Consider the following 46,348-nt stretch of genomic DNA (forward strand, 5'->3'; position numbering starts at 1 on the left):
CGTCCCCGACGGGCACCCAGCCACTTCCGCGCCCTCTGTACCGCCCTCAACTGACCCCGGCAAGATCGCCAACAGAGTCACGGCATTGCCCCTAGACGCGCAGTTTGTCTCGTGCGCTGTTGTGGTCGGCTGGGAGCAAGTTCTGGGTGTTGCGTGACGGGGATTGAGCATGTTCTGCGGCCCCGGAGCGGAGATGAGATGGGGGCGGGAGGATGGGCGGGTGCTGTCCCAGGTTCGGGGTCTGACTCATGATTTCTCTGACCGAAGTGTCCTGGTGTCACAGCGTCGGCCGTTGGCCGGGGATGGTGCGTTGCCGGTGCCGGGCCGGCGGGGCGTGTCCCGATAGGGGCCTGCCGATCGCTGTGGCGTCCTCACGATTCTGACCGCCTGCTGCTGCCCGGTACCGGCAGCGCGACGCGGCATCGGACCGGAAGGGGAGCGGGCATGTCCAGTTCGACCATGCCCAGTACGCCGCCTGCTCCGCAGGCTCGCCGCCGTCGCCCTGCGGGGGAGGTGGTGCTGGGAGTGGACACGCATCGGGATGCCCACGTGGCTGCGGTGCTGTCCGTGATGGGGACCGTGCTGGCCACCGACGAGTTCCCGGCTACCGCGGCCGGATACCGCGACTTGCTGAAGTGGGCCAGGAAGTTGGGGGCCGTGCGGCGGGCCGGGGTGGAGGGGACCGGTTCCTTTGGGGCGTCGCTGTCGCGCTATCTGCTGGCCCAGGGCATCGACGTGTTTGATGTGAATTGGATGGACCGGGCTGATCGTCGTCGGCGCGGCAAGTCGGATCCGCTCGATGCCCAGAACGCGGCGCGAGCCGTGTTGAGCGGGCGACGGGCCGGTGCAGATCGCGAGAATGTACAAACTCACGAAGGCGTCGGCAGTCAAAGCCCGCACCCAGGCCATCAACCAGCTCAAGTCCGTCCTCATTACCGCTGACCCCGCCTTGCGGGAAGAGCTAGCCGGACTGGGCAATGCCGAACTCTTCCGTACCTGCGCGCGGTTCGCTGACGTGAGCAGTCGTGAGGAGGTTGGCAAGGAGTCGGCGCTGCAGGCCACTCGGATCACGCTGGGTCTGCTGGCGCGCCGGATCGGACAGCTCTCCGAGCAGATCCGGGATGTGGACGCTCGTCTGGCCCGGCTCGTGGAATGTCATGCCCCGCAGCTGCTCGAGGTGGTGGGGGTTGGTCCGGACACGGCCGTCGCTCTGCTGATCACGGTGGGGGACAATCCGGAACGCCTGGACAGCGAGGCGTCTTTCGCTGCGCTGTGCGGGGTCAGTCCTGTCGAGCGTTCCTCGGGACGCCGGCAGTTCCGTCGTCTCAACCGTGGTGGCGACCGTCAGGCCAACGCCGCGCTCCACCGCATCGTATTCACTCGTCTGCGGGTCGACCCGCGCACTCAGGGCTACTACGAGCGCCGCATCAAGGAGGGAAAGACCCGGCGTGAAATCGTCCGTTGCCTCATTGGGCTACGCGGCACGCGAGGTCTTCCACCTGGTCAAACAGCTACAGTCGGCACCCCGCTCATAGGGGCTGTGACGCATTACGTGGAGTGCGTCGTCACCCTCGAGCCACTGCCCGTTCGCCGGTACCTCACAGCGTGGGCGCCCGCCGCGGGCTGAACTGCGTGACGACCAGGTCTCCCGGCTTGACGGAGGTGACGTGTGTGCCGGTCGCCTCCACCACGCCGAGGAACTCGTGTCCCATGGGGCGGCCGGTCCCGGTGGCGGGCATCGGCTTGTACGGTCACAGGTCGCTGCCGCACACGCACGACAGGACGGCGCGCACCACGGCGTCGGTGGGCTGCTGGACTTTCGGGTCGGGACTATCCTCGATCCGGACGTCCCGGGAGCCGTACAGCACGGCTGCGACTCGACGACACCGAGGAACTCTGCCCCATGCGCTGGCCGTGCTCGCCGGCCGGCAGGGCAGGGAGCCGTAGGACCACAGGTCGCTGCGGCAGTCGCGGCGCAGCCCGGGTGTGCAGCGTAGTCCCGTGTCGGCCAGCTGGCCGACCTCGGCGGGGGTCACCCGAGCGCGGAGGGCGCGCAGGAAGCGGCCCAGCTTGGTGCCCCGCTGGACTGGTGCTCACGACATCACCTGGACTTTGAAACCGCCTTGGGCTGAGATGGTCTCAAGAGTCGCAGGGCAGAGCGTGGCACCAGGACACCGGAAACGCGAGCCTATAGATGCCTGACTGAGAGCACGCATTCTGCCTATTCAGAACCGAGCTCGACAACTTCGTCCACTTCTGCTTTTCGGGTGCTCAGTTCGGCAACGGCACGCTCCACATCGTACTGCTCGGCAATTCCTTCATCCTGCCGCATCAGGGAAACCAGGTCCGCCTTGGCGTGGTCCAGTACCCCCATATCCGAATAGGCGGATTTTACCCTGTCGCTCCATAATCCGATATCCCGGATGATGGGAACGATTCGGCCAAAGAGGAGTGACCGATAGAGAGTGATGAGCTCTGAACTGTCTACGTGCCTCATGCACTCGTCGAGCGGCAAGTCCAGCGTTTCGAAGATCTCGCGTCCAGTGAACCTGTCGCGCATCAGGTAAGAGCCTTCGATCACGAACTCCTCCCGCTCGGCTTTCTCCTTGCTGGTCAGCTCGGAATAGTAATCCTTGAGCGCCAGCCGCCCGAATGCCACGTGTCGAGCTTCGTCCTGCATCACATAGGCGAGGAGTTGCTTGACAAGCGGCGTGGTGGCCATGTCCCGATAGAGCCCGAAGGCCGCCAGCGCCAGTCCCTCAATCAGTACTTGCATGCCGAGGTAGGGAAGGTCCCAGCGGCTGTCCGCCAGCGACTCGGCCAGCAGCTTTGCCAGGTCCTGATTGATCGGATAGTACATTCCGATCTTCTCGTGCACGAAGCGACTGAAGAGCTCCATGTGCCGCGCCTCGTCCATTACTTGAGTTGCGGCATAGAACTTGGAGTCCTGGTCCGGCACCGACTCCACGATCCTGGCGGAGACGGTCAGCGCTCCTTGCTCGCCGTGGAGGAACTGGCTGAACAGCCAGGAACCGTGATGTCGGTCAATCTCGTCGCGGTCCTTCTGCGACATCTTGTTCCAGATGTCAGATCCGAATAATGGCTTGAACTCCGCAGGCAATCCGGCAACGTCGAGAGGATCGACCTCCTTCCCCCAGTCGATACGTTTCTGGGCGTCCCACTGCTTGTCCTTGCCTTTTTGGTACAACGCAAGCAGCCGGTCCCGACCTCCGTCATAATCCCAGGAGAGACGAGCCGCCCCTGCCATCGGTACATTCCAGGTATCAGTAGAGACTGGGACGGAGTAAAGCTCGTATGAACTCACGGAGTGGCCTCCCTCGGCCGAGTGATCATCTGCATCTCGTGGTGCGCGGGCGCCGTACTGGTAAGGGGCGGCCATGACGAGAGGTCGATAGTCATCGGGCTGGATGGCCAGCACCGGTCTCAGCCGTCAGGGTTCTTCGCCAGCGCTTGCTCGGCCCCGAGCGACAGGATGTGTATGGCTCTGGGACAGGCCCGAATCGTGTGCATGGACCCGCCAACCAACGCTGCCCGCAGGCGTAGCGATGGGGCGGCCCGACGTCTCCGGCCGCTCAGGCTTTGTTCAGCCGTGCGCCCAGGGCACGGATGATCTCGGTGCCGAGGACGGCCTGGCCTCGGGCGTTGAGATGGATGCCGTCGGTGCTCCAGACCGACTCTTCGCGCCCCGTCGGGTGGCTCTGCATGTCGACGTAGACGGCGTCCAGGCGCTCCGACACCGACCGCATTCGCTGCGACAGTACTGCGAGGCGCTCACGGGCCACGTCCCGGTACCGCGCGTCGAAGTGCGGGTTGCCGATGATGTCGAAGAAGCCGGAGGTCACCAGCGTGCCGCCGACTTCGCGCAGCGGCGTGAAGAGGGCTTTGAGTTCGCGCTCCGCGGCGTCCGGGTCGAAGACCTTGCGCAGGCCGTCGTTGCCTCCGCACAGCGCGATCACCAGGTCGGGCTTGAAGTCCAGCGCGGGCTGCAGCTGGCTCTCGCGTACCTGCGAGGTCACCAGGTCGCGCTGTCCCAGGTTGAGGTGTACCAGGTCCGGCCGTACCTCGCGGAGGGCGGCGATCACCAGGCTCGACCAGGGCTCGGAGCGGTAGCCGCGGCGCGGCTCGCTGATGCCCTGGGCGACGCTGTCACCGACGATCACCATCCGGGACCAAGGGGCCCCCCGAAGCATCGCCGCTCCCTCGGCCGGTGACATCACATGAGGGTCGTTGTACTCCGTCACGTCGACCGTTTCCACGTCCAAGTCCTCCCGTGAGCCCTGTGTCCTACCGATCAACAGTGGCACCCGACAACCGCGCCCCGCTGGCGGAAAAGCGACATCATCGCTGTGCCGCGTCCCTGGCGGCGCAGGCCTCGCGGCGCTGTCCCTCGCCCGCCGCTCTCTCTACCCCTTGCGGGCGCGGAAGCGGATGCTGTGGCCGCGGCGGTCCCGTTCCACGACGGCGTGGTCGAACCCGGCGGCGGTCAGCCGCTCCCTGAAACCTTCGGGGCCGACGACGTTCATGGTGTCGCCGAGGTGCAACAGCCGGAACGGCAGCGTCAGTTGGCTGTCACTGCCGGCGAACACACCACCCGGCCGCAGCACCCGGAACGCCTCGGCGAGCAGCCGGTCCTGGAGCGTGCTGGTCGGCACGTGATGCAGCATCGTGAAGCACACCACGGCGGAGAAGCCGCCGTCGGGCAGCGGCATCGCGGAGGCGTCCCCCTGCAGGATGCGCGCCCGACCGCCCCAATACCGTTCGAGCCGCACCGCTGTCTCCCCATCGATCTCCAGCGCAGTGAGCTTGGGGACGCGTTCGACGAGGGCGCGGAGGTTGGCGCCGTACCCGGGGCCCAGTTCGAGAACGCTCTCGCCGAGCTCGACGCCCTCGAGCGCCCAAGGCAGGATCTGCCGCTCCGTGCACCTGGCCCACATCCGTGAACTGCACAGCGCGCGGTGTGCCTTGTTCATTGGCATGCGCCGACGCTAACGCCGGGCGCACTGTCGCCCGCTGACATCGGCGCGCCAGCGCAATCTCAGCGCGCTGCCCTACGGTCCCGTGGGTCCGGCACGTCGACGCCGGGCTCATCCGACGGGCCCAGTGCGTCACCACCCGGCCGTATCCGGCCACAGACCTCTGGGGACGCGCATGACCACCCACACGACAGACTCCCGTCCCGGCTTCCTCACCGACTACGCGCCCACCCGCTTCCGGCGCAGCCTCTGGCCCTTCTCCCGGGTGCCCGCCACCGGACGTATCGGAGAGGTGTGGCACCTGGCAGCGCGAAACCACCCCGGGCAGCGCGTGATCGTCGATCGGGCTCCGGACGTCGACCCGGAAGGGCCGCTGGAGCGCACCTACCCCGAGTGGGCCGCGCTGGTGGACGACTTGGCGGGACGGCTGTACGCCATGGGCGTACGGGAGTGGGACCGCGTCGCCGTCGTGAAGCGCAACCATCTGGATATCTCGCTGCTGGCCTCCGCCGCGGCGCGCATCGGTGCCGTACCGGCACTGATCTCCGACAACCACGCGCCGGACACGCTCGCCGTGCTCCTCGAACGCCTGGAGCGCCCTTACGTGGTGACCGACCGCCGGGCCCTGGACGCGATGGGGCTCGACACGGGGACCGTCGCCAAGCTGGCCGAGCGGGCCGCGTGCGTCGACGGTGCACCCGCCGACCGTCCTGATGTGCTCGACTTTGGCGGACTGCGGGGCGGGCCCGCGCCCGCGAGGCGGCTGCGGGCGTACGACGAGCCCATGGTCATAACCCACACCTCGGGCACCACCGGTGTGCCCAAGCTGGTGCTGCACTCGGCCGCCTCCCTCTACTCCCTGGGGCTGGTGGAAGCCGAGCGGTGGCCGGTGTTCCGGCTGCGCGTGGACGACACCGTGGCCTTCTGCCAGCCGTACTCGCACCAGCGGGTGATCACCGGTCTGCTGCCGCTGACCACGGTGGGGCCGAAACTTCTGATGCTGTCGGACCCTCAGGGTCCCAGGCTGCGTGAGTTGTTGGTGCAGCACGCCCCCACCCTCGTGGAGACCCTGCCCAACGCCTTTCTCGCGTGGGAGGACCTCGCCAGGGACCCCGGCAAGCCGTTCCGCAGGGTGCGCGTGTTCGTGAACTCCTTCGACGCGATACACACCCGGACGATCCGCGCCTTTCTGGCGGCCACCAGCCGCAGGTTCCCGGTGTGGGTCCAGTCGTGGAGCCAGACCGAGGCGGGCGCCGTGGCGATCCGGCCCTACATCCGCAGGTCCGTGCGACGTCGTGGCCACCGGCCTCCCCCCACCCAGATGCTGGGATGGCCGGTGCCCGGGTTCGGCAGGCTGCGCGCCGTGGACCCGGCGACGGGCGCGGCGGTGCCGCACGGCGAGGTGGGGCTGATCCAGTTCTCCGCTCCCGGCCGCTGCCTCACCTACGTCGGGGAGCGCGCACGCCATGACCTCAAACGCCAGGGCGACTGGTGGAACCTGGGAGACATGGCGGTTATCAACCGCTGGGGCGCGGTGCGCCTCATCGACCGCGAGGTGGACCGCATTCCCGGTGCCAGCGCCCTGGAGATCGAGGACGTACTCCTGGACCGTCTGCCCAGCACGACGGAAGTCATTGTGCTGTCCGTCCAAGACGGCCTCCCGCAGCCCGTGTACAGCACGCGGCACGACGTCCCCGTCGACCCGGCCGAGTGGCGTACCGCCACGGCCGGACTGCCGGAGCTGGCCGAGCCCCTCCAGATCCGCTGGGACGAATTCCCCCGCACCGCGACCTGGAAGGTGCGCCGCGTGATGCTCCGCGAGCAGCTGATCGCGGGCACGTCGGGAATTGGCTACGGCCAGTGGACCTGACGCCATGGCCGATGGCCCCGGCCCGGCGACCCATGGGCTCGCCCCGGTGGCCCGAGGCGTGCGCGGCCACGCCGATGGCTGAGGTACCCGTCTCAGTTGAATCTCAGAGCCGTTCCAGCCGGAAGTTGAACGATGAGCCCGAGGTAGTACCCCGTCGCACTGATGGTGCGTCACCCCGTCATCTAAGGAGCCCGGTGTGATTGTCCTTGGCTACAACGGCTTTACCAATGGTGCCGACACATTCGGGCGGCTGTATGGAGCGACCGGGATCGACCGGCACAGCATCCTGGGTCACGACGCGGCCGTCGCGCTGTCCGTGGACGGGGAGTTGGTGGCCGCCGTCGAGGAGGAGCGGCTGAACCGGGAGAAGAAGACCTCCGACTTTCCGGCGAACTCCCTGCGGTGGTGCCTCAACATCGCCGATGTGCGCCTGGACCAGGTCGACGCCATCGCGTTCCCTTGGTCGTTCTCCTCCGATGTCGTGAATGCGATGATCCAGGACATCAGCGGCAGTGGCTTGCCCGTCGAGCAGAAGTTCGACCGGCTCAGGCGGTTCGGTGAGCTCTATGGAGGGCTGGTCAGCAAGGAGGCACTGCACGCCGACTTCAAGCAGCGGACCGGCTACGACCTGCCGGCGGAGAAGCTCGTCCCCGTGCCGCACCACTTGGCCCATCTGATGTGCGGCTACTACCTGTCCGGGGAGCGGGACGCGGCGTTCATGGTGAGCGACGGCCGCGCCGAGCGGCTCTCCTCCGTCATGGGCGAGGTGCGGGACGGGGAGGTTCGGCTCTTCGAGAAGTCGGCCATCAGTGTCAACCACTCCCTCGCCCTGCTCTTCGGGGAGATCACCCGCTATCTCGGCTTCATGCCCAACAATGACGAGTACAAGGTGATGGGACTGGCGGCCTTCGCCCCGCCCCCGTCGGACAACCCTCTCCTCCGACACGTGGTCGAACTGCACGAGGACGGCCGCTACACCCTCGCTCTCGCCAACGACCCCAGTGGCACCCGCGGCTACTACCCTCTCCTGGACCGGCTCTTCGGCGGCGACGAACGACGCCGTGAGGAGACGGAGTTCCGCGCCACGGTGGCCGCCGCCGCGCAGCAGATGGTCGAGGTGGTCACCGCGCACCAACTGCGCGCCCTGGAGGCCGACACCGATCTGACTCGGATGATCTACGAGGGCGGCCTCGCCCTCAACTGCGTCAACAACGCCAAGCTCCTGGAGAACTCCCGCTTCACCGACATCCACGTCAGCTTCGGCGCGAGCGACCCGGGCGTGGCCATCGGCGCCGCCGTCTACGCGGGCAGGCTCAAGGGGCGATCCCGCCCGATTCCCGCCACCCCGTATCTTGGCCCTTCGTACGACGACGGGCAGATGCTCCGCGCGCTGCACGAGCACGCCGACCGGGTCGAGTGGACCGAGCTCGACGAGGAGGCGGTGGCCGAGCAGACCGCCAAGCTGCTCAGCGAGAAGACCGTCGTCGGCTGGTTCCAAGGTCGCGCCGAGTACGGCCCGCGAGCCCTGGGCAATCGCAGCATCCTCGCGAACCCCGGGTTCGCCGACATCAAGGACATCATCAATATCCGGGTTAAGCACCGGGAGCCGTTCCGTCCCTTCGCTCCGGTCGTCCTGGAGTCCGAGGCGGAGCGGGTCTTCGAGATGGGCAAGAAGGCGTCATCGCCGTACATGACGTTCGTCTTCCCGGTGCGGCCCGAGTTCCACGACGTCATTCCCGGCGCCATGCACGTGGACGGCACCTCCAGGGCGCAGACCGTCACTGCGGAGTCGAACCCGAAGCTGGCCGAACTGCTCCGCAACTTCACGGAGTTGACCGGGGTGCCGTGTCTGGTGAACACGTCGTTCAACGTCGCCGGTGAGCCGATCGTCTGCTCGCCGACCGACGCACTCGGCTGCTTCCTCCACACCGAGATCGACTGTCTGGTCCTCGGGCGTTTCCTGGTCGTCAAGAAATGACGGACGTCGACATGGCGCAGCCGGGGCAGATGGACCGTCAGTCGGTCGGCGTGCTGCTGGAAGCGGCGCTGTCCAGGCTCACCTGCGGAACCGGCCGCGAGGCACCGCTGGAAGAGGCGTGCATCGCCTCCGTCGAGTGTGCGCTGCAGCTCTCGGCGATGGCTGAGCGGGCCAGGCGGGCACCGGACGACGAGGGACTGGGCCGGCAGGCGCGCGAGGCACTGGCCGCCGCCCGCGCCTCGGTCCTTGCGGCCACCTGCGCGGTCAGGTCCATCGAGGACAGGCGGCGCGGCCTCCCTTGGCGCGAGGCGTGAACGCGACGGGCACGGCGGGCCGAGGCCAGGACCCCGGTGCCTCCCTCACCCGGCGGCTCGCCGAGTGGGCCGCGAGCCTGCGCCATCCGGACCTGCCCGAACGGATCGAGGAGTATGCGACCAGCCAGGTCATGTCGCATCTCGCGGTGGTGCGGTCGAGCCTGGGACACCCCCTGGGGCGCAAGCTGGTGCGGGCCTTCGGCACACCGCTCGCGCATGACCCCTGCCGGGCTGCGCAGGTGATGGCCGCGCTGTCCTCGTGCCTCTACTACGAGGACAGCATGTACGCGGGCCATGTCACGCACGCCTCCGTGGGGGTCCCGCTGGCCTTCCGGCGGGACCAACGGCTGGATGGGCGTGCCCTGTTGACGGCGGTCGTCGCCGCGAACGAGTGCGCCGCCCGGGTCACCGCCGCCGGTGTGCTGGGTCCGCTGCGCGGTCAGGGGACCTCATACACCCAGCTCATGGGCGCCGTGGCGGCCCGGCTGCACGGCGCGGGCGCCCCGGCCGAGCTGTGGACGGACGCCTGGGGGCTGGCCCTCGCGATGCCGCCGTGGCCGCTGCGGCGGGCGCTCCTCGGAAGCGAGGCCAAGGTCCTCTCGGCGGCGACTCCGGTGCGGACCGCGCTGGATGCCTGCGACGCGGCGGCCGCGGGGCTGCGGGGCGCGGACGACATCCTGGAGCACCCGGGCGGCCTGCTGGCCAAGTTCTCCCACGTGCCGTCGCCGGAGGCGGTCACGGCCGGACTCGGCACGCGCTGGCACACCGAGACACTGACCTTCAAGATCCACCCGGCCGGCGCGTACGTGGATGGGGCCGTCGACTGCGCCGCACAACTGCATGCCCGTCTCTCCCGGGAAGACATCCGCGACATCGAGGAGATCGTGGTCTCGGCGGCTCGGCTGACCATCGCCATGGACCAGGAGGGTGCCCCGTACATCAACCGCGAGCGTTCGGCGATCATGGCGCTCAACGTCTCCGTCGCCTACAACGTGGCGACCGCCCTGACCACCGGGTCTGTCGTCCCTGCCGACCTCGCCGAACCGGCGACCGCGGACCCCCTTCGCTGGTCCCTCGCGGACCGGGTGCGACTGGAGTACGACGCCGGGCTGAGCCGCGAAGTCCTGCGCGCGACCGCCCCATTGGGCGAGGCCCTGCGCCAGGCCGGAGAAGGCGGCAGACAGTGGCTCGCGGACTTCATGGGCGAGGGCGCGGCAGCGGCCGCCGACGTTGGGGGACCGCCGAGCGCCACGTTCCAGGAGGCCGACAAGGCGGTGGGCGCCCGACTGCGGGTTACCTTGCGCGACGGCCGGGTGGTCACCGCCTCGTGCCGGCGGCCGAGAGGAGCAGCCGGACCCGAGACCAGGGACACGCACCGCGAACTCGTCCGGGACAAGCTCGCGTTGTCCGGAACCTCCGCCGAGGTGATGGACGGCCTGGAACGTCTCGCCTCGCTGGACGCACGACAGGTCGACGCTCTCGTGAGCAGAGCGCTGTCCGAACCGCTGCCCACGTCCGAATCGCCGCCCACCTTCGATCCACTGCTCGAGTCCGGCCTGCCGCACGGCGCTTGAGCGTCCCACACAACGCCCGACTCCCGCACAGGACGCGGGAGTCGAAAGAAAGGGGTACTGCACGATGTCCGATCACGCGCCCAGGTTCACCTATCCGACGAAGCGGACCGACCCGCTCGTGCCGCCCGACGAGTACGCCCAAGCGTTGCGCGAGGAGCCGGTGTGCCCGATCACTCTCGCCACCGGCGACCCCGCCTGGTTCGTGGCCCGCCACGAGGATGTACGGACCGCGCTGTCGGACCGGCGATTCAGCAGGGAGGCACTGTTCCGCCCCGGCGCCGCCCGCGCGCAGGTGGTCGAGCCCGACCCGAACAGCATGCTCACCATGGATCCCCCGCGGCACACCCGGCTCCGCAAGCTCGCCAACCGGGCCTTCAGCCCGCAGCGCGTGGAGCGGCTGCGGCCGTACATCGAGGAGGTCGCGACGGAGCTGCTCGACGCCATGGAGGCCGGTCCGCCCGAGGGTGATCTCGCCGAGGTGTATGCGCGCCCGCTGGCGCTGCGCGTCATCTGCCGCACCCTCGGCGTGCCGTTCGAGGACTACGACAAGTTCGGGGCCTGGTCGGACCGGTTCATGTCGCTCACCAAGTACCCGCCCGAGGAGATCAACCAGGCCAACGAGGACATGCGGGCCTACTTCGCCCGGCTGATCGGCCTCCGGCGCGAGGAACCCGGCGATGACCTGATCAGTGCCCTGGTGCGGATTCACGACGAGGAGGGCGAGCCGTCCGAGTCCGAGATCGTCGGCCTGGGCGCGCTGCTGCTGCTCGCGGGGCACGACACCACAGTGACGGTGCTCTGCGGCGGGACGGCGACCCTGCTCGGCAACCCTGACCAGCTCGCGTTGCTGCGTGAGGATCCCACGCTCTACCCCGATGCCGTCGAAGAGGTGGTGCGACTCAACGGCCCCGGCGGCGGGACCTCCATCCGGATCACGACGAGCGACGTGAAGGTGGGCGGCACGGTCATCCCCGAGGGTTCGGCCGTCCTCGCCTCGGTCGGCACCGCCAGCCGTGACCCCGAGGTCTACCCCGATCCCGACCGCTGCGTGATCCAGCGGGAGAACCGCACCCAGGTGGCCTTCGGGCAGGGCCCGCACTTCTGCATCGGCGCGGGTCTCGCCCGGGCCGAACTGGCCATCAGCCTCCGCGCCCTGTTCGACCGGTTCCCCCGACTGCGGCTGGCGGTGCCGACGGAACAGTTGCGCTGGAAGGACTTCGCCGCCCTCGGGGGCTGGGAAGAGCTTCCCGTCGCCTGGGACTGATCGCGCGATGTCCCCGTCCCCGTCCAGGTCCTCGTCTCCGTTCCCGTCTGCGCCCGCGGTCGCGTTCTTCGACGTCGACGAGACGCTGATCTCGGTCAACAGCATGTCCCGCTTCCTGCGCCACCACTTCCAGGTCTCGGGCCGGCCGCGCTCCGCCCTCGACGACGCGGTGCGCGGGTTGCGGGCTCTCGCGGAGCGCGGTGCGCCCCGGGCTGATGTGGCGCGCGCCTACTATCGCCACTACGCGGGCTGCGACGACCGGGAGCTCGCTGTCCAGGGCCGTGCCTGGTTCGCCGCCGAACTGCGCGCCGGAGGCCTGTTTCTGAGGGACAGCGTGGCGGCGCTGCGGGAGCACCGGCGCACGGGCGAGACGGTCGTACTTGTCTCGGGATCCTTCGCTCCGTGCCTGGACCCCATCGCGGAGCGGCTCGGCGTCGACATGGTGCTCTCCGCGCGGCCCGAGACGGTCGCCGGCGTCCATACCGGCAGGCTCGATGCCACGATGATCGGTGAGGAGAAGGCCGCCGCGGTGCGCGCCCTGCTCCTGGAGCGCGGGATCTCCGGGGATCGCTGTCATGCGTACGGTGACCACGCCTCCGACCTGGCGATGCTGCGCGCCGTGGGCCATCCCGTGGCGGTGGGCACGGACCCGGTCCTGGCCCGGCACGCCGAGGAGGGCGGGTGGCGGCGGCTGCCCGGGGCCGCCCCTTCCTGACCCGCGCGGCCGGGGTGCGGGCGGTTTCCGGCCGTCCTGCCGCACCCCGGTGACCTTGTCGAAATCCTGCCAGCGCACGGCCCCGAACCTTGCGAGGGTGAAGGCCGTCCATCGGTTCGACGAAGGGTTGAAGACTCATGGGCCGGAACCCGGATTCGGTTGCCGGGCAGCCGAATTACCCGGTGGTGATGACGCTCGCGGCGGGCGCCATCTTCCTTTCGATCCTTGACGCCACCGTGGCGAATCTCGCGGTGACGGACATGCATGACAGCTTCCCCGGCGCCTCTGTGACCGATCTGACCTGGGTCATCTCGCTGTACGCCATCGTGTTCGCCTCGTTCCTCGCCCCCGCGGGACGTCTCGCGGACGTGGTGGGGCGACGCCGGCTCTACGTCGTCGGCATGGGCCTGTTCACCGTCACCTCGCTGCTGTGCGCCGTGGCACCGAACCTCCCCACGCTGCTGGTCGCCCGCGCCCTGCAGGGCCTAGGGGCGGCGGCCATGATTCCGGCGTCCCTCGCCGTGGTCCTCGCCGATGTGGCGCCGCAGCGCAGGGGGGCCGCGATCGGGCTGTGGAGCGCCGCCGCGTCCGCTGCGGCGGCGGCCGGGCCGAGCCTCGGCGGGATCCTCATCGATGCCGTCGGCTGGCGCTCCGTGTTCTTCATCAACGTCCCTCTCGGCATAGCGCTGCTCGTCGGGATCAGGGCGGTGCGCGGATCGACACGGACCGGGCAGGGCCTTCCTGATGTGCTCGGCACGGTGCTCCTCGCGGCGGGCACCGGGCTCGTCGTGCTCGGCATCACCCAGGGGCAGGAGTGGACCTGGGACGACGTCCGCGTGCTCGGGTGTCTCGTCGGCGGCCTCGTCCTACTGGCGCTGGCACTGGTGCGGGCACAGCGCCACCCCCGTCCCGCCCTGCAGACCAGGCTATGGCGCAGCAGGGTCTTCGCCCTGGCCAATATCGTCTCCTTCTTCTTCGGCGCGGCGCTGTACGCCTGGCTCCTGGTCGGGGCGCTCTTCCTGGTGGATGTCTGGCAGTACTCGCGGATCTCGGCCGGCCTGTCCATGAGCCCGGGGGCGCTGCTGTCCGCGGTGGTCGCGGCACTGGTCGGACGGTCCCTGAGCAGGCGCAGCCCGCATCTGGTGGTGTTCTGCGGCGCGATGACGCTGGTGGCGGCCGGACTGTGGCTCAGCCTGACGCTCTCCTCGCAGGCCGCCCTGTGGAGCATGTGGATCCCGGTCGGACTGCTGGCCGGTGCCGGGATCGGTGCTGTCAGCACCGGGGTGTCCAGCGCGGCGGCCCTGTCCGTGGAGCCGGCGGACTTCGCCGGTGCCACCGGCCTCAACATGGCGGTGCGGCAGATCGGCGGCGCCCTCGGTATCGCGGCACTGGCCGCGATCCTGCCCGCCCAGACCTCCTCCGAGCCCGCCCCGTACAGCCATGTGGTGTTCTTCAGCTGCGCCACGGCGGCTGTCGCGGGCCTGCTCGGCCTCGGCTTCTCCCAGCGCCGGAGCCGCCCGAAGCCGGAGACCGGACAGGCTGCCGCGGCGGCGACCGCCGCCGTCGCTGAGAACGTCAGCGGCAAGGGGGCGGAGCTGTGACGGCGTGGGAGGCGACATCTGCCGGACGGGAGTGGGCTGTTGAGGAACGCGTCACCGTGAACGCCCGGGCCGAACGGGTCTACGCTGCCGTCGCCGGCATCCGGCGGATGGGCCGGTGGAGCCCCGAGTGCTGGGCCGTCCTCTCCTGGCGCGCAGTGCCCCGTGAGGGCGACCGCTTTGTGGGGTTCAACCGCCGGAGCAGATCGGTGTGGTTCACCTCCTGCCGGGTGGTACGCGCCGAACGGGACCGTGAGTTCGCCTTCCGCGTCACCTCCTTCGGTCTGCCCATCGCTCTGTGGGGCTACCGCGTGGAGCCTCGGGCGGACGGTGTGGAGCTCGTCGAGTACTGGGAGGACCTGCGCCGGGGGCGTGGCGCGAAGGCCGCGGAGTTCCTCGGCAGGACCTTCACGGGGACGCCGCCCGCGGAGCGCGCGGGCGTCAACCGGGCCAACATGCACACCACTTTGCACAGGATCAAACGCGTCGTCGAGCAGCAAGGAGATCTTCGGTGAGCTCCCCGTCCGCTGTGGAGAAGGCATGCGTCCATCGGGACGCACAGCGGCCCGGCCGATGTCCCGTGCCGCCCCATGCAGAGGACGCGGCCTGTGTCGCCATGGGCCAGGCCACCGGGACCGAGGCGGCCGCGGCCACGACAAGCGCGAGTTGCGCGTGGGCCCCTGGCCGCGCCGACAGGCAGCACCTGACGGTGGCGGAGGCCGTGGACTCGGTTCGTCGCATCGCACGGGCCGTGCCCCTGCCCGTCACCGCCACCACCCGGTCGGGCCGCGCCCAGTCCCCGATGAGGTGACCGAAACCGTGACCGTGGTGGCCACCGACACTGTCCGCGTCCATGTGGAGGATTCTCCCGGCATGGAACCGACGCCGCACGGCGTCGACGACCGGTATCGTCACAGCGCGCCGACCGGTGAGCTCACGTCCGCCGCGAGCCCGAACTGTTCCTCAACACCCGTACGGACATGCACGTCGCCGGTTCGGGCTTCCCCGAGGAGCGGTTCGTCCTGGTCCTCGATCCTGCTGATGCCCGTGCGCCGGCCTGGGCCGAATTGCTCTTCGTGCCCGTCCTGTTAGAGCTCGGCGAGCTGCGCAAACTCGCCAACGCCGCTCTGCCGGGCCTCCCCGCCATGGCGGTTCCGGGCGCCCCTTCGCTGAGCGGGCTTCGCGCGCTGGAGACATGCGGCGCCTCGACCGGGAGACGTTCCCCAACCCGCCTACGGACTGACGGGCCGCGTGCCGAGCCGCCGGAGCGGGGAGCCTGCGCATCCCTCAACAGCGGCGTGGGCCACGAGGACATGGACAGGCCGCCGACCCGCACGTCTCCCGCCGACCCCCCGGCGGCTGAGGCCACGGGCCGGACCGTTCAACGCCCGTGACCGGGCTGCTGACTTCCCTTCTTTCAGGAGATCATCGTGAACGGCACCCCCCTCCACGAACAGCACGACTCCCATCCCGGCATCGGGAGCGAGGACTCCACTTCCCTCGCCTGCGCACCCTGGCGGCGATTCATCGTTCTCGGCGACAGCGGCGCCAAGGGCCTGGGATCCCCCCGCGGTTCCGGCTGCGGGCCCTGGGCGGACCATGTGGCCGAGGCGCTGAGGTCGATCCGGCCGGACCTGGCATACCTCAACCTGGGTCGGCGTGATCACTCGGCGGCGCAGGTCCGAGCCAAGCAGCTGGCCAAGGCGCTGGCCTTCCGCGGCGACCTGGCCGCGGTCGTCGCCGGAGGCCACGAGGCCGCGCACGAACCCTTCGACGTCGACGCCACCGAGGCGGAGCTGGGCAGAATCGTGGGCCCGCTCCGGGACTCCGGCGCCGACGTGATCACCCTGGGGCCCTACGGCCCAGGCCTGTTGGCGCCGGTGGCCGAGGAGCACAGGAGCGGGCTGCAGCAGCGGCTGAGGCTTCTCTCCGAGCGCACCCGTGAACTCGCGTTGCGGCACGGCGCGTTGCACGTCGACGTGACGGCACGGACCCTCGCTGCGGAGCCGGGGACGCGTGACCGGGACAGCCGGCGTGTGGACACCGGCGGTCGGACCGTCGCCGCCGCGGTCATCCACCGCCTGGTGACACACCTCGACGCGACGGAAACCGCCGCGTAGCCGCGATGGTTCCGGCCCGGGTGAGGCCGGGGCCGGAATCTCCGGCGCCCTTTCTCCGATCCCGATCCGGCCGAATGGTGAGCGCTCATGTCCGAGTCAGTCATTGTCGCGGGAGCGTGCACGCCCAGTGCAGACCTCTTCGGAGGGTTGGGGGCTCTTTCCTCGGTCTCCCTCGGGGCGCTCATCATCGAGGGCGCGCTCGATCGCGCAGGCATCTCGGCCATCGACGTGGACTACGTGATCACGGGTCAGGAGCAGGCGCGGCAGGTGGCGCAACGGTCCTGCATCCCCGACCGGGTCCCGGCGATCTCCGTGAGCAGGACCCGCCTGTGCAGTCTGAACGCCGTCGCGCTGGCAGACCAGCTCATCCGCAGGGGAGAGCAGGACGTGGTCGTGGTGGGCGGAGTGGACCCGATGGGTGCTCGTTCCGTCCGGGGGACGCACAGAAGACGGAGGACGGAAGGTGCCGTGCTGGACGCGATGATGGGCGGCATCCTCCAGCGACGTGACAGCGCCGCGGAGCTGGACCCGGTCGAGGGACCGGGACTTTCACGGCGTGCCGACTGCGCGGTGGCCATCGTCCTCATGCGCCGCACCAAGGCCGAACGCCTCGGTTTGCCCTGGCTTGTCGGGGTGGGCGCCCACAGCATGGTCGTGAGCTCCACCGGATCGCCGTACGCGCAGGCCGTCCGCGCCGTTCGGCAGGCGCTCCGCGAGGTGCCCGCGACACCGCAGGACCTCAGCCTCGTCGAAGCGAGGAAGACGCTCCCCGCACTGGACCCGGACGGCGCCACGGGCCCCCTGTCTGCCTCGCGCCCTGTCTTCGACACCACGGGGATACGCATGCTGCTGCGCCTGGCACAGACCCTCAAACGGCGGGGGCGGGGGATGGGCGCCGCGGTGATGTGGGGAGACCATCGGGCCGAGGCGGTCATCATCTGTTCCGATGCGCCCTAGAGGCGGTGCCCGCCGCCCCCCCGGCCCGGAGCCATATGTCTCATGTCCCCGTGTCTGCCCGCTGAAGCGTGCGTTTCAGCGGGCTACCAGTGTGCCGTGGAAGATTGCGAGTATTACTGCCGACGGTCGGACGGATTCATATGGGAATTCCTATCGGGGAAGCCGTGGACGGCAACGATATCAGCGGGAAAGTATCCGAACTCCGGGAAATCCGGGAACGACTGGAGTTGGGTCCCGGCGAGCGGGCGACTCGGGCACAGCGAGCCAAGGGAAAACTCACAGTACGCGAGCGCATCGAGGTGTTCCTCGACTCGGGGACCTTCACCGAGATCGAGGCGTTCCGCAGACACCGAGCGACGGGCTTCGGAATGGAGGACAAACGGCCGCATACGGACGGGGTAATCACCGGATGGGGAACGGTCCACGGCCGGAAGGTCTTCGTGTACGCCCATGACTTCCGCATCTTCGGCGGGGCCCTAGGCGAGGCGCATGCGGAGAAGATCCACAAACTGATGGACCTGGCCGCGGCCACCGGAGCCCCACTGGTGAGCCTCAATGACGGTGCCGGAGCACGGATTCAGGAAGGCGTCTCGGCATTGGCCGGATACGGCGGTATCTTCCGGCGGAATACTCAGAACTCCGGTGTGATCCCACAGATCAGTGTGATGCTCGGCCCGTGCGCCGGCGGCGCCGCATACTCCCCGGCACTGACCGATTTCGTCTTCATGGTGCGCGGCACGTCGCAGATGTTCATCACAGGACCGGATGTCGTCCAGGCCGTCACCGGGGCCAAGGTGACGCACGACGAGCTCGGGGGCGCCGATGTGCACGCGGCGACCTCAGGAGTCGCGTCTCTCTCCTATGACGACGAGGAGACCTGCCTGGAGGACCTCCGTTTCCTGCTGACGCTGCTGCCCTCGAACAACCAGGAGCCGTCCCCCTGGGAGCCGTCGGCCGATCCTTCCGATCGCGGAACGGACCGGCTCCAGGAGCTTGTTCCCGCCGACCCGGGCCGCTCCTACGACATGCGCGCGGTGATCGCCGAAATCGTCGACGACGGCGAGTACTTCGAGGTGCAGCCGGCGTGGGCCACCAATGTCATTTGTGCGCTCACCCGTCTCGACGGTCATGTTGTCGGCGTGGTCGGCAATCAGCCCGCGGTCATGGCAGGGGCGCTCGACATTCACGCGAGCGAGAAGGCCGGCCGGTTCGTGCAGTTCTGCGACGCCTTCAGCATTCCCTTGGTCACCCTGGTCGATGTGCCGGGCTTTCTGCCGGGGGTGGACCAGGAACACCAGGGCATCATCCGGCACGGTGCCAAGCTCCTGTACGCCTACTGCAACGCCACTGTTCCCCGGGTCCAGTTGATCCTGCGCAAGGCCTACGGCGGTGCGTACATCGTGATGGACTCCCGGTCCATCGGGGCTGACGTCTCGCTGGCCTGGCCGACCAACGAGATCGCGGTCATGGGTGCCGAGGGCGCCGCGAATGTGATCTACCGGCGCGAGATCGCCGCGGCCGCGGACCCCGAGGCCCTGCGGGCCCAGAAAATCAAGGAGTACCAGGGAGAACTGATGCACCCCTATTACGCCGCGGAACGAGGGCTGGTCGATGATGTCATCGATCCTGCGGAGACGCGGTCGATGCTGATCCGCTCCCTGGAGATGCTCCGCACCAAGCATGCTCCGCTGCCTTCACGCAAGCACGGGAACCCGCCGGCGTGATCGTATGAGCGACTGATCGTCGCGTTCGTTGTCCTCTGCGCTGTCACGTCCGACAACAACTGCCATGTCGCTCCTGGCATCGCACGCATCGAGACATCTGAATATTGGCCATCGAGGTTGCGCGAGTCGCTTGCGGCGCGGCGCCTCGCGCCTCCCGCAGGGAGGTGACCTGGGCCCGTACTGCCACCCCGGAGATCGATGGGAGAGGTCACCCAATTTGGTTGATGTGTTTCCCGCCATGGTCCATTGGATTCCGGACGAAATCATCGTTGGAGTGCGGTTGAATCGCGAAGAGTGAACACCTATGCTCCCTGGAGGCGAATGAGTGTCTCTGTCTGTCGTTTTATGCGTTTGGTGGAGAGCGCGCAACCCCTTCTTCACCCACCATTTGCCTTCATCTACCAGTAGGCCGGGAGGAGCGCCAGCCCCGCGGCCCGTTCGATGGTCTTGGGCATATCGCCCGGCATCGGGGTCCGCACTTATCACTACGTCGGCTGCCGACACGTCGGAGAGACGGGGGATTCGCATGCAGATCAGGCTTCTTGGACCGCTTCAGGTGATCGAGGAGCACGTTCCGATCGATATACCGGGAGAGAAGCTCAGAACGATCACGGCGGCCCTGGCTCTCACGCCCGGCACCCCGGTGCTGGCCGTCGACCTGTTGGACGAGCTCTGGGGTGATCATCTCCCGAAAACCGCAGAGAACTCTCTTCAGTCGCACATCGCACGGCTGCGCCGCATTCTCGCCAAACAGACCGGTAAGCCAAGTACCCGGGATCTCATACGCACTTCGCACTCCGGGTACTTACTTGACGTCGATCCCGCCGATGTCGACGCGCTGTGGTTCACACATGCCGTAGACGTGGCGAGCCAGTATATGAACCAGGATTTTGAGCGGGTCGTCAAGTTGCTCACCGAGGCATTCGCCGTATGGCGGGGCCCCGCTCTGCTGGACGCGGGGAACGGCATGATCTGCCGCATCGCCTATGCCCGACTGGAGGAAACCAAGCTCATCGGCCGGGAGTTGTTCGTCGAGGCGCACCTGAAACTCGGCAGGCACCAGCAGGTGATTCCCGAACTTGAACAGCTCCTCACGCAGCACCCTTTGCGCGAGCGCTTCTGTGAGCAGTTGATGACCGCCCTGTATCGCTCCGGCCGGCAGGCGGACGCCATCAGCGCCTACCGAAGGGTTCAGCACAATCTCGCCGCGGAACTGGGGATCGACCCGGGTCCGGGCATGCAGCGGAAGTTCAAGGAGGTACTTCAGCAGGAGGAGAATCTGCTGCGAGGTACTTCAGGAGGGGAATCTGCCACCGCAAAACTGACATTGCCCGGCCGGGGCCAGCTCAAATGGACTTAGTCACCCGCAGAATGTGCCACACGGCGCGTAAACTGGCTCCGCCCTCGAAGGCGAGATACTCGGGCAGTACCAGCTGCGGGCCCCATTTCTCCTTGTACGCCAATTGGCTGGCGGCCGGGTAGACGGATTCCCCTTTTTCCGCGAGAAATCGCAGGAACTTCCCTGTCAGGGCGCTGCTCGACGCCAGCTCATGAGACGCGTCCAGGCCGGTGAAGGGCGTGAAGCCGAAGTGCAGCCACTCGGCCTTTTCCCGCGAAAAGGTCTCCAGCGCGGTGGCGTTGATGGCCTCCATCACCCCGGGCCCGGCGTCCGGCAGGCGCCGACTGAGGTCGTGCAGCCAGCCGGAGCGGGATCCGTGGGCGGGAGAGTAGGAGATGTAGGCCACCGGGCAGCCGTCGATCCTCCCCAGGAACAGCCGTCGGTGCCGCTGCACCGGGCCGCCGATCTCCCCGACCAGGAACTCGATCTCCTTGACGTGCCTGCCTTTTCCGCGCAGCCAGGCCGAGTCGATCCTCTCGATGCTGTCCCGGTACTCCGCGAACGAGACCTCCTGGACGTCTAGGCCGCCGCGCCTGGCCCGGGAGATCTTGTTGCGCAGCTTCATGAAGCGTGAGCCGCGCAACGTGAACTCGGGGAGATGGACCGAGTAGGAGGAGCCCACCTGGTTGAGGACGAATCCCTCTGCCGCGTACAACTCGGCATCGGCTCGCTGCAATTGGATGCCGGCGATCGTGCGCTTTCGGTCGCGTGCGTACTTCCTGAATTCTCGAAGAACCGCCGTCTGGCGGTCCTGAGGTCCGAAGACCCCACCGAACTGTATGAAGAATCGGCCTGCCTCCCGGTATGCGACGAGTTCACCGCCGTCGCCGATGAACACCTCGTTGTCGGCGTTCAGCGCCAAAAAAGCGCTAGGGTTCTCCGCGTACTTCTGAATGGCCGTCAGTGCGGCCTGAGCGGCCTCTGCGCTCGCCCGCGGTATGTCTGACACTTGGCTCATACGTCGCACACTCCCCATCGACCGACCAAAGCTTCGGGCAATGTACTCCAGGCCCACTGAATTCGGCTGAAGCTACGGTGTCAGTGGATTTTCAGCAGACTCTCAGACGGCCCTGTAATGATCGCCGACGTGGCCTGCAGCGGCCGTCTGGTCCGGTTGCACACTGAAGGAGTGAGCGTGGGCAGTACGCAGTTGTCCCGTACGATTTCACAGCGCCAGCTTCAGCACGGCATGCGTCAGGTTCCCGCGCGCCTGCGTACCTATCAGTCCTATGTCAACGCCCAACAGGTTCCCGGCGAGGATTGGGTCTACGTACTCAACGCGGATTCCTTACTGGACGACGTATTCGCCAGTCTTACTCTCAAACGGAAACTGGAGCAGGGCCGGGTAGCGCCGGACGACCTGCCGGCGACCGTCGTCGGACGTGTCGCCAAGGCCGACCGCGCCACAGTGGAGCGGGCCGTCGAGGCCGCGGCCGAGGCGGCCCCCGCCTGGAGTGCCGTGCACCCGGGCACCCGCATCGACACCGTGGGGAGGCTCCTGCACGCGCGCCTCGCCGAACACGCCGAGGACATCGCCGCCATCCTGGTCGAGGAGGGGCACCCCTTGGCCCTGGCCCGGTGGCAGGTGTCCGGAATGCTGGAGTGCTTCGGCCCGGAGTCGATCAGCTTCTACCGTTCCCAGATGCTCCAGGAGTTCCACCGCGGCGAGCGCCGTCTCCAGGTGCGTCGGCAGCCCGACGGGGTGGTCTGCCTGAACCCTCCGCAGAACGCGCCCCTGTCCAGCGCCCTTCTCGGCGTGACGGCCCTCATGGGCGGCAACGCGCTGGTGGTGCGGGCCCCGCGCAGCGCGCCGCTCGGAGTCATGTACGTCATGCAGGAGATCGTGGCACCCGTGCTGGACGAGGTCGGCGCCCCGCCGGGCACGCTGAACGTCGTTTGCGGCGACCCGGCGCCGATGCTGAGCTGCTGGCTGCAGCATCACGCGGTGGACGACATCATCTACTTCGGCAGCAGCAGCAACGGCCTGAAGTTCGAGGAGCGTTGCATCGCCGCGGGCAAGAAGCCGATCCTGGAGCTGGCCGGCAACGACGTCGTCACCGTGTGGAAGGACGCCGACGTCGAACTCGCCGCCGAGGCCCTCACCGAGAGCTTCTACGGTTCGGGGCAGCTGTGCATGATCCCCAATCAGGTGCTCGTGCACCCCGACGTGGCGGACGCGCTCGTGGAGTCCCTGGTCCGGCAGATCGGCCACATCCGTCCGGGCCACCCGTGGGAACCCGACGTGCTGCTGACGCCCGTGCTGCGCAACGAGAAGTTCTTCAACTGCCTCCAGGACGCCCGTGACAAGGGTGCCGAGGTGGTCTGCGGGGGACACGCCATGCAGCTCGACGAGACCCGCGACCCCAATGGCATCTTCCTCGAGCCGACCGTGATCGTCGTGCGCGGCGTCGAGGGAGCGCGCGAGTTCGAGGCCGTTCGGCACGAGACGTTCTTCCCGCTGCTGCCCCTGGTCGTCGCCGAACCCGCCCCCGACACCGAATTGCTGGCGGAGTTCATCGGATTCGTGAACTCCAACCACTACGGGCTGCGCAACTCGCTGTGGGCCAAGGACCCCGAGGTCATCGACGAGTTCGTCACCCGCGTCCGCACCGGCGGCCTGTTCAAGGTGAACGACTCGCACATCGGCTTCCTGCCCTATCTGCCCACGCACGGCGGGACCGGGCTGACCGGAGGCGTCTTCGGCGAGGCCAACTACCCCATCCTGCGGACCTCGCACCTCCAGGGCGTGAGCATCAGCTCGGGATCCCAGCCCCGGGACGCGGTCTTCGGCGCCTGGCAGAACCTGATCAACGAGCGCCCCTGAACCAGTCGTTCGCACAAAGACGTTCACAAGGAGACGACGTCATGCGCTCAATGAACACGGCTCGACGCACCTGTGAGGAGTTCCTTCCCGGCCTGCTGGGCGAGCTCGAGAAGATTCCGCTGGCCGACCTGGAGAAGCCGGGCAGCCCGGCCATCGAGCTCTTCCGCGCGCACGGAGGTCCGGGGCTCGTCATCCCCAAGACCTACTCGGGAAGCGGGGCCACACCCTTGCAGGCGGTCGCTGTCACCCGTGCGTTGGGCGCCGTCGCGCCCTCCCTCGCGGTGGCCACCACCATGCATCACTTCTCCGTGGCCACACTGTTCTCGCTCGCCGACAGCCTGCAGAGCGGCGGGGTGGAGTGGGCGCTGCTCGAAGGGATCGTCGAGCAGGGGCTGCTGGTCGCCTCCGGATTCGCCGAGGGCCGCCCGGGCCGCGGCATCCTGAGCCCCACGGTCGAGGCGACGCCCACGGAGAACGGCTACCGCGTCAGCGGGTCGAAAAAGCCCTGCAGTCTTTCCCGTTCCATGGACCTGCTCACCGCGAGCACCGCCCTGCCGAACACGGACGGCACGAGTGACATGGCGGTGCTCCTGGTGCCCCGGCAGGTGGAGGGCCTGACCGTGGAGCCGTTCTGGTCGAGCTGGGCCCTGGCCGGGGCCGAGAGCGATGAGGTGCGGCTCAAGGACGTCTTCGTCAACGAGCAGCAGGTGATGCGCACGGAACTCGGCGAGGCGGGCGAGCTGGACGAGCTCCAGACGGTCGGTCTGATCTGGTTCGAACTGCTCATCACCGCCTCGTACGTCGGGATGGCGGGCGCACTGGTCGAGCGCGTCCTGGAGAGCGGCCGCGGCACGCACACCGAACGGGCCGAGCTGCTGGCCCAGTACGAGACGGCCACCCTCCTCACCGAGGGCACGGCTCGCATGATCATGGACGGGGCGGCGGGCAACGAGGGTCTCGGACGGGCCCTGGTCGCGCGGTACGGGGCGCAGGACGCGCTGCGTGGCGCCGTGGGCCGCGCGGTGGAACTGCTCGGCGGGATGGCCTTCATCGGCTCGGGCGACATCGCCTATCTGGCCGCCGCCTCGCACGGTTTGTCCTTCCACCCCCCGTCCCGCTCCAGCTTCATCGAGCCCTTCCTCGAGCACGCCGACGGCCGGCCGTTGCGTCTGGCATGAGGAGCGTCATGACCACTGTCCCGTCCGCGCAGACACCAGGCCGCGAAGAGATCGGCCGCTTGTACCGGACGCGCCTGAGCAAGGGGCGCGCCACCCTCGGCGAGCTGCTGGGAGGCGAACTGGAGACGGAGTCCCAGGGCGCCTGGGTGACCACCGCGACCGGCCGACGGCTGCTCAACTGCGCCGGCTACGGCGTCCTTCTGATGGGCGCGCGGCACCCCACCGTCGTACGCCGTGTCGCCGAGCAGCTGCACCGGAACCCGGTGGCCACTCGCGTCCTCCTCGAACCGCAGACAGCACTGGCCGCCGACTCGCTGGTGGCGAAGGCCCCGGCGGGACTCGACCGGGTGCACTTCGCCTGCTCGGGCGCCGAGGCCGTGGAGACGGCCATCAAGATCGCCCGCAGCTGCGGCAAGGACCGGCTGATCGCCACTCACGGCGGCTACCACGGCAAGACCATGGGCGCCCTCAGCCTCACCGGCAAGGAGCTGTTCCAGGAGCCGTTCCGCCCGCTGCTTCCGGGCACCCGCCATGTGCCGTACGGCGATGCCGAGGCGTTGGCGGAGCAGCTGAAGGAGGCGTCCGGCCGGGCCTGTGTGGTGATCGAGCCGGTCCAGGGCGAGGCGGGCGTGGTCCTCCCGCCGCCCGGCTATCTGCGGACGGTCCAGGAGCTGTGCCGCGCCCATGGCGCGCTCTTCGTGCTGGACGAGATCCAGACCGGACTCGGCCGCCTCGGCACCTGGTGGGGCGCGGACGAGGAGGGGCTGACCCCGGATCTGCTGCTCTCCGGCAAGGGCCTGGGCGGGGGCATCATGCCCGTCTCCGCGGTCATCGCGACCGCGGAGGCGTTCCGCGCCCTCGACCGGGACCCGTATCTGCACACGTCCACCTTCTCCGGCATGCCGCTGGCGATGGCCGCCGTGCGGGGCGCGCTGGAGGCCATCGAGGAAGAGGGTCTGGTGGCCCGGGCCCGCGATCTGGGCGTCGAACTGCTCGAAGGGATCGGCCGGATCGCGAAGGAGCACTTCGGCGATGTCGTACGGGAGGTACGGGGCCGTGGGCTGCTCCTCGGCGTCGAGTTTGCCGAGCCGGGACCGGCCGGCGACCTGCTGGTCGAACTGATTCAGCAGGGCGTGGTGGCGAACCACTCGCTCAACTCCCACCTGGTGCTGCGATTCACCCCGCCCGCTGTCCTCAGCCCCTCGGACGTGCAGTTCCTCCTTGCGGCCGTCGACCGTGCCTGCCGCGCGCAGGCAGCCCGCTATGTCCCGACTCTCGAAGGTGGCGCCGCCCATGCGCATCGTTGACGTAACCATCGGTGTCCCCGATATCGCCGCGGACGCGGTGTACGACCGGGTGAAGGAATTCGCTCGTTACCCCGAACTCGCGCCGGTGGTCCGCTCGGTCACCGTCCATGACCTCAGCGAGGTGGAGGAGACCAGCGACTGGGAGGTGTACTTCCGCAACGGCATCCTGCGCTGGACCGAGTCCGACCACTTCGACCGCCAGGCGCTCACCATCACCTTCACCCAGCTCGACGGCGACTTCGAGTCGTTCGAAGGCACTTGGCGGATCCTCACCGCGGGGAACGAGGTACGCGTCGGCTTCCGTGCGGAGTTCGACTTCGGCATCCCCAGCCTCGCGGGAATCCTGGAACCGGTCGCCGAGCGGGTCATCAAGGAGACCATCGCCCGGGTGGTGCTCGGCCTGTTCGCCTCGGGCACGGTGGTGGGTGACGAGGCGCTGGCCCGAGCCGTCGCCACCGCACCGGCCGAGCCGATGGCTCCCGTGTCCGCGGCCCAGGTCGGCTGATGGACACCAAGAACCTGTTCATGACACCGGTGACCGCGCGGCTCGTCCGGGCGGAGTACGGGCTCGGCCTCGTCGTCGCCACAGCCCTCTTCTTCGCGCACCTCGACGAGGTGCGGTGGCTGCCCGCCCTGGCGCTGTTCGTCTACATCGACCTGATCGGCTACATCCCCGGGGCCATTCAGTACCGGCGCCACAAAGGGCAGCTCCACAAGGCCTATTACGTCGGCTACAACGTCATGCACTCCTTGGTCACTCAGGGCCTCGTGACGCTGGGGTGGATCTGGCTGTGGGGCTTCGAGTGGGCGCTGCTCGCGCTGCCCATCCACCTCTTCGGCGACCGGGCGCTGTTCGGCAACTATCTCAAGCCCTTCGGCCTCCACTTCGAGCCGGAGACGCACCAGGCGTACCGCCGCTTCCGCAGCGAGTTCGAGGCCGAGCACACCGCCGCCGACCGGGACCCCAAGAGCACCGGCGCGCTGTCATGGCCCTAGCCACCCGACAGTCACCCTCAACAGCCCGGACGGCCGACGACACCGCTGTCGTCACCGCGATGCGCCACTTCGTCACCGGGGTGACGGTACTCACCTGTGGGGTGGGAGACGAGGCCGAGGGCGTGACGGTCAGCACGTTCAGCACCGTCCCGGGAGAGCCCCCGATGGCCTGCGTGGCGCTGCGCAGCGGCAGCCGTGGACTGCGCGCCATGGCGAACAGCCGAGTCTTCGTCGCCAACGGCCTCGCGGCCGCACAGGAGCCGCTGGCCCGGCACTTCGCCCGCCGCGGGCGGCCCCGCGGCCTGGGACAGCTACCGCCGGAGGCCTGGCTCGGCGGCTTGGCCGACAACGTACCGCGGCTCAGCGGAGCGGTGGCGTGGCTGGAGTGCCGGCCGGAGCTCACCGTTCCACTCAGTGATCACGAACTGGTGGTCGCGCGGGTCGTCTCAGCGGTCCACAGCGGCGGCACCCCGCTGGTCAATTTCGCCTACGACCTGCACTCCGGCCCCTCCACCTCCGCTCCGCGGAAAGGGATTGAAAGGGATTCCTCATGACGACATCGACGACCGAGACCGCAGACATTCCCGCCGAAGCCGACTGGGACACGGCTCCCTCGCTCCTGGACGGTGCGGAGAGCCTCGAACTCGCCCCGGCCGTCTGCAATCTGCGGTACTGGCTCAACGCCGTTCCGCACGGCACACTGCGCGGCAACGTCCTCGGCCACGCGGCGAACGTACGACCGTTGGAAGTGGTCAGGGAGCCCGGCCCGCTCAACAGCGCGCTCACCCAGGAGCTTGCCTACCGTTCCATCGCCGAGGAGAAGGCCACCCGGGCCATCGGTTACATGACGGCGCTGGCGCCGGACAACGACACCATGGAGTTCTACGCCACCCAGCTGATCGACGAGGCCCGTCACGCCATGGTGTTCCGCAGCCACCTGCTCGAACTCGGCGTCCCGCAGGCGGAGTTGTTCGCCACGGTGGCCCGCCTCGCGGCCACCGACCAGGAGCGGATCCTCGTCCCCCTGGAGAACCTCGGGCTGCGGGTGTTGCGCGACGAGCGCGACTTCATCGGCGGAGTGCTGGTCCTGACGGTGCTGGTCGAGGGCGTACTGGCACCGGCAGCCGAGCTGAGCGAGCGCAAATGGCGGGTCTTCGACCCGGCGGCCGCCGACATCGAACGGGGCGCCGGAATCGACGAGATCCGGCATCTGACGGTCGGCAGCGCCATCGTCCGCGACCACCTGCGCGAGAACCCACACGACAAGGAGCGTCTCCTGGAGCTGATCCAGGAGGGCTACGCGTTGTGGGACAAGCTACCGACCACGGAGCAGCTGATGCGCCGCGAAGAGCTCTTCCAGCAGGGCGTCGAGCAGCACAGGGACCTGCTGGGCGACTACGAGATCTGGCCCGGCCGCCGCCTGGCGGACACCACCGCGCAGGAGCGGCTGGAAACCGGACACGAGTGGGCCTCGCGCATGCAGCGGACCCGGCTCGCCTACATGGGCCTCGAGGAGGCGGTATGAGCGCCCTGGACAGGAATCCCGTCTCCTCGGCCGAGGAGACGGCGGACACGGCCAGCCTGCAGGAGATCACCCAACTGGTGCGGCAGGCCGGTCTCATGGACTCCCAGCCCGTCTACTACACGTTCAAGATCATCACGAATCTGCTGCTCCTCGCGGCCGGCTGGACCCTGTTCGCGCTGCTCGGCGACAGCTGGTGGCAGCTGGCGGTGGCAGCCTTCCTCGCCGTCTGCTTCGGCCAGACCGACCTCGTCGGCCACGACTCCGGTCATCGCCAGATCTTCCGCACCCGACGGGCCGGCGACGTGATCGGCTACACCCACGGGAATCTGCTCACGGGCGTGAGCTTCGGCTGGTGGGTCGGCCACCACACCAAGCACCACAACTATCCCAACCACCTCTCGCTGGACCCCGACATCCTCCGCCGACAGGTGATCTTCGATGCCAAGGACCGGACGAAGCGCACCGGATCCGTCGGCCGGTTCATCGTGCGGCACCAGGCGTGGATGTTCTACGTGGTGATCCTGATGGAAGGGCTGCGACTGCACGCGTCCGGCTACGTGGCGGCGCGCAAGGGAGCACTGAAGCGCTACGTGGCCCTCGACCTGGGTCTGCTGACACTGCATCTGGCGGCCTATCTGACCGCGGTCTTCATGGTCCTCTCGCCAGGCATCGCCGTCGCCTTCATCGTCGTTCACCAGGCCGTCTTCGGCTTCTACATGGGACTGATGTTCGCGCCCAACCACAAGGGGCTGCCCGTGCGCGACGGAGAGCAGGAACAGCTGGACTGGCTCACGCGGCAGGTGATCACCTCGCGCAATCTGGTGCCCAACCGGATCACGGACTTCTTCTACGGCGGGCTCAACTACCAGATCGAGCATCACCTGTTCCCGTCCATGCCGCGCAGGAACCTGCGCCGCGCCCAGCCGCTGGTGAAGGAGTACCTGGTGCGCAACGGCCTGCCGTACGCCGAGCAGCGGCTGCTGCGGTCCTATCTGAACGTGGCCGACTATCTCGGTGAGGTCAGCCAGGAGGTGGCCACGCTGGAGCACAGCGCGTCGGTCCAGGGAACACGGTGAACGCCGACACCGCGGTGCTGTGCGGCCTCGGCACCTGGCTTCCGCCGCACGCGGTCACCAATGACGACCTGGCGCGGGAACTGGACACGTCCGACGACTGGATACGCAGCCGTACGGGGATCGGGACGCGCTATGTCGCCGCGCCGTCCACGGCCACTTCGGACCTCGCGGTGGAGGCCGGCCGGCGCGCGCTGAAGTCCGCGGGATTCGAGTCCGTGGACGCCGTCGTGCTGGCCACCACCACGCCGGACCACCCCTGCCCGGCCACCGCTCCGCTGGTGGCGACCCAGCTCGGCCTCGGAACCGTGGCCGCCTTCGACGTGGGTGCGGTCTGTACCGGCTTCCTGTACGCCCTGGCCGTTGGCGCAGGGCTGATCGCCGCGGGCACGGCGGGCAGCGTGCTGGTCATCGGCGCGGACATGTACTCGAGCATCCTCGACCCGGCCGACCGCTCGACCCGCGCCATCTTCGGCGACGGCGCCGGCGCGGTGGTGCTGCGGTCTGGTGGCGCCGACGAGCCCGGCGCACTCGGCACGCCGGTGCTCGGCAGTGACGGCACCGGCAGCGATCTCATCACCATCCGCTCGGGCGGCTCACGCGAACCACTGGGCACGATCGGTGCGGGCCACCCGGATCCGTACTTCCGGATGGCGGGCAAGGCCGTCTTCCGTAACGCCGTGGAGCGCATGGCCGATGCCTCACTGACCGCGGCGCGGCGCGTCGGCTGGGCGGCGGACGACATCGACCGGCTCGTCGCGCACCAGGCCAACCTGCGGATCCTGCACGCAGTCGCGGACCGTATGCGACTGCCGCGCCACCGGTGCCCGGTCCATCTGGACCAGGTCGGCAACACGGCGGCCGCCTCCATCCCGCTGGCCCTCTCGCACGCCGTGACCACGGGCCGGTTGGCACCGGGGCACCGCACCCTGCTCACGGCGTTCGGCGGCGGGCTCACCTGGGGAGCCTGCGCCGTCCGCTGGCCCACGATCACCCCCGTGTGAACACACCCGCCCTCCCTCTCATCCACCCGCACTCACCCGTTGAGGAGCACGACATGACCAGCACGTACGACCGTCTCGTGGGCCTGCTGGCCAAGAGCTTCGGCATCGAGGCCGACGAGGTCGCACCGGCGAACACCTTCGAGGACCTGGAACTGGACTCGCTGGCGCTCGTGGAGCTGACCCTGGCCGCGCAAGAGGAGTTCGGCATCACCCTCACCGACGACGACCTTCACGCGAAGAGCTCCCTCACCGAGGCGGCCGAAGTACTCGACGCCAAGCAGGTGACGGTCTGATGACCGCGGCCGATGGCCGGTTCGACGCGGCGGTCACGGGCATCGGCATGGTCACCCCGGCCGGCCTCGGCACCGCCGCGTCCTGGGACCGCATCAAGTCCGCGGACGGCACCGCCGCGCAGCGGGTGCCCGCGCTCGCCGGAATCCCGGCCGACATCGGCTGCTGGATATCCGACTTCGACCCGGCTGCCGCGGTGGGCAAACGCAAGGCCTGGCGCCTGGACCGCAGCAGCCAGTTGGCGGTCGCGGCGGCGGCCGAGGCCCTTGCCGACGCGGGCCTCGACCCGGCGAGCTGGGACGGCGCCAGGGTGGGCGTGGTGCTCGGCAGCGGCATCGGCGGGGCATCGGCCTGGGAGAAGCAGCACCACGTCCTGCTGGAACAGGGCTCGGAGAAGGTGTCCGCCATGCTGATCCCCATGCTTGCGGTCAACATGTCGGCCGGCTACATCGCCATGGAGTTCGGGGCCCGCGGGCCCAACTTCGTGACGGCCACGGCCTGCGCGTCCGGCACCACCGCCGTGGGCGCGGCGCGCGAACTGCTCCGTGGCGGGCGCTGCGACGTGGTGATCACGGGCGGCACCGAGGCGTGCCTCATCCCCTCGATCATCTCCGGCTTCCAGCAGATGGGGGCGCTCTCCGGGCGCCGCGACGACCCCACCGTGGCCTCACGGCCGTTCGATGTGGACCGGGATGGCTTCGTGCCTGCTGAGGGCGCCGCCGTCCTGGTCCTGGAGCGCCCGGAGAGCGCGCGGGCCCGCGGGGCGCGCATCCGCGCCAACATCAGCGGATACGGGGCCTCGGCCGACGCCTACAACGCCACCGCCCCCGAACCTCAGGGCACCGGCGCGGAGTTGGCGCTTCGGGCGGCCCTCGACGACGCGAGGGCCGAGCCCAGTGCGGTGGACCATGTCAACGCGCACGGCACCTCCACCCCGCTCAACGACCTGATGGAGGCTCGGCTGATCCGCCGGGTGCTCGGTGACCGGCCGACGGTGACCTCGGTCAAAGGGGTGACGGGGCACTCGCTGGGCGCCTCGGGGGCGATCGAAGTGGCCGTCGCGGCCCTCACGGTGGAGCACCGTCTCATACCGCCGACCGCGAACCTGGACAGCCAGGACCCGGAGATCGACCTGGACGTCGTCGCCAAGGCGGCACGGCCTGCCGATGTGGAGGTCGCTGTCAGCAACTCCTTCGGATTCGGCGGCCAGAACGCCGTGGTGCTGCTGACCCGCCCCTGAGGCCGTACCTCGTCGAGCCGCTGCACGGTCCTTCCGTGCGGCGGCTCTTCGCAGCGCGTACCGTCGCGACGCAACCGACTCCGCCGGACCCATGGCGTGGATCCGGCGGAGTCGTTGCTGCCTGTGCGCCGATCGGCTCAGCCGTCCTCGACGACGGTGAGCCGCCCCTCGGCGATCGCGTGGTGGACCTCGTTCTGCCGCTCCTCGAGCTCGCGGCGCTCGGCGTCCAGCGCCTCGGCCTGCGCCTCGTCCGCTTCCATGAGCTTGAGCAGGTCACGGTCCGCCATCTCGAGCACGCCCATGTCGGCGTAGGCCTGCTGGACCTTGGGCCCCCACAGCCCGATGTCCTTGACGCAGGGCACGATCCGGGTGAAGAGCCGTGAACGGAAGGCCTGCATGCGGGGGCCCCGGTTCATGTACTCCATGCATTCCTTCATGTCGAAGCCGAGCGTCTCCCACACTTCCTGCATGCGCAGGCGGTCACGCATCAGATAGCAGCCCTCGACGATGAAGTCCTCGCGTTCCGCGATCTCCTGGCGGGTCAGCTCCTTGTAGTAGTCCCGCAGCGCGAGGCGCCCGAAGGCCACGTGCCGTGCCTCGTCCTGCATGATGTAGGAGAGGATCTGCTTGGGCAGCGGCTTGTCCGTCTTGTCGCGCAGGATGCCGAAAGCCGCGAGGGCGAGGCCCTCGATTAGCACCTGCATTCCGAGATACGGCATGTCCCAGCGGGAGTCGTTCAGGGCCTCGCCCAGCAGGGACTTCAGATGCGGGCTGATCGGATAGCTCATACCGATCTTGTCGTGCACGAAGCGTGTGAACAGCTCCGCGTGCCGCGCCTCGTCCATGACCTGGGTCGCCGCGTAGAACTTGGAGTCGATGTCCGGCACCGACTCGACGATCCGGGCGGAGCAGATCATCGCGCCCTGCTCCCCGTGCAGGAACTGGCTGAACTCCCAGGCGGCCATGTGCCGTCGCAGCTCCTGCCTCTCCCGTTTGTTCAGCCGGGCGTACTGCCGGGATCCGTACAGCGCGAGGGTGTTCTCCGGCGTACCGAGGACGTCACAGGGATCCACGTCCAGGGACCAATCGATCCGCTTGGTGCTGTCCCACTGCTTGTCCTTGCCCTTTTGATAGAGGTTCAGCAAACGCTCTCGGTCCGTGTCGTACTCCCAGGTGAACGTGTTCCGCCCCTGCATCGGGAAGGACCAGGCGGCGCTGGTATCCGTCTGCGCGCCGTCGACCGTTCCGCTCATGAGCACTCCCCTTACGTGGTACGGATGGTGGTCCTGCGATCACGAAGGCTCGGGCGGGGACAGGACCGGCAGTACCGCCGGCAGGACGTCCAGCGCGTAGCGCGTGCGCCCACGCTGGACCTCGCCGTCCCACTCGAAGGTGAGGGGGGCGCCGTCGGTCCGTTCGATCTCGATGCGACGGCCACGCCGGTAGATCACCTCGGGCCGTTCGAGATGCCGCCCCTCACGGGTCAGCCCAGGCAGCTCCCGGGGATCGAGGCTGCCGGTCACCACGCAGACGTCGAGCAGGCCGTCGTCCAGAACGGAGCGGGGCAGCACGAGGAACCCGCCGCCCCGGTAGCGGCCCCCACCGACATTGGCGAGGATCACACTGCCGTCGTGGACCACCTCACCGTCCACGAGAACCCTCGCCGGATGAGGCGCGAAGTCGCGCAGCGTGGCGGCCACCGCCTCCTGGTAACGGACACGACCGGTGAGCCGGGTGAGCCCCGCGGCCGTCTCCAGCGCCTCGGCGACAAGACCGGAGCAGGCGCCCAGCAGAACGGTGTCCTGCGTCTCCTCGACGCGCGCCATGTCCAGCTGCCGGATCCGAGGCCGCTCCGTTCCGAAAGCGATGGCGAGCGACTCGCACCAGGGGCGGTCCTGCCAGATCTCCTTGTAGAAGGAGTTGCCCGTGCCGGCCGGAACGCAGAGCAGGGCCGGGCCGCTGAGTCCGGGCTCGGCTTCCACGGCCGCCACGAGGCCGTCCGCCACCTCGCTCGCGGTACCGTCACCGCCGACCGCGAGCACGGCGTCCGCGCCGTCCTGTGCGGCCTTCACCGCGAGCACCCGCGCGTGCCCCGGATACGCGGTCCGGACCACGCTCACCTCTCCGACGAGCCCCTCACAAGCCGCAGCGATGTCCGTGACCGGAATCGAAGCCGCGCTCCCTGCCCGTTCGTTTGCGACAATCACTGCGTTGTGTGCCCAGTGGCTCATACTTGGCTTCCTTGTCCGAATCAGGGCGGCCGAACGGGCGTGTCAGCGCTGGGAGTTGCTCCGATGGGCAGTGAGCGTTCGCTGTGGTGGGCGGAGAGAGCAGGATTCGAACCTGCGTGGGGCCTGAACCCCTGACCGGAGATGAACTCCAACCCCCATTGGGCCGCTATGGGTATCTCTCCTCGCCGACCTTCGCGGCCGACATGAAGACCATGACACCCCCGGCTTGCAGGCTGCTGAAACGGACGTCTCAGCCCCATGACGTGCGGACCCATCTGCCAACGGGATCACGGACGTTCGTCCCAACCCACGCGCCCCCCGGACGCCCGCGACCGTACCCCGTCGGCGGCACGACTACCTGATGCGCCGGTACGGAGGCTCCAGCGACGGGAACTGGGCCCCGGTCGGTGTGGGCAGCATTCCTATTACCGCGCGGCCGGGCACCTCGAACCTGCGGCCAAGCGCTTAGAAGGCGCTTGGGCTATCCGCGGACCACTTGCTCTGACCTGCGACTTTCTGTCCCCTGACGTACTGTCAGTCATTTTGTGGGACGTATGTGGGATCAGGCGGTCGTGGGAACCGTGGGGCGCCAGCGTGTCTCCGTGGCTCGGCGTAGCCTCACACCATCCTCACACGCTCGACGGCGATCGCGGAAATAAATCTGCCGCCCCCCGGCGTTCTCGATCTTCGAGCCGAGGAGGGGAAGGTGTCGGGCCTGAAGCTGTTCCACACGACGAATAGCGGCGTGACGGAGGTCGCGCCGCGTCTTGCTGAGGTCGAGGCTGATGTGCAGAGCCTTATCGAGGCGCACATGGAGACGATGCTGGGAGTGCGGTTCCTCGCGAGCGAGTACGTCATCGACTGTGTCGACGGCGGACGGATCGACTCGCTGGGGCTCGACGAGAACGGGGCGCCGGTGATCGTCGAGTACAAGCGCGGCACGGATGCCGGTGTCATCAATCAGGGCCTCTTCTATATGGCCTGGTTGATGAGCCACAAGGACGCCTTTCGGAGTCTGGTCCGCGACCGGCTCGGGGTGAGGGTCGCGTCCCAGGTCCTGTGGAGTGCACCCCGGCTGATCTGTGTCGCCGGTGACTTCACCTGCTACGACGCGCACGCTGTCCGCGAGCACCGCCGTAGCATCGACCTGGTCCGCTACCGCTTCTTCGGCACGGACCTCATCGGACTTGAGACCGCGGCCTCCGTCACCGGACATGCGACTGTCCCCAGGGCGGCCCGTCGACGGGCGTCAGCGGTGCCGAGTGCCCGAAGGCGAGACGGGGCAATGACAGAGCTGGCTGCGGCGGTCGACGAGGTCTTGCTCGGCCTCGGGGACGGCGTCACCCGGGTCCAGCGCAAAACCTATTGCGCCTACCAGCGGCTGCGGAACTTCGCCTGCGTCTGTCCGCCGCAGAAGGCCAAGCTGCTTGTCTATCTCAAGGCGGATCCGAAGGGGGTCGACATTGTTTCCGGATTCACCCGGGACGTGACGGGGCTCGGCCACCATGGTACGGGCGATCTTGAGGTGCAGCTTCGTACGAAGCGGGACCTGGAGCGCGCGCAGGATCTGTTCCGCCTCAGCTACGCCGCGGCGTAGCGGCTTCTCCTCCGGGTGGCTGGTCCGGTGGGGTGTGTGGTTGTGGGCTGTTGTCGTGGTGCTGCCTCTCGACGTGGTGGTCAGGACGTGGCGGTGGACTATCAATGATGCGGGATCCCCGGTTTGGCTAACCTGGGATCGGGTGCTATATGCGGGTCGTTGACGCCGCTTACCTGCGAGGCGGACCGGCGTCGACGAGGATGCGGGCGCCGCCCAAGGGCAACCTCGCGGCCTCACGGTGGGCCAGTGGCCGGTGACACAAACCGTGGAGGTCACTCGTCCTGGAACGGCCGGATCTGACGCATGGCCAGCACCGTGCCGTCCCGGCTGATCGAGACCACGCCGTTCCAGTTGCGGTCCCAGAAGGTCCCGTGCCGCTTGGCCCTCCACGTGTGCACCCGTTGCCGATAGGCGGCGACGTCGGCGTGGCGTTTGTCTTCCTCCCTGGTAACGAGGGCACCGAGGATGTCGGCCGCGACGCCGGAGAACGCCTGGACCCGCTCGCCGTTGAGCCGGAAGACATGGTCCGTGCCCTCAAACTTCTCGCCCAGCAGCGTGTAACCCGCGTCCTGGACGCTGCCGGCCGCGGCGTGCGCGAAGCCCTGGAAGAAATCACTGCCCTGACGTGTGGTGAGCAGTGCGGCGGTGGATTCCCCGTCGCCGGCGAACGCCGTCAGGCCGGCGGCGTCGGCGTGAGCCAGGGCACGCTGGAACCACTCGTATTCGTCGGGACCGACCTGGCATCCGGGTTCGGAGGAGTCGGGGTCCTTGCCCTTGCCCGGCTTGAAGATGCCGATGGCCGGGTTCTTGTCGCCCACAGGCAGGCCGATGTCGGCGGCGGGCGTGCCTTTCGGGATATGCAGCCAGCCGCCGGGGCCGTCGGCGTGCAGGGCGTGGACGGTGAGCGGGTCGCTCAGGGAGATCTCCGTGCTGAACAGCAGGGCCGGCGTTTCGTTCCAGGCTCCGATGTGTACCCCGTCCGCGTGGACCGCTGCGGAGGCGAGTTGCTCGTATGCCTTCTGCCGGTCACTGTGGTTGCCCTTGCACGCGATCGGGAAGACGCGTGAGGACTCGCCTGGTTTCCAGACTTCGGCGAAGAACTGCGGGCGGTAGTGGTAGCCGACGGTCTTCGTTTTCGCCTTGTCCCGGCTGGTCAATGTCCAGCCGGCCCGCAACGCGGTGTCGGCGCGGACGATGGAGACACTGTGGTCGGGATAGCGGCGGGTGAGGATTTCCTCGCTCACGGCCAATGCGAAGGCATGCCCCAGCTCCTCGGATTGCAGCGCCTTGTAGTACATGGCGATCCGTTTGCCCTCCTCGGACACCGTGAGGTGGGTTCCGGCATTCGCACTCAGCGCTTGGCAGTACTTGAGGGCGCCCCAGTGTTCAGCCAGCCCGCGCGATGCGCCACGCTGGGACAACGCGAGGCCGCGGCCGAGGTGGTGCAGTACATCCCAGAACGACAACCGCACCGTCAGGCCGAGTTCCTGGCTGGGGAGCGGGCGCAGTCCCGGCTTGCGTCGCAGCGGTGCGTATGTGTCTCCCTGCTTGGTCTTGCCCTCCTCCTGACGCTTCTGGAACGTCTCCTTGCGCTCACGTTCCTTGTCGGCCGCAGCTTCCTCGACCTTGCCCACCAGTTCTCGCGTTGAGTACACCGGTACGGTCACTTGCTGCTGGAGGCTGTGCAGGACTTCTTCGGTCTTCATGGTGCTCGTCACGACTGCCCCTCCCCAGGTCGGATGTCCGGTCAGCTGTGCAGGGCCGACCGGTCACTCAGTCGAACAGCGGCGCCAGTACGTTTGGGCCCGCCAAAATGCGCCAGGCGGGGATACGGAGAACTCGCTCGACGCTGCCCGCCTTCGCCCCCCGGCCGCCGGATGGCAGTCCGATCAGCAGGCCGGCTCGCTCGTGCATCAGGCGCAGGTGCCGCGCTGGGTCACGGCCGGGTAGTGGTCCGGCGTCGACCAGTACCGCGGTGTTGCCCTCGGGTGCGGTGAACAGCAGGTCGACCCGCTGCCCGCCGGCCGCGGCGTCGCGTTCCAGCTCGACGACGCCTCGCGAGGCGAGGAGCTGCTGCACGATGTCGGCGAGGTCCCTGCGGCGCGGATCCTGTTGTGGGTCGGGGCCATGTGCGGGAGCCTGGTGTGCATCGACGGCCCGCGCCCGGTTCCACAGGACTGAGCGTGACGACAGCAGGTGCGGAAGCCCGGTCTGCTGCTGCCAGTAGCCATGGTCGCCCACGGTGATCAACTGGGACTTCGCGCGGGTGATCGCGACGTTCCAGAGGTTGACCTGGCTCGCCACCCAGTGCGCCGTCCTCGGAGGTGTATTGGCGGTCGCCACCGGGCTGAGGACCATGACGTCGCGCTGACCGCCCTGGAAGGCATGCACCGTGCCCACCCGCACCCGGTCGCTGCCCACCATGCGCTCCAGGGCATCCTTCTGCGCGCGGAAGGGGGTCACTACACCCACCGTTGCGGTCTCCGGCAGGTGCTGCAGCAGTTCCTTCACGATGTCGGTCACGGCGGCGGCTTCGGACGGGTTGCGCCACGACTTTCCGCCAGCGCCGCGCGCTGACTCGCTGGAAGGAACGCTCGCCCAGGCCAGCACGGGAGCGGTTTCCCCGGTGCTCATGAGGTCCACCGCGGGTACCTGCCCCCGTACGTCGGTCAGGATCTCCAGCGCGCCGGAGTAGCAGTGGCCGTTGACGACGTCGGCAATCTGCGGATGGCAGCGGTAGTGCTCGTCGAGCAGCAGGGCGGTGTCGCCGTTCTGCGCGGCGGCGTGGTAGGAGGAGTGGGCGTGGTAGGCGAGCCGTCGGTCCTCCAGCCAGGCCGCGCTGAGTCCCGTCCTGACACGTGCCTGGCGCTCCTGCTCCGGTGAGATGCCGGGGATGTGACTCAGCTGCATCGGATCACCGATGATCAAAGCCCGCCGGGCGCGGAACAGCAGCGGCAGCACCGCAGCGATGGAGCACTGGCTGGCCTCGTCGATGACGACCAGGTCGAAGAGCTTGGCGTTCGGCCGCAGCTGACGCACCGCGTGCGTGGTGATCGCCCACCCCTTCAGATGGCCCAGCAGATTCAGGTGGCTGCGCTGGGTCCCCGAGTGCTGCCGCAGCGTCTGGAGTCGCTGGTTCAACAGCGATCGCCCGCGGCTGAGTGCCTCCGCCGACACTGCCGCGCACAGCTCCGTCGACAGTTCGGCCCGTGTCGTGGCGCAGGCCGCGCGAGCCTGACGTACGGCCTCCTCGTCGTGGGTGAGCTGGGCTGGCGTGAGTTCACGCACCTGCCGCTCCAGGTCTGTCACGTCCGCCAGATTGTCGAGGATTTCCGAGACGACGGGCCGTTCGCCGGTCCACGCAGGCAGTTGCGCGGCCACCTGCGGGCTGGCAGCCGAGACGAACGCATTCATCGCACGCTTACGCCGCCAGCGTCCCCACCAGCCCCCGGCCGTCGCCGCTCTGCGGGTCCGCGCTTCCCAGCGTGCGAGCGTCGAATGATCGTCGGTCGCCCACATCTGTGACAGGAGCAGCACCGGAAGTCCGATCCTCGCGGCGAGCTCCGCACGCTGCTCAAGCACTCGGGCCAGCTGCACCTCACCCTCGACCTGTCGGCCGGCTTGGTCGCGTAGAACGGTGACGCGAGCGCGGAGGTTGCGAAGCTCACCCGCCACCGTGGCTGAGCTGCGGCCTGGCTGTGGAGGCGGATCCGACAGCAACTGCTCCAGCTTCGCGGCCTCCTTGACCAAGGCGTCGACGTTGCCGGTACGCATCATCAGGCCAGGAGCGATGTCGTCGCACCGCTGGGCGACGACGTCCACCGCCTCGTTGTTGGTGGACGCCACCAGAACCGACTCGCCGGCCGCGACACAGGTGGCGACCACCGAGGTGACGACCTCGCTCTTTCCCGTCCCGGGCGGACCGGTGGCCACGGTCAGGGGCTGCGTCATCGCTGAGACGACCACCTGCTCCTGGCTCTCGTTGGCCGGTCCTGCGGCGACCACGAGTACCGGATCGGTTTTTGAAGCGGCGGCGGCACGGTTCAGCAGGGCATCCAGAGCGGTACCGGGTATCTCGTCCGTACGCGTGGAGATGGCCAGCAGATTCTCCACCAGCCCGTCGGTGGCGAACCGCTCCACGCTCGAAGGAGCAAGAATCACCGCGGCGTTGTGCGCCCCTGGGCGCAGGGCCTCGTTCACCGAATCCGCACGGAGAGCGGAGGCGTCGAGCGGTTCGAGCTCCGGCAGTCCCAGCTCGCGGAGTAACTCCCGTACGGCTCTGAGCATCTGGGCGTCATTGCCGTGCTGCCATGTTGGCTGCCAGCGGGCGAGTAACTGGGCAGCCTCGTCCTCGGAGAGAAGCTCGGTCACCACCTTGGTGTGCAAGGACGGCACCCCACTCGGACGGAGCACAGCCCGCCCGCTCTCGTCCGGAGCCAACTCCATCTGCTGTATGAGCAGCGGCGCGATGCCCACGTCCGTGCGCCGACCGCCCTCGCCGCGGGAGGGGAGGGTGACGGCTGGATACCCGTACCAGTACTCGTGCTGATCTGCGGCGCGCCCCGCCCCGTCCTTCGTCTTGCCACCGCCTGATGCGTGCGCTCCGGGCAGCCGGGCTGGAGCCGGCAGGACCGAGCCCAGACCGGACTGGATGGTCTCGGGTCCTTCGTCCACCAGGAAGTACTGCGAATTCCGCCCGGTCCGCCGGTCGGGCAGCATGCTCGCCGCGGCCTGGGAGCTCAGGCACTGGGCGTAGTAGCGGAGCAGCCGCTGCCAGTCGTTGGCGTTCTCGCTGTCGGCAGCGGCCCGCTCGCGTGCTTTCAACTGGGCAGCCGACGGCGGAGCCGGCTCACCAGGCAGAGCGGGAAGGCTGACCGGACGAGCCACCGATCTGGCGAAGTACAGCGTATGGGTGGCGCGGAAGGTGGACTTGGTCGGGCGTTGCTCCTTCGGTAGACCTTTTCGCACCATCTGCGCGTTCAGATACTCGAAGAGGTCCTCCGGCGATATCCAGCCGCTGTCCTTGATCCGGCCATTTCGCAACCCCTCGACGATTTCGCCCGTGAACCGCGAGGTACCGAGTGTCGACCCCTCGGGAGCCATGGCGGAGGCGGGCTGCAGCGCATCTGAAGCGGTGATGAAGTACACGCCGGTGGGACGTAGCAGGGTGCTGCGTTCCGCTTCACCCGATTCCGAACCCTCTCCGCCCTTGGCACGCCAGCCTTGGACGACCGAACCGCTCGCGCAGCAGTCAAGCAGCACGATCTTGGATGCGGCGCGGCAGGACTGCAGCGTCCGCTCGAGGAAATCCGCCGATACCGCGGTACCGGGCAGATCGGCTCGGTCACTGTCTCGGGTGAGGAAGTACAGCTGATTGTCGGATTCGCAGAACTCGCCGTGCCCGCTGAAGTACAGCAGCGCGCTCTCGCTCTGCTGCCGCTCCTCGAGGAACGACTCGATGGCGTGCAGCATCTCGGCACGCGTCGGATCGGCCACCACGTCGCAGTCGTTGTACTGGCCGATCTCCGTGTTCTGCAGGACTTCCTTCAGATAGTGCAGATCGGCACGGACCGCCGGAAGGTCGTGGTAAGCGTCGCTGTCGTAGGTCGAGACGCCGATCAGGATGGCGTAGCGGTCGTTGTTACGCACCCTCGGTCAGCCTGCCGTCGAGGTGTCGCCCCGGCCCGCTGCGCCGCCGGTCGCGTCAGCGTCTGCCGGTAAGGAGCCATTGGCCAGGAACCGTTCGAGACGTTCGTCGTCCTCGCGGGCCTCGCGACCGGTAATCCGCAGCGTGGCTCCGTCGGGTCGGGTCGCGATGATCGTGCGCTGAGGCACCTTGGCCAGCCACACCTGAACGCAGGCTGCCGCGAACGAGCCGGCACTCAGGACCAGACCGACGACCCCCACTACGTCGCCACCTTTGTCGGTGCCCACAGAGGGACCGGTCGAAGGCAAGCGAAGCGAGGCCGTTGGATCGGCCTCGGACACCTCGGCCAGCAGTTCGCGGGCGTCGCTGCGTGCCCTCAACGGATCGTCGTCGATCACAGAGATCAACAGGTGCGGCTGACCTTGGCTGTCGCGGTCGTTGCTCACGCGTCCCCCTGCGCCGTCGGCGGTCGACATAGATGCTTTGGGAAGCTACCGGAGTAGCTGCGAGAGGAAACGTGCAAATTCGGTCGGCCGATTGTTGACGTGAAACCTACTTCGCTCTCGCAGACGGTGTTATCCGGCTGGAGTTTCGTAGAGCCGACGGCCCGTTCTGGATGTGGGCCGAGAGGGGCCGTTGGACCCAATCGTGGCCTGAAGCAGGGGCCGCTCGACCCTATCCAGCCGGTGGGCCCCACCGACGATCATGTGGCGGCGGCCGGGAGGCGGCGTGCCATCCACCGTACGCGCGGCGCTTCCTGGTCCGTGAGGCGCTCCGGGCTACCGGCGGTGCATCGTTTCCAGGGCCGCGGCCAGGACGTGGGGATCATGGTGGCCCTTGTAGACCGCGGGCGGGTGCGTGTCGAGCCGGAGGAGTTGGGACACCGCCGTCCAGGCGGTTCGCACTGAGTACTCGACGGTGAAGACGACGTCGTCGGGCACTTCCGCGAACTGTCCCATGAAGGCGAGATTAACCGAGCCTTCGGATACGACCTTGGGCTGGTCGTCGCGGCGGCGGGCCAGGAACTGGCTGGTGATGTACGGCATCAGGCAGGGCACGACGGTGGAGGTCTGAAGGATCTGGGCCGCCTTCGGCTCGTCGAAGTGCAGGTGGTGCAGGACCTCTTCGAGGATCTCCCGGCCGGAGCACATCGTCATCGGTTTGGGTGTGTGGTTGCCCGCGTGGCCGGGGAACAGGCCGTAGCCCCACCAGACCGAGAAGTCCTCGGGCTGGTCGCGGTAGACGGGTTGGCGGTTGGCGACGATGGTGAGCAGCCAGTTGGAGTCGGTGAACGTCATCATGCCGCCCCGGCCGGTCTCCCGACCGCTGAACTCCTCCAGCGCCTTGAGGAACGCCGGATCCTTCGTGGTGACGGTGAACGACTCCCAGCGGGACTCCTTGACGTGCTTGTGGAAGGCGTCCGGGTTGCCGAAGTCGTCGCGTCCCCGGGCCAGTCGATGCCAGAGCAGCCACGCGTCCGAGCTGCGGGGAGGCGGCGGCGGTGCGGAGGTGTGCGAGCCGAGGCTGGAGGCGTCGGTCATGGAGCCGTTGGTGACCAGGACCAGGTCCTCGGGGGCTACCTCGATCTGCTCGTCACGGCCGCTGCGGGACAGGTAGATGCGCTCAACCCTTGTACTCCTGCGGCCCGGTGCGAGCCCGAGGTCGGTGACGTGGCATCCGGTGTGGAGGGTGACGTCGCGTTCGCGCAGCCAGGCGGTCAGGGGGCGCACGATGGAGTCGTACTGGTTGTAGCGGGTGCGGCGGATGCGCGACATGGAGGCGAACTCGGGGAAGAGGTGGATGAAGCGCCGGAGGTAGCGGCGGAACTCGATCGCGCTGTGCCAGGGCTGGAAGGCGAACGTGGTGCACCACAGGAGCCAGAAGTTCGTGGCGAAGAAGTGCTCGCCGAAGCAGTCGGTGATCTGCTTGCTGTCCAGGTGGCCCTCCGGGGCAGCCAGGCAGCGGACCAGGTCCAGTCGGTCGCGTTCGGAGAATCCCATCGAGCGGGTGTCGACGATCTTCCCGTCGCCGTCGACGAGGCGTGCGATGTCGTCCCAGGCGAAGTCCTCGCGCAAGCGTGATCACCGTTGGACGCGTAGGGCGGAGTGTCGGTGGCGTGGTAAGGGGTAGCCGAGCAGAAGGCCGATGGCGTCCGTCCCGCACGGGCTGCTGCGCCCGGGACGCTGTCGGCGCTGGGGCGCCGACCGAATACCACGCCAGGCATGGTGAAGGCGGGCCCGGCTGCCGGCACCAGGGCGGTCAGCGGTGCCGACTAGTGTGCTGTGCGGCTGGTGCCGGGGCAAGAGGGCGCGGTGTGGTTGTGAGATTCGCTGTGTACGGCGGCTTCGCGGGGCTGCTTTGGCGGGTTCCGGTGCCGTGGGCGAGTTCCTCGGCGAGGTGGGTGAGCAGTGGGGCCGGTGTGTAGGGGGAGGCGTGGATCGCCCAAGTGGGATGGTCGATGCTGGGACCGGCCCAGAGGGTCCAGGAGGCGAGGGTGCTGTGCGGGTTTTGGGCCGCGAAGGCGTCGAACTGGACGCCGGCGTCGGCTTGGAGGGTTTCCCAGCGGATCCATCGTCCGTCGACCGTGTGCCTCCAGCCCGCGTCGGTGAGGGGATGGGTGGCTTCGGTGACGGTCTTCTCGGTGGCGGGGCCGCCGATGGCGGTCTCCCAGGCGTCTCCCTCGGCGAGCCTGTTCAGCAGGGTCTGGAGGACGGGTGCTGGGGTGGCTCCGGAGAGGGTGAGGTGCCACATCCGGTCGGAGACGGGGGTCTCGTAGGCGGCGATGGTCCAGGCAGTCTCGCGGGTTCGGCTTCGTGGACGAGTTCGGCCCGCAGGGTCTGTTCTTCGTGGATGGCGTGGGTGGTGTCGTCGGACCAGGTGCGTTCCCTGTCAAGTTTTGCGTGTTGAACCCTCGCTGTGCGGAGCCCCCGACAATTGTGGCGGTGGATGGTTCGATCGGCTTGCGCCGCTGCGAACTACGGAAGTGCCTGGGCCCACTTGCACAGGTTGTAGAAGCCGTCCAGCCGCGTCCAGGCAGATCCAAGACAGGTGCATAATGCCTGCTCAGCGCATACCAGTCCGCCGGAGTCGGCACAGTCGGTGAGAGCTGTGTGAGAGCGCGGGTGAGAGGAAGAGGCTCCACAGGAGCACTTCGGTGGGGCCTCTTCCTCTCACAGATCACCCCCGCGCGGTCACCACTACGACCGTGCGGAGAGGGCGTTCTGGCGTACCGGATCCCTGTGAGACGACGAAGCCCCGCAGGTTTACTCCTGCGGGGCTTCGTCGTGCGACGGTTTACGACTGCGTGCCACGTCCGGGGTGGAGACCGCTGTACTCGGGTTCGCCGCTTTCGAGCACACGGAGCAAGGACGCGGTGACAACACGAGTCGTACGGCCGACGCGTAGCACGCGGCACGGGAACTCTCCGCGACGCACCAGGTCGTAGCCCTTCGATCGGGAAAACCCAAATGCCCTGGAAGCGTCCTGGACGGTCCCCGTTCCACCCCAGGTGGCACGGATGTGCGAGGGGCTGTACGGGGCGTCCTGCTGCTCATTGCTCAGCTTGTGCATATCGGATTCCTCAGTCCCTTTCATGATGGCGCGGCTTGGGTGCGATCAACTTGCTTTAAAACTGCGGGAGACGTCTGGGGCTAACGCCTATGGCGGGCAAGTGGACCGCGAAGGCGGGCCAGTAACTGGTCAGAGCAGCAGGGCTGCAAGAGCGGTCACCCCGTTTCGCTGGCTGGGGGCGCTGTCGATGGGCCGGGACCCAGGGGAACTCGCCGTCGGTCTTACCCAGGTCGTGACAAGACTTGGCCACGTCGCCGTCACTGAACCATCAGTCCAACTGCGTATCTCGAAAGATCTGGAGGGCGGCCAGGCCCTGTCCCTCACGAGCGACAGGGCAGTGTGAAGCGCAGGCGAGCGCGGTGAGTTGCGTTGTGCTGGTCTTGGCGATGCCTTTCGACGTACCGACAGGTAGTGGCGGTGGATCACCAATGATGCGCGGGATCGCCGGTTTGGCTAACCGGCGATCCCGCGCTATGTTGCCTCGCTCCGAAGCTGTCTGCGCTCGTCTGACCATGGAGCCTTGTAGAACCGGCGCTGCGGCTGAGCCGCTACCCATGTGACATGCATCCACCACGGTCGGTCTATTGCGGAGTCCACCACGTGCGCGGCCCTCCTGGAGTGGGAGTGCTTGGCCCTGGTTCGCCGATCGACTGCGGCGCGGGATGTCGTCGAATGCGACGCCGACGGTCAGGTTCGCGTCTGCCCTGCTAATCCTCAGTCACTACAAGTCGACTTCGCTGCGCATATCCGCCGTTACTGGCCGACCGATGTTGCCAAGAACCCGGCGTAGTGGCTGAGTATTGTTCCCTGAAGGTATTTGCGCAGGTCAGGGCGCGTTCTTAGGTTGGAGAACCTGCCCCGGGGTCGAATTGGGGTCGAATTTGCCCGTGCCAGTCTTGGATCGCAGGCATCGGCAGTGTCGTTGCTCGGCGAAAGGGCTGTGACCAGGGGATTCCCGCCCGGTAGTGCGACGGTTCGGACAATACAAAAATATTGTCCGAACCGTCGCTCTACCTAAATTAGCAAGAAATGGACTTCGGTGGCGCACTGTCGGTCCGCGCGCATACCTTCGCGCCTGCTTGCATCAGAAGATCCGGACGCCCCTGACAACGACCGGATCGCGTATGCCGGTTGGCCGTCTGAGCTGGAGCCGCTCGATGCGGTGGGCGGCGATAGGACGATCGATTGCGAATGTTGCGGCACATGCGATCCGCCTGTGGCGGCATCGATGGTGCCCGTCGTGACCGGATGAAGAAGGGGGTCGCTGCGGCCTAGGCGGTGTTTCTCGGATCTCCTGATGTGAGTGGGGTGTTGGGGTCAGGCTGGCGGTATGGGCCGTGGGGATTTAACGAATGCGG

General features: G+C 68.2%; 39 protein-coding genes and 1 pseudogene. 28 read left to right on the plus strand and 12 right to left on the minus strand.

The annotated features are described in order from the left end of the window. Positions 1–444: 444 nt before the first annotated feature. Entirely contained in the window at positions 445–942 is a 498-nt protein-coding gene (locus GAS53_RS57140; protein ID WP_225859478.1) for an IS110 family transposase, read from the plus strand. Beyond that, positions 860–1,627 (plus strand): transposase, encoded by a 768-nt coding sequence (locus tag GAS53_RS57145; RefSeq protein ID WP_225859479.1) that lies wholly within the window; start codon positions 860–862, stop codon positions 1,625–1,627. The genes GAS53_RS57140 and GAS53_RS57145 overlap by 83 nt, the downstream gene beginning before the upstream one ends. Here GAS53_RS57145 and GAS53_RS44505 read toward each other — a convergent pair. From GAS53_RS44505 to GAS53_RS44520, 4 genes and pseudogenes are all read right to left on the minus strand, one after another. After that, positions 1,623–1,865 (minus strand): annotated as a pseudogene (locus tag GAS53_RS44505) (alcohol dehydrogenase catalytic domain-containing protein); the annotation flags it as partial. The gene GAS53_RS57145 and the pseudogene GAS53_RS44505 overlap by 5 nt on opposite strands. Positions 1,866–2,221: 356 nt before the next feature. Further along, complete coding sequence (locus tag GAS53_RS44510; protein WP_151483490.1) at positions 2,222–3,325, minus strand: ferritin-like domain-containing protein; 1,104 nt, start codon at positions 3,323–3,325, stop codon at positions 2,222–2,224. Between the two features lie 268 nt (positions 3,326–3,593). Continuing rightward, positions 3,594–4,277 (minus strand): SGNH/GDSL hydrolase family protein, encoded by a 684-nt coding sequence (locus GAS53_RS44515; protein ID WP_151483491.1) that lies wholly within the window; start codon positions 4,275–4,277, stop codon positions 3,594–3,596. Between the two features lie 147 nt (positions 4,278–4,424). Continuing rightward, on the minus strand, positions 4,425–4,997 hold the full coding sequence (locus tag GAS53_RS44520; RefSeq protein ID WP_151483492.1) for a class I SAM-dependent methyltransferase: 573 nt from the start codon (positions 4,995–4,997) through the stop codon (positions 4,425–4,427). Positions 4,998–5,169: 172 nt separating this feature from the next. Here GAS53_RS44520 and GAS53_RS44525 point away from each other — a divergent pair, with 172 nt between their 5' ends. From GAS53_RS44525 to GAS53_RS44590, 14 genes are all read left to right on the plus strand, one after another. After that, a complete protein-coding gene (locus tag GAS53_RS44525) occupies positions 5,170–6,864 on the plus strand; it encodes a class I adenylate-forming enzyme family protein (protein ID WP_151483493.1) in 1,695 nt (564 codons plus the stop codon). Between the two features lie 250 nt (positions 6,865–7,114). Then, positions 7,115–8,842, plus strand: a complete 1,728-nt coding sequence (locus tag GAS53_RS44530) for a carbamoyltransferase family protein (protein WP_404829410.1) — start codon at positions 7,115–7,117, stop codon at positions 8,840–8,842. Next, entirely contained in the window at positions 8,839–9,156 is a 318-nt protein-coding gene (locus GAS53_RS44535; RefSeq protein ID WP_151483495.1) for a hypothetical protein, read from the plus strand. Before GAS53_RS44530 ends, GAS53_RS44535 begins: the two co-directional genes overlap by 4 nt. Further along, the gene (locus GAS53_RS44540) at positions 9,153–10,730 is read left to right on the plus strand and encodes an MmgE/PrpD family protein (protein ID WP_192583560.1); all 1,578 of its coding nucleotides are present in this window, start codon (positions 9,153–9,155) and stop codon (positions 10,728–10,730) included. Before GAS53_RS44535 ends, GAS53_RS44540 begins: the two co-directional genes overlap by 4 nt. Before the next feature lie 64 nt (positions 10,731–10,794). Further along, positions 10,795–11,994 carry a cytochrome P450 gene (locus tag GAS53_RS44545; protein WP_151483497.1) on the plus strand — a complete coding sequence of 400 codons (1,200 nt, stop codon included), beginning with the start codon at positions 10,795–10,797 and terminating at the stop codon, positions 11,992–11,994. Between the two features lie 7 nt (positions 11,995–12,001). Next, positions 12,002–12,709, plus strand: coding sequence for an HAD family hydrolase (locus tag GAS53_RS44550; protein WP_151483498.1), 708 nt, complete (start codon positions 12,002–12,004; stop codon positions 12,707–12,709). A gap of 137 nt (positions 12,710–12,846) precedes the next feature. After that, positions 12,847–14,310 carry an MFS transporter gene (locus tag GAS53_RS44555; RefSeq protein ID WP_151483499.1) on the plus strand — a complete coding sequence of 488 codons (1,464 nt, stop codon included), beginning with the start codon at positions 12,847–12,849 and terminating at the stop codon, positions 14,308–14,310. Beyond that, positions 14,307–14,822 (plus strand): SRPBCC family protein, encoded by a 516-nt coding sequence (locus GAS53_RS44560; RefSeq protein ID WP_151483500.1) that lies wholly within the window; start codon positions 14,307–14,309, stop codon positions 14,820–14,822. Before GAS53_RS44555 ends, GAS53_RS44560 begins: the two co-directional genes overlap by 4 nt. Beyond that, positions 14,819–15,118 carry an isocitrate lyase/phosphoenolpyruvate mutase family protein gene (locus tag GAS53_RS44565; RefSeq protein WP_151483501.1) on the plus strand — a complete coding sequence of 100 codons (300 nt, stop codon included), beginning with the start codon at positions 14,819–14,821 and terminating at the stop codon, positions 15,116–15,118. Before GAS53_RS44560 ends, GAS53_RS44565 begins: the two co-directional genes overlap by 4 nt. A 169-nt stretch (positions 15,119–15,287) precedes the next feature. Beyond that, positions 15,288–15,701 (plus strand): hypothetical protein, encoded by a 414-nt coding sequence (locus GAS53_RS44570; RefSeq protein WP_151483502.1) that lies wholly within the window; start codon positions 15,288–15,290, stop codon positions 15,699–15,701. Between the two features lie 36 nt (positions 15,702–15,737). Continuing rightward, positions 15,738–16,427 (plus strand): SGNH/GDSL hydrolase family protein, encoded by a 690-nt coding sequence (locus GAS53_RS44575; RefSeq protein WP_192583561.1) that lies wholly within the window; start codon positions 15,738–15,740, stop codon positions 16,425–16,427. An 87-nt stretch (positions 16,428–16,514) separates the two neighbouring features. Next, positions 16,515–17,384 (plus strand): thiolase family protein, encoded by an 870-nt coding sequence (locus GAS53_RS44580; protein ID WP_151483504.1) that lies wholly within the window; start codon positions 16,515–16,517, stop codon positions 17,382–17,384. A gap of 140 nt (positions 17,385–17,524) precedes the next feature. Further along, positions 17,525–19,108 (plus strand): acyl-CoA carboxylase subunit beta, encoded by a 1,584-nt coding sequence (locus GAS53_RS44585; protein ID WP_151483520.1) that lies wholly within the window; start codon positions 17,525–17,527, stop codon positions 19,106–19,108. A 526-nt stretch (positions 19,109–19,634) separates the two neighbouring features. Further along, positions 19,635–20,468, plus strand: coding sequence for an AfsR/SARP family transcriptional regulator (locus GAS53_RS44590; protein ID WP_151483505.1), 834 nt, complete (start codon positions 19,635–19,637; stop codon positions 20,466–20,468). Here the strand turns inward: GAS53_RS44590 and GAS53_RS44595 are convergent. Then, a complete protein-coding gene (locus GAS53_RS44595) occupies positions 20,455–21,465 on the minus strand; it encodes a bifunctional lysylphosphatidylglycerol flippase/synthetase MprF (protein WP_151483521.1) in 1,011 nt (336 codons plus the stop codon). The genes GAS53_RS44590 and GAS53_RS44595 overlap by 14 nt on opposite strands. A gap of 231 nt (positions 21,466–21,696) precedes the next feature. On the opposite strand from GAS53_RS44595, the gene GAS53_RS44600 reads away from it, so the two are divergent. Genes GAS53_RS44600 through GAS53_RS44650 form a run of 11 tightly spaced genes read left to right on the plus strand, consistent with a single transcriptional unit; the run spans position 21,697 to position 31,945 of the window. Then, the gene (locus tag GAS53_RS44600; RefSeq protein WP_151483522.1) at positions 21,697–23,331 is read left to right on the plus strand and encodes an aldehyde dehydrogenase family protein; all 1,635 of its coding nucleotides are present in this window, start codon (positions 21,697–21,699) and stop codon (positions 23,329–23,331) included. Between the two features lie 41 nt (positions 23,332–23,372). After that, the gene (locus GAS53_RS44605) at positions 23,373–24,509 is read left to right on the plus strand and encodes an acyl-CoA dehydrogenase family protein (RefSeq protein ID WP_151483506.1); all 1,137 of its coding nucleotides are present in this window, start codon (positions 23,373–23,375) and stop codon (positions 24,507–24,509) included. Positions 24,510–24,517: 8 nt separating this feature from the next. Beyond that, on the plus strand, positions 24,518–25,816 hold the full coding sequence (locus GAS53_RS44610; RefSeq protein WP_151483507.1) for an aspartate aminotransferase family protein: 1,299 nt from the start codon (positions 24,518–24,520) through the stop codon (positions 25,814–25,816). After that, positions 25,803–26,321, plus strand: a complete 519-nt coding sequence (locus GAS53_RS44615; RefSeq protein ID WP_151483508.1) for a type II toxin-antitoxin system RatA family toxin — start codon at positions 25,803–25,805, stop codon at positions 26,319–26,321. Before GAS53_RS44610 ends, GAS53_RS44615 begins: the two co-directional genes overlap by 14 nt. Continuing rightward, positions 26,321–26,812: a hypothetical protein gene (locus GAS53_RS44620; protein ID WP_151483509.1), complete on the plus strand. Its 492-nt coding sequence runs from the start codon at positions 26,321–26,323 to the stop codon at positions 26,810–26,812. The genes GAS53_RS44615 and GAS53_RS44620 overlap by 1 nt, the downstream gene beginning before the upstream one ends. Further along, a complete protein-coding gene (locus GAS53_RS44625; RefSeq protein WP_151483510.1) occupies positions 26,803–27,366 on the plus strand; it encodes a flavin reductase family protein in 564 nt (187 codons plus the stop codon). The genes GAS53_RS44620 and GAS53_RS44625 overlap by 10 nt, the downstream gene beginning before the upstream one ends. Then, on the plus strand, positions 27,363–28,337 hold the full coding sequence (locus GAS53_RS44630) for a VlmB-like protein (protein WP_151483511.1): 975 nt from the start codon (positions 27,363–27,365) through the stop codon (positions 28,335–28,337). Before GAS53_RS44625 ends, GAS53_RS44630 begins: the two co-directional genes overlap by 4 nt. Continuing rightward, positions 28,334–29,413, plus strand: coding sequence for a fatty acid desaturase family protein (locus tag GAS53_RS44635; protein WP_151483512.1), 1,080 nt, complete (start codon positions 28,334–28,336; stop codon positions 29,411–29,413). The genes GAS53_RS44630 and GAS53_RS44635 overlap by 4 nt, the downstream gene beginning before the upstream one ends. Next, the gene (locus GAS53_RS44640; protein WP_151483513.1) at positions 29,410–30,414 is read left to right on the plus strand and encodes a beta-ketoacyl-ACP synthase III; all 1,005 of its coding nucleotides are present in this window, start codon (positions 29,410–29,412) and stop codon (positions 30,412–30,414) included. The genes GAS53_RS44635 and GAS53_RS44640 overlap by 4 nt, the downstream gene beginning before the upstream one ends. Before the next feature lie 53 nt (positions 30,415–30,467). Next, positions 30,468–30,707 carry an acyl carrier protein gene (locus GAS53_RS44645; RefSeq protein ID WP_151483514.1) on the plus strand — a complete coding sequence of 80 codons (240 nt, stop codon included), beginning with the start codon at positions 30,468–30,470 and terminating at the stop codon, positions 30,705–30,707. Continuing rightward, entirely contained in the window at positions 30,707–31,945 is a 1,239-nt protein-coding gene (locus tag GAS53_RS44650; RefSeq protein ID WP_151483515.1) for a beta-ketoacyl-[acyl-carrier-protein] synthase family protein, read from the plus strand. The genes GAS53_RS44645 and GAS53_RS44650 overlap by 1 nt, the downstream gene beginning before the upstream one ends. A gap of 137 nt (positions 31,946–32,082) precedes the next feature. On the opposite strand, the gene GAS53_RS44655 is transcribed toward GAS53_RS44650, so the two are convergent. Then, complete coding sequence (locus tag GAS53_RS44655) at positions 32,083–33,198, minus strand: ferritin-like domain-containing protein (RefSeq protein ID WP_151483516.1); 1,116 nt, start codon at positions 33,196–33,198, stop codon at positions 32,083–32,085. A gap of 39 nt (positions 33,199–33,237) precedes the next feature. Next, a complete protein-coding gene (locus GAS53_RS44660) occupies positions 33,238–34,176 on the minus strand; it encodes a diacylglycerol/lipid kinase family protein (RefSeq protein ID WP_225859482.1) in 939 nt (312 codons plus the stop codon). A 706-nt stretch (positions 34,177–34,882) separates the two neighbouring features. Here GAS53_RS44660 and GAS53_RS44665 point away from each other — a divergent pair. Beyond that, positions 34,883–35,773: a DUF5655 domain-containing protein gene (locus tag GAS53_RS44665; protein ID WP_192583562.1), complete on the plus strand. Its 891-nt coding sequence runs from the start codon at positions 34,883–34,885 to the stop codon at positions 35,771–35,773. A 272-nt stretch (positions 35,774–36,045) separates the two neighbouring features. Here the strand turns inward: GAS53_RS44665 and GAS53_RS44670 are convergent, their stop codons facing one another. The 5 genes from GAS53_RS44670 to GAS53_RS44690 form a co-directional block, all read right to left on the minus strand. Continuing rightward, complete coding sequence (locus tag GAS53_RS44670) at positions 36,046–37,491, minus strand: hypothetical protein (RefSeq protein ID WP_225859483.1); 1,446 nt, start codon at positions 37,489–37,491, stop codon at positions 36,046–36,048. 55 nt (positions 37,492–37,546) lie between these two features. Beyond that, complete coding sequence (locus tag GAS53_RS44675) at positions 37,547–41,422, minus strand: caspase, EACC1-associated type (protein WP_151483518.1); 3,876 nt, start codon at positions 41,420–41,422, stop codon at positions 37,547–37,549. A 6-nt stretch (positions 41,423–41,428) separates the two neighbouring features. Beyond that, the gene (locus tag GAS53_RS44680; protein WP_225859484.1) at positions 41,429–41,866 is read right to left on the minus strand and encodes an effector-associated constant component EACC1; all 438 of its coding nucleotides are present in this window, start codon (positions 41,864–41,866) and stop codon (positions 41,429–41,431) included. 333 nt (positions 41,867–42,199) lie between these two features. Continuing rightward, positions 42,200–43,495 (minus strand): oleate hydratase, encoded by a 1,296-nt coding sequence (locus tag GAS53_RS44685; protein WP_225859485.1) that lies wholly within the window; start codon positions 43,493–43,495, stop codon positions 42,200–42,202. Positions 43,496–43,679: 184 nt separating this feature from the next. Continuing rightward, positions 43,680–44,297, minus strand: a complete 618-nt coding sequence (locus GAS53_RS44690; RefSeq protein WP_225859487.1) for a DUF317 domain-containing protein — start codon at positions 44,295–44,297, stop codon at positions 43,680–43,682. Positions 44,298–46,348 lie beyond the last annotated feature (2,051 nt).

This window comes from Streptomyces albicerus, from assembly GCF_008905045.1.
Classification (GTDB): domain Bacteria; phylum Actinomycetota; class Actinomycetes; order Streptomycetales; family Streptomycetaceae; genus Streptomyces; species Streptomyces albicerus.

Bases quoted from the DNA above. Each gene is read 5' to 3' on its own strand.
- GAS53_RS57140 (WP_225859478.1), top strand. From the start codon at position 445: ATGTCCAGTTCGACCATGCCCAGTACGCCGCCTGCTCCGCAGGCTCGC.
- GAS53_RS57145 (WP_225859479.1), top strand. From the start codon at position 860: ATGTACAAACTCACGAAGGCGTCGGCAGTCAAAGCCCGCACCCAGGCC.
- GAS53_RS44520 (WP_151483492.1), bottom strand. From the start codon at position 4,997: ATGCCAATGAACAAGGCACACCGCGCGCTGTGCAGTTCACGGATGTGG.
- GAS53_RS44525 (WP_151483493.1), top strand. From the start codon at position 5,170: ATGACCACCCACACGACAGACTCCCGTCCCGGCTTCCTCACCGACTAC.
- GAS53_RS44535 (WP_151483495.1), top strand. From the start codon at position 8,839: ATGACGGACGTCGACATGGCGCAGCCGGGGCAGATGGACCGTCAGTCG.
- GAS53_RS44545 (WP_151483497.1), top strand. From the start codon at position 10,795: ATGTCCGATCACGCGCCCAGGTTCACCTATCCGACGAAGCGGACCGAC.
- GAS53_RS44550 (WP_151483498.1), top strand. From the start codon at position 12,002: ATGTCCCCGTCCCCGTCCAGGTCCTCGTCTCCGTTCCCGTCTGCGCCC.
- GAS53_RS44555 (WP_151483499.1), top strand. From the start codon at position 12,847: ATGGGCCGGAACCCGGATTCGGTTGCCGGGCAGCCGAATTACCCGGTG.
- GAS53_RS44570 (WP_151483502.1), top strand. From the start codon at position 15,288: ATGCACGTCGCCGGTTCGGGCTTCCCCGAGGAGCGGTTCGTCCTGGTC.
- GAS53_RS44580 (WP_151483504.1), top strand. From the start codon at position 16,515: ATGTCCGAGTCAGTCATTGTCGCGGGAGCGTGCACGCCCAGTGCAGAC.
- GAS53_RS44585 (WP_151483520.1), top strand. From the start codon at position 17,525: ATGGGAATTCCTATCGGGGAAGCCGTGGACGGCAACGATATCAGCGGG.
- GAS53_RS44590 (WP_151483505.1), top strand. From the start codon at position 19,635: ATGCAGATCAGGCTTCTTGGACCGCTTCAGGTGATCGAGGAGCACGTT.
- GAS53_RS44595 (WP_151483521.1), bottom strand. From the start codon at position 21,465: ATGAGCCAAGTGTCAGACATACCGCGGGCGAGCGCAGAGGCCGCTCAG.
- GAS53_RS44600 (WP_151483522.1), top strand. From the start codon at position 21,697: ATGCGTCAGGTTCCCGCGCGCCTGCGTACCTATCAGTCCTATGTCAAC.
- GAS53_RS44605 (WP_151483506.1), top strand. From the start codon at position 23,373: ATGCGCTCAATGAACACGGCTCGACGCACCTGTGAGGAGTTCCTTCCC.
- GAS53_RS44610 (WP_151483507.1), top strand. From the start codon at position 24,518: ATGACCACTGTCCCGTCCGCGCAGACACCAGGCCGCGAAGAGATCGGC.
- GAS53_RS44615 (WP_151483508.1), top strand. From the start codon at position 25,803: ATGCGCATCGTTGACGTAACCATCGGTGTCCCCGATATCGCCGCGGAC.
- GAS53_RS44620 (WP_151483509.1), top strand. From the start codon at position 26,321: ATGGACACCAAGAACCTGTTCATGACACCGGTGACCGCGCGGCTCGTC.
- GAS53_RS44625 (WP_151483510.1), top strand. From the start codon at position 26,803: ATGGCCCTAGCCACCCGACAGTCACCCTCAACAGCCCGGACGGCCGAC.
- GAS53_RS44630 (WP_151483511.1), top strand. From the start codon at position 27,363: ATGACGACATCGACGACCGAGACCGCAGACATTCCCGCCGAAGCCGAC.
- GAS53_RS44635 (WP_151483512.1), top strand. From the start codon at position 28,334: ATGAGCGCCCTGGACAGGAATCCCGTCTCCTCGGCCGAGGAGACGGCG.
- GAS53_RS44645 (WP_151483514.1), top strand. From the start codon at position 30,468: ATGACCAGCACGTACGACCGTCTCGTGGGCCTGCTGGCCAAGAGCTTC.
- GAS53_RS44650 (WP_151483515.1), top strand. From the start codon at position 30,707: ATGACCGCGGCCGATGGCCGGTTCGACGCGGCGGTCACGGGCATCGGC.
- GAS53_RS44655 (WP_151483516.1), bottom strand. From the start codon at position 33,198: ATGAGCGGAACGGTCGACGGCGCGCAGACGGATACCAGCGCCGCCTGG.
- GAS53_RS44660 (WP_225859482.1), bottom strand. From the start codon at position 34,176: ATGAGCCACTGGGCACACAACGCAGTGATTGTCGCAAACGAACGGGCA.